General features: G+C 70.3%; 50 protein-coding genes and 3 tRNA genes (2 of these 53 only partly in view). 29 read left to right on the forward strand and 24 right to left on the reverse strand.

Annotated features, from left to right (window positions below; genetic code table 11):
- Positions 1–51, reverse strand: partial view of a pyridoxal-phosphate dependent enzyme gene (locus ASF40_RS01485; RefSeq protein WP_056365412.1) — the 5' end (the start) only. 1,374 nt of this gene lie to the left of the window's left edge; the window shows 51 of its 1,425 coding nt (coding positions 1–51); its start codon is at positions 49–51; the stop codon falls past the left edge of the window.
- Positions 52–311: 260 nt separating this feature from the next.
- On the opposite strand from ASF40_RS01485, the gene ASF40_RS01490 reads away from it, so the two are divergent.
- Positions 312–701 carry a rhodanese-like domain-containing protein gene (locus ASF40_RS01490; RefSeq protein ID WP_056365416.1) on the forward strand — a complete coding sequence of 130 codons (390 nt, stop codon included), beginning with the start codon at positions 312–314 and terminating at the stop codon, positions 699–701.
- 6 nt (positions 702–707) lie between these two features.
- Here ASF40_RS01490 and ASF40_RS01495 read toward each other — a convergent pair whose 3' ends face one another.
- Positions 708–2,030, reverse strand: a complete 1,323-nt coding sequence (locus ASF40_RS01495; RefSeq protein WP_235560090.1) for a M20/M25/M40 family metallo-hydrolase — start codon at positions 2,028–2,030, stop codon at positions 708–710.
- Between the two features lie 142 nt (positions 2,031–2,172).
- Between ASF40_RS01495 and ASF40_RS01500 the strand changes: the two genes are divergently transcribed.
- Together ASF40_RS01500 and ASF40_RS01505 are read left to right on the forward strand one after the other, a co-directional pair.
- A complete protein-coding gene (locus ASF40_RS01500) occupies positions 2,173–2,928 on the forward strand; it encodes a Pr6Pr family membrane protein (RefSeq protein ID WP_056365422.1) in 756 nt (251 codons plus the stop codon).
- Between the two features lie 253 nt (positions 2,929–3,181).
- The gene (locus ASF40_RS01505; protein WP_056365426.1) at positions 3,182–3,916 is read left to right on the forward strand and encodes a Pr6Pr family membrane protein; all 735 of its coding nucleotides are present in this window, start codon (positions 3,182–3,184) and stop codon (positions 3,914–3,916) included.
- 60 nt (positions 3,917–3,976) lie between these two features.
- Here ASF40_RS01505 and ASF40_RS01510 read toward each other — a convergent pair whose 3' ends face one another.
- Positions 3,977–10,981 carry a DUF5979 domain-containing protein gene (locus tag ASF40_RS01510; RefSeq protein WP_056365428.1) on the reverse strand — a complete coding sequence of 2,335 codons (7,005 nt, stop codon included), beginning with the start codon at positions 10,979–10,981 and terminating at the stop codon, positions 3,977–3,979.
- A gap of 237 nt (positions 10,982–11,218) precedes the next feature.
- On the opposite strand from ASF40_RS01510, the gene argG reads away from it, so the two are divergent.
- From argG to ASF40_RS01530, 4 genes are all read left to right on the forward strand, one after another.
- Positions 11,219–12,661 carry an argininosuccinate synthase gene (gene argG, locus ASF40_RS01515; RefSeq protein ID WP_056365431.1) on the forward strand — a complete coding sequence of 481 codons (1,443 nt, stop codon included), beginning with the start codon at positions 11,219–11,221 and terminating at the stop codon, positions 12,659–12,661.
- Positions 12,662–12,924: 263 nt separating this feature from the next.
- Complete coding sequence (locus ASF40_RS01520) at positions 12,925–13,566, forward strand: TetR/AcrR family transcriptional regulator (protein WP_056365435.1); 642 nt, start codon at positions 12,925–12,927, stop codon at positions 13,564–13,566.
- On the forward strand, positions 13,563–14,327 hold the full coding sequence (locus ASF40_RS01525) for a hypothetical protein (protein WP_056365439.1): 765 nt from the start codon (positions 13,563–13,565) through the stop codon (positions 14,325–14,327). Before ASF40_RS01520 ends, ASF40_RS01525 begins: the two co-directional genes overlap by 4 nt.
- The gene (locus ASF40_RS01530) at positions 14,324–16,177 is read left to right on the forward strand and encodes a YhgE/Pip domain-containing protein (protein ID WP_056365442.1); all 1,854 of its coding nucleotides are present in this window, start codon (positions 14,324–14,326) and stop codon (positions 16,175–16,177) included. The genes ASF40_RS01525 and ASF40_RS01530 overlap by 4 nt, the downstream gene beginning before the upstream one ends.
- A 58-nt stretch (positions 16,178–16,235) precedes the next feature.
- Here the strand turns inward: ASF40_RS01530 and ASF40_RS01535 are convergent, their stop codons facing one another.
- On the reverse strand, positions 16,236–16,577 hold the full coding sequence (locus ASF40_RS01535) for a hypothetical protein (RefSeq protein WP_056365447.1): 342 nt from the start codon (positions 16,575–16,577) through the stop codon (positions 16,236–16,238).
- Between the two features lie 234 nt (positions 16,578–16,811).
- Here ASF40_RS01535 and ASF40_RS01540 point away from each other — a divergent pair, with 234 nt between their 5' ends.
- Complete coding sequence (locus ASF40_RS01540; protein ID WP_056365450.1) at positions 16,812–19,412, forward strand: penicillin acylase family protein; 2,601 nt, start codon at positions 16,812–16,814, stop codon at positions 19,410–19,412.
- Between the two features lie 3 nt (positions 19,413–19,415).
- On the opposite strand, the gene ASF40_RS01545 is transcribed toward ASF40_RS01540, so the two are convergent.
- Together ASF40_RS01545 and ASF40_RS01550 are read right to left on the reverse strand one after the other, a co-directional pair.
- The gene (locus ASF40_RS01545) at positions 19,416–19,598 is read right to left on the reverse strand and encodes a hypothetical protein (RefSeq protein WP_056365455.1); all 183 of its coding nucleotides are present in this window, start codon (positions 19,596–19,598) and stop codon (positions 19,416–19,418) included.
- A gap of 27 nt (positions 19,599–19,625) precedes the next feature.
- Positions 19,626–20,069: a VOC family protein gene (locus ASF40_RS01550; RefSeq protein ID WP_056365459.1), complete on the reverse strand. Its 444-nt coding sequence runs from the start codon at positions 20,067–20,069 to the stop codon at positions 19,626–19,628.
- 83 nt (positions 20,070–20,152) lie between these two features.
- On the opposite strand from ASF40_RS01550, the gene ASF40_RS01555 reads away from it, so the two are divergent.
- Entirely contained in the window at positions 20,153–20,701 is a 549-nt protein-coding gene (locus tag ASF40_RS01555; protein ID WP_056365462.1) for a CGNR zinc finger domain-containing protein, read from the forward strand.
- Positions 20,702–20,705: 4 nt separating this feature from the next.
- On the opposite strand, the gene mnhG is transcribed toward ASF40_RS01555, so the two are convergent.
- The 7 genes from mnhG to ASF40_RS01590 all read right to left on the reverse strand — a co-directional run bounded on the left by mnhG (position 20,706) and on the right by ASF40_RS01590 (position 28,198).
- The gene (mnhG, locus tag ASF40_RS01560; protein WP_056365465.1) at positions 20,706–21,062 is read right to left on the reverse strand and encodes a monovalent cation/H(+) antiporter subunit G; all 357 of its coding nucleotides are present in this window, start codon (positions 21,060–21,062) and stop codon (positions 20,706–20,708) included.
- On the reverse strand, positions 21,062–21,328 hold the full coding sequence (locus tag ASF40_RS01565) for a monovalent cation/H+ antiporter complex subunit F (RefSeq protein ID WP_056365468.1): 267 nt from the start codon (positions 21,326–21,328) through the stop codon (positions 21,062–21,064). Before ASF40_RS01565 ends, mnhG begins: the two co-directional genes overlap by 1 nt.
- Positions 21,325–21,924 carry a Na+/H+ antiporter subunit E gene (locus ASF40_RS01570; RefSeq protein ID WP_082496791.1) on the reverse strand — a complete coding sequence of 200 codons (600 nt, stop codon included), beginning with the start codon at positions 21,922–21,924 and terminating at the stop codon, positions 21,325–21,327. Before ASF40_RS01570 ends, ASF40_RS01565 begins: the two co-directional genes overlap by 4 nt.
- On the reverse strand, positions 21,921–23,504 hold the full coding sequence (locus ASF40_RS01575) for a Na+/H+ antiporter subunit D (protein WP_056365472.1): 1,584 nt from the start codon (positions 23,502–23,504) through the stop codon (positions 21,921–21,923). Before ASF40_RS01575 ends, ASF40_RS01570 begins: the two co-directional genes overlap by 4 nt.
- Complete coding sequence (locus ASF40_RS01580) at positions 23,501–24,046, reverse strand: Na(+)/H(+) antiporter subunit C (protein ID WP_082496792.1); 546 nt, start codon at positions 24,044–24,046, stop codon at positions 23,501–23,503. Before ASF40_RS01580 ends, ASF40_RS01575 begins: the two co-directional genes overlap by 4 nt.
- The gene (locus tag ASF40_RS01585; RefSeq protein WP_056365475.1) at positions 24,043–26,976 is read right to left on the reverse strand and encodes a Na+/H+ antiporter subunit A; all 2,934 of its coding nucleotides are present in this window, start codon (positions 26,974–26,976) and stop codon (positions 24,043–24,045) included. The genes ASF40_RS01580 and ASF40_RS01585 overlap by 4 nt, the downstream gene beginning before the upstream one ends.
- Before the next feature lie 154 nt (positions 26,977–27,130).
- Entirely contained in the window at positions 27,131–28,198 is a 1,068-nt protein-coding gene (locus ASF40_RS01590; protein WP_056366663.1) for a LacI family DNA-binding transcriptional regulator, read from the reverse strand.
- Positions 28,199–28,295: 97 nt separating this feature from the next.
- Here ASF40_RS01590 and ASF40_RS01595 point away from each other — a divergent pair, with 97 nt between their 5' ends.
- Positions 28,296–29,525 (forward strand): MFS transporter, encoded by a 1,230-nt coding sequence (locus ASF40_RS01595; protein WP_056365477.1) that lies wholly within the window; start codon positions 28,296–28,298, stop codon positions 29,523–29,525.
- Positions 29,526–29,560: 35 nt separating this feature from the next.
- Here ASF40_RS01595 and ASF40_RS01600 read toward each other — a convergent pair whose 3' ends face one another.
- On the reverse strand, positions 29,561–30,865 hold the full coding sequence (locus ASF40_RS01600; protein ID WP_056365481.1) for a MinD/ParA family ATP-binding protein: 1,305 nt from the start codon (positions 30,863–30,865) through the stop codon (positions 29,561–29,563).
- Positions 30,866–30,999: 134 nt separating this feature from the next.
- On the opposite strand from ASF40_RS01600, the gene nucS reads away from it, so the two are divergent.
- The 6 genes from nucS (at position 31,000) to ASF40_RS01630 (ending at position 39,408) form a co-directional block, all read left to right on the forward strand.
- Positions 31,000–31,695, forward strand: coding sequence for an endonuclease NucS (nucS, locus tag ASF40_RS01605; RefSeq protein ID WP_045302045.1), 696 nt, complete (start codon positions 31,000–31,002; stop codon positions 31,693–31,695).
- Between the two features lie 104 nt (positions 31,696–31,799).
- On the forward strand, positions 31,800–34,736 hold the full coding sequence (locus tag ASF40_RS01610) for a glycosyl hydrolase (protein WP_056365484.1): 2,937 nt from the start codon (positions 31,800–31,802) through the stop codon (positions 34,734–34,736).
- Between the two features lie 33 nt (positions 34,737–34,769).
- Positions 34,770–35,288, forward strand: a complete 519-nt coding sequence (locus ASF40_RS01615; RefSeq protein ID WP_056365487.1) for a MarR family winged helix-turn-helix transcriptional regulator — start codon at positions 34,770–34,772, stop codon at positions 35,286–35,288.
- Positions 35,289–35,298: 10 nt separating this feature from the next.
- Positions 35,299–36,018, forward strand: coding sequence for an HAD hydrolase-like protein (locus ASF40_RS01620; RefSeq protein ID WP_056365489.1), 720 nt, complete (start codon positions 35,299–35,301; stop codon positions 36,016–36,018).
- Entirely contained in the window at positions 36,011–37,282 is a 1,272-nt protein-coding gene (locus tag ASF40_RS01625; RefSeq protein WP_056365492.1) for a hypothetical protein, read from the forward strand. The genes ASF40_RS01620 and ASF40_RS01625 overlap by 8 nt, the downstream gene beginning before the upstream one ends.
- 35 nt (positions 37,283–37,317) lie before the next feature.
- On the forward strand, positions 37,318–39,408 hold the full coding sequence (locus ASF40_RS01630; protein ID WP_056365496.1) for a bifunctional lysylphosphatidylglycerol flippase/synthetase MprF: 2,091 nt from the start codon (positions 37,318–37,320) through the stop codon (positions 39,406–39,408).
- A gap of 94 nt (positions 39,409–39,502) precedes the next feature.
- On the opposite strand, the gene ASF40_RS01635 is transcribed toward ASF40_RS01630, so the two are convergent.
- Entirely contained in the window at positions 39,503–39,709 is a 207-nt protein-coding gene (locus ASF40_RS01635) for a cold-shock protein (protein ID WP_045302013.1), read from the reverse strand.
- A 374-nt stretch (positions 39,710–40,083) separates the two neighbouring features.
- On the opposite strand from ASF40_RS01635, the gene ASF40_RS01640 reads away from it, so the two are divergent.
- Entirely contained in the window at positions 40,084–40,716 is a 633-nt protein-coding gene (locus ASF40_RS01640; protein ID WP_056365501.1) for a GntR family transcriptional regulator, read from the forward strand.
- 46 nt (positions 40,717–40,762) lie between these two features.
- Positions 40,763–41,254, forward strand: coding sequence for a GNAT family N-acetyltransferase (locus ASF40_RS01645; RefSeq protein ID WP_082496838.1), 492 nt, complete (start codon positions 40,763–40,765; stop codon positions 41,252–41,254).
- 60 nt (positions 41,255–41,314) lie between these two features.
- Here ASF40_RS01645 and ASF40_RS01650 read toward each other — a convergent pair.
- A tRNA-Leu gene (locus ASF40_RS01650) sits at positions 41,315–41,398 on the reverse strand.
- Positions 41,399–41,556: 158 nt separating this feature from the next.
- Here ASF40_RS01650 and ASF40_RS01655 point away from each other — a divergent pair.
- From ASF40_RS01655 to pknB, 7 genes are all read left to right on the forward strand, one after another.
- Positions 41,557–42,300, forward strand: a complete 744-nt coding sequence (locus ASF40_RS01655) for an FhaA domain-containing protein (RefSeq protein WP_056365504.1) — start codon at positions 41,557–41,559, stop codon at positions 42,298–42,300.
- The gene (locus ASF40_RS01660) at positions 42,297–42,836 is read left to right on the forward strand and encodes an FHA domain-containing protein FhaB/FipA (protein WP_056365506.1); all 540 of its coding nucleotides are present in this window, start codon (positions 42,297–42,299) and stop codon (positions 42,834–42,836) included. Before ASF40_RS01655 ends, ASF40_RS01660 begins: the two co-directional genes overlap by 4 nt.
- 18 nt (positions 42,837–42,854) lie before the next feature.
- Positions 42,855–44,093: a PP2C family protein-serine/threonine phosphatase gene (locus tag ASF40_RS01665; RefSeq protein ID WP_056365509.1), complete on the forward strand. Its 1,239-nt coding sequence runs from the start codon at positions 42,855–42,857 to the stop codon at positions 44,091–44,093.
- Positions 44,090–45,484 carry an FtsW/RodA/SpoVE family cell cycle protein gene (locus ASF40_RS01670; protein ID WP_056365512.1) on the forward strand — a complete coding sequence of 465 codons (1,395 nt, stop codon included), beginning with the start codon at positions 44,090–44,092 and terminating at the stop codon, positions 45,482–45,484. Before ASF40_RS01665 ends, ASF40_RS01670 begins: the two co-directional genes overlap by 4 nt.
- A 1-nt stretch (position 45,485) precedes the next feature.
- The gene (locus ASF40_RS01675; RefSeq protein WP_056365517.1) at positions 45,486–46,946 is read left to right on the forward strand and encodes a peptidoglycan D,D-transpeptidase FtsI family protein; all 1,461 of its coding nucleotides are present in this window, start codon (positions 45,486–45,488) and stop codon (positions 46,944–46,946) included.
- Positions 46,943–48,652, forward strand: a complete 1,710-nt coding sequence (locus ASF40_RS01680; RefSeq protein WP_056365519.1) for a serine/threonine-protein kinase — start codon at positions 46,943–46,945, stop codon at positions 48,650–48,652. The genes ASF40_RS01675 and ASF40_RS01680 overlap by 4 nt, the downstream gene beginning before the upstream one ends.
- 94 nt (positions 48,653–48,746) lie before the next feature.
- On the forward strand, positions 48,747–50,441 hold the full coding sequence (gene pknB / locus ASF40_RS01685) for a Stk1 family PASTA domain-containing Ser/Thr kinase (RefSeq protein ID WP_082496839.1): 1,695 nt from the start codon (positions 48,747–48,749) through the stop codon (positions 50,439–50,441).
- Between the two features lie 25 nt (positions 50,442–50,466).
- On the opposite strand, the gene ASF40_RS01690 is transcribed toward pknB, so the two are convergent.
- From ASF40_RS01690 to ASF40_RS01700, 3 genes are read right to left on the reverse strand one after another with little or no spacing between them, the layout of a single operon-like run.
- On the reverse strand, positions 50,467–51,111 hold the full coding sequence (locus ASF40_RS01690) for an anthranilate synthase component II (RefSeq protein WP_056365522.1): 645 nt from the start codon (positions 51,109–51,111) through the stop codon (positions 50,467–50,469).
- Entirely contained in the window at positions 51,108–51,296 is a 189-nt protein-coding gene (locus tag ASF40_RS01695) for a hypothetical protein (RefSeq protein ID WP_056365525.1), read from the reverse strand. The genes ASF40_RS01690 and ASF40_RS01695 overlap by 4 nt, the downstream gene beginning before the upstream one ends.
- Positions 51,296–52,099 (reverse strand): class E sortase, encoded by an 804-nt coding sequence (locus tag ASF40_RS01700; RefSeq protein ID WP_235560091.1) that lies wholly within the window; start codon positions 52,097–52,099, stop codon positions 51,296–51,298. The genes ASF40_RS01695 and ASF40_RS01700 overlap by 1 nt, the downstream gene beginning before the upstream one ends.
- Positions 52,100–52,154: 55 nt before the next feature.
- Here ASF40_RS01700 and ASF40_RS01705 point away from each other — a divergent pair, with 55 nt between their 5' ends.
- Positions 52,155–52,394, forward strand: a complete 240-nt coding sequence (locus ASF40_RS01705; RefSeq protein WP_045301992.1) for a cell division protein CrgA — start codon at positions 52,155–52,157, stop codon at positions 52,392–52,394.
- A 165-nt stretch (positions 52,395–52,559) separates the two neighbouring features.
- On the opposite strand, the gene ASF40_RS01710 is transcribed toward ASF40_RS01705, so the two are convergent.
- Positions 52,560–53,450, reverse strand: coding sequence for a rhomboid family intramembrane serine protease (locus ASF40_RS01710; RefSeq protein WP_056365528.1), 891 nt, complete (start codon positions 53,448–53,450; stop codon positions 52,560–52,562).
- Between the two features lie 87 nt (positions 53,451–53,537).
- A complete protein-coding gene (locus tag ASF40_RS01715; protein WP_056365531.1) occupies positions 53,538–54,110 on the reverse strand; it encodes a peptidylprolyl isomerase in 573 nt (190 codons plus the stop codon).
- A gap of 97 nt (positions 54,111–54,207) precedes the next feature.
- Between ASF40_RS01715 and ASF40_RS01720 the strand changes: the two genes are divergently transcribed.
- Together ASF40_RS01720 and ASF40_RS01725 are read left to right on the forward strand one after the other, a co-directional pair.
- Positions 54,208–54,723, forward strand: coding sequence for a hypothetical protein (locus ASF40_RS01720; protein WP_056365534.1), 516 nt, complete (start codon positions 54,208–54,210; stop codon positions 54,721–54,723).
- Entirely contained in the window at positions 54,716–55,213 is a 498-nt protein-coding gene (locus ASF40_RS01725; RefSeq protein WP_056365536.1) for an aminoacyl-tRNA deacylase, read from the forward strand. Before ASF40_RS01720 ends, ASF40_RS01725 begins: the two co-directional genes overlap by 8 nt.
- Before the next feature lie 15 nt (positions 55,214–55,228).
- On the opposite strand, the gene ASF40_RS01730 is transcribed toward ASF40_RS01725, so the two are convergent.
- The 3 genes from ASF40_RS01730 to ASF40_RS01740 form a co-directional block, all read right to left on the reverse strand.
- Positions 55,229–55,669, reverse strand: coding sequence for an NUDIX hydrolase (locus ASF40_RS01730; protein WP_056365541.1), 441 nt, complete (start codon positions 55,667–55,669; stop codon positions 55,229–55,231).
- 73 nt (positions 55,670–55,742) lie between these two features.
- Positions 55,743–55,815 (reverse strand) — tRNA-Ala (locus tag ASF40_RS01735).
- An 11-nt stretch (positions 55,816–55,826) separates the two neighbouring features.
- A tRNA-Ile gene (locus tag ASF40_RS01740) sits at positions 55,827–55,900 on the reverse strand.
- Positions 55,901–55,987: 87 nt separating this feature from the next.
- Here ASF40_RS01740 and ASF40_RS01745 point away from each other — a divergent pair.
- On the forward strand, positions 55,988–56,698 hold the 5' portion of the coding sequence (locus ASF40_RS01745) for a VIT1/CCC1 transporter family protein (RefSeq protein ID WP_082496793.1). 3 nt of this gene lie beyond the right edge of the window; the window shows 711 of its 714 coding nt (coding positions 1–711); it begins with the start codon at positions 55,988–55,990; its stop codon lies beyond the right edge, outside the window.

A 56,698-nucleotide genomic window follows, 5' to 3' on the forward strand; every position in this document is an offset into this window, starting at 1 on the left:
CACGAGCGGCGTGCCCCCGATGGACTCGATCACGGACTCGTACCGCACCATGAGCAACCCGCCTTCCCAAGGATGTCCCCAGACGCTACGGCGCCCGTGGCATGGACCCGGCCCGGCTTCGTCGCGCGGGGCCATGCGACGTCGCGCGGCGTCACAGACCCGGGCCGCTCGCGACGGCGCGTGACGGATCATGGCGCCGTGTGACGGACGGATGCCTGGAGCGGCGCGCGCCGGCCGTAGCGTGGCGCCGAGGAGCGGCATCCGTCCGTCCGTCCGACGTCCGTCCGTCCGTCCGAAAGGATCACCCCGCCATGACCGACACCACCGACACCGCGGCCGAGCCCACCTTCGACGCGCCGCTCATCACGGCCGAAGAGGCCGCCGGGCGCGCCGCCGCGGGCGCCCTCGTGATCGACGTGCGCAGCGACGCCGGCCGCGAGCGCGACGGCGTGATCCCCGGCTCCATCCGCGGCGATCGCGACAACCTCGACGCGCAGTTCCTCATCGACTCGCCCGAGAAGTTCGCCGAGATCACCGACTGGGACCAGGACATCGTCATCGTCTGCGGCTCGATCCGCGGCTCCGGTCCCGTCGCCGAACAGCTCCGCGAGAAGGGCTTCACCAACGTCGCCCACGTCGACGGCGGCTTCCCGGCGTGGAAGGAATCGGGCGCACCCACCGCGGAGGCGCCGTCTCGATAGCGGTCGTCAGGCGGTCCGCAGGATCCGCTCGGTCACCCGCGCCGAGAAGTGGAGCGCGTCGACGGGGATCCGCTCGTCGGCGGCGTGGAACTGCGCGAACACATCGAAGTCGCGGGGCACACGCAGCGGAACGAACCCGTAGCCGTGGATGCCGAGCTTCGCGAAGTGCTTGTTGTCGGTGCTGGCCGGCAGCAGATACGGCACGACCACGCCGTCGGGGTCGTCGACCGAGATCGCGTCCTGGAGGACGTCGATGATCGGCGCATCGACCGGAGCCTCGGTCGCCGACCACCAGCGCCCCTCGCGGATGTCGATGTCGTCGCCGACGAGCTCGCGCAGGCCCTCGCGCAGCGCGTCGTCCTGGCCGGGGAGGATGCGGATGTCGAGCCGCGCCGCCGCCTCCGCCGGGATGATGTTCGTCTTGTCGCCGGCGTCGAGCACGGTCGGGGTCGCGGTGTTGCGTGTCGTCGCGCCGACGAGCGACGACACGAATCCGAGGCTCTCGAGGTCGTCCGCGAGCGACTCATCGGTGAACGCCAGACCGCGCGCCGCACCGAACACGTCGAGGAAGCGCTGCAGCGCAGGCGTGCGCACGACCGGGAACCGGTGGGCACCGACGGCCGCGACGGCCTGCGCGAGCCGCACGACGGCGTTGTCGTCGGTGGGCCGCGAGCCGTGCGCGGCGTGGCCGCGGGCGCGCAGCGTCGACCAGGCGACACCCTTCTCGCTGGTGGCGACGAGGTACGCGCGGCGGTCGTCGCCGGGCTCGTCGGCCAGCGGCACCGAGAATCCGCCGACCTCGCTGAGCGCCTCAGTGACGCCCGCGAACAGGTCGGGCCGGTTCTCGACCAGCCATCCGGCGCCCCACACGCCGCCGCTCTCCTCGTCGGCCAGGAACGCGAACACCAGGTCGCGCCGCGGCACGATCCCCTCGCGGGCGAAGTGCCGCGCCACCGCGAGGATCGTGCCCGCGTAGTTCTTCATGTCCACGGCGCCGCGGCCGTAGAGGTAGCCGTCCTCGACGTCGGCGCCGAACGGCGGGTGCGTCCAGTCCTTCTCCTCGACGGGCACGACGTCGAGGTGCGCGTGCACGAGCAGGGCGCCGGCATCCGGATCGCTCCCCGGAACGCGCGCGATGAGCGAGCCGCGCCCGGGGCGCGACTCGACGAGCTCCGACGCGATGCCGACCTCGGCCAGGCGCTCCTGCACCCACCGCGCCGCGCGGGTCTCGCCGTCGCCGATCGTCGCGGCGACGCCGGTGTTCACGGTCTCGATGCGGATCAGGTCCCGCACGAACTGCAGCGCCTCGTCCTCCAGCAGCGTCGGCACGGTGGTCCTCCTCGGTTCGGGCACGGCGGTCCCTCCGCCGCGGCCGAGGCTAGCCCGACTCGTGCCGCCCTCGCGCCGACGCGTGCCACGCGGAGTCACACCGCGACGCGCCGCGACACTCCCCACTCGATATGGTGAGCGCATGACGCGCACGCGGGGATGGGCGACGGTGTGGACGGTGCTGCGACTCGTGATGGCGGCGCTGATCGCCGCCGCGATCTCGGCGCAGCTGGCGAAGTCGATCGGCACGGCCATCGAGCTCGGCCGCGACGTCACCACGACGATCGCGAACTTCTTCAGCTTCTTCACGATCCTCTCGAATGCCGCCGCGGCCGTCGTGCTCGCATGGGCGGCGCTGTGGTACCTCACCAAGGGACGCCGAGCGGATGCTGAGCCCCACGGTCTCGCGGTGGCGCTGGCGTGCGTCAGCACCTACATGATCATCACGGGCATCGTCTACAACACCCTGCTGCGGGGCATCGAGCTGCCGCAGGGCAGCGCCCCGATCCCGTGGTCCAACGAGGTGCTGCACCTCATCGCCCCGATCTTCCTGCTCCTCGACGTGTTCCTCGGACCGCTCCGCCGCGCCCTCGGCTGGCGGAGCCTCTGGAGCGTGGTGGCGTTCCCGATCGTGTGGGTGATCTACACGATGATCCGCGGACCCCTCATCACGAACCCGGTCAGCGGTGACCCGTTCTGGTACCCGTACCCGTTCCTCAACCCGAACAACCCCGGCGGCTGGCCTTCGGTGGTCCTCTACGTCATCGGGATCGCGGCCGCGATCGTCGCCGTCGGGGCCCTCGTCGTGTGGTGGGGACGGCGCCGAGGTGCGGCTGCCGGCGCGTCGGATGACGCCGGGGCAGCGGCATCCGTCCCCACCACCGCACTGCCGGACTGACGCGCGACCAGCCGGCCACAGAGGCTGAATCGTGTCCCCCGAACGGAGGACACGCCCGGATTTCCGCGGCTTTTGTCGACGATGTCCACCAAACGGTGGACAAGTTGTAGCTTCCTGACAACACCGGGTGCCGGGCGCGCGTTTTCCACACGCTGCCGACACAAAGGTTTGATACACCCCCGTATCGACGGGAGTACATCTGTGCACGGGGCAGAACGACACGCAAAGCGCGTGATGTCGAAAGGGGTAGGACATGCACTGGGCATGGTTTCGAATCGCCGCGGCACTCACCGGGATCTCCGGAGTCGTCGCTGGATTCATCGTCAACGTAGACCGCGCAGCGCGCCAGGGGCAGGGCCTCGGCGACGTGCTGGCGAACTACTTCAGCCTGTTCACGATCGTGTCGACGCTGCTCAGCATCGTCACACTGTTCGTGGCCGCATCATGGGCGATGCGGCACCCGGGCTCCGTGCGCGAGCCGTTCGGCATCGCGCTGGCCCTGGCGGCGGTCACGGGACCCGTGCTGCTGCTCGGGCTGGTCTACAACGCGCTGCTGCGCGGACTGCCGTCGGCCATCGCGCTCGGCGACTCCGCCGGGATCGCGATGCTCGACAAGTACGCGGCAGAGGTGCTGCACGTGGTCCTGCCGATCTACTTCGCGCTGGACCTGCTGCTGGCCCCGCGCCGGCGGGCGCTGCCCTGGTGGTCGCTCGCGGTGCTCGTCGGCTACCCGCTGGCATGGACGACGTACACGATGGTCCGCGGCGAGCGCGTCGCGAACCCCGACGGCACCACACCGTGGTGGTACCCGTACCCGTTCCTGGACCCGCACGGCGCAGGCGGCTACTCGTCGGCGTTCACCTACATCGGCGTGATCCTGGCCGGCTTCCTCGCGATCGGCTCGATCATCATCCTCATCGGCCGGTACCGCGAGAAGCGGTCCACACGTCACGGCGCCCCGGCCGCGCGCCACACGCTGGCGATCTGATCAGCGCCGCCGGGGGAGGCCGCAGATGGGCGGGTGCGATGAGGCACCCGCCCATCGTCGTCAGACGCTCCGGCTCCGTCGACGCACGACCACCATCGCGAACACACCCGCGAGGATCGCCAGCGCACCGATCGCCCCGAGTGCCGCGACGCGCGCCCCGTCCGCGCCCGTCGCCGGCAGCGGGCTGTCGAACCGGTTGTCGACGGTGATGGATGCTGCGTCCGCACCGCCGACCGTCACGACGGCGCGGTTCGCACCATCGGGATCCGCCGGCGTGTACGTGACGGCATCCGCTCCGCCGTTCGAGGTCTCGGTCACGGCACACTCGGCGCCGACCGGGAGGTCCTCGTAGACGACCGGCGCAGCCGTCGTGAGCTCACGCACGGCGCCACCGGGCACGTCGATCGCGGAGCCGTTCCACGTGCACGACGCGGTCACTTCGAACGTGTCGGTCCGGTGCAGCGACGCGTCGCCGCCCGACACGGTCTTCAGGACCTCGATCTGCCCGACGTCGAACGTGTTGGTCACCGTGACGTCGGTCTCGCCCTCGACGACCTCGATGGTCTCGACCGGCTCGCCCTCGGCATCCGTGATGGTCGTCGCGTGCGCGCCGCCGGTGTCGGTCTCGGTGAGCGTGCACTCCAGACCGATGAGCAGCGGCCACCACGTGTAGGTGTACGGCGTCTCGCTGTCAGCGCTCAGCACCTGTTCGGCGTCCGGTACATCCACCGGCTCGCCATCCTGGTCGACACACGCGAGCACGACGGTGAACGGCCCGGCGCCCCACAGCTCGGCGCCGTCACCGTCGATCACCTTGGTGACCGTGAGCGATCCGGCATCGAAGGTGTTGACGGCCGTGACCACCTCGGTGCCGCCGGACTCGACGACGAACGGCGAGGTGCGGATCTCGACGGATGTCGCCCCGCCGTCCTCCGTCTCCCGGACTGTGCAGCTCGCTCCCGCAGCCACGTCGTCGACCCGCGCCTCGTAGCCGTTGCCCTCGTCGAGCGTGAGGAACCCGGCCCACACGATGCGGGGGATCGCACCGCCGGTGTCGAGAGTGCAGACGACGGCGAACTCGAAGGGCCCGGCGCCGAAGACCTCGGCGGCGTCTCCGGTGCGCTGCTTCACGATGCGGAACGATCCGGCCCCGAAGGAGTTCGTCGCGAGCACCTGCACCTCGGTCTCGTCCTGGATCGTCACGTTCACCGACGTGCCCTCGACGGGCTCGTCCGAGTCGACCTGCATCGTGGTGCCCTCGGCGCCGAGGGCGTCGGTCTCTTCGACCGTGCACGTCGCGTTGACGGGGAGCCCGTCGAGCGCCCACGTCTGATCGGGGGTGATCTCCTCGACCATGGGCGCGTCGGGGCCGTAGCCGTCGGCGTACGCCGGCTGGCCGTTGAGTTCGCACGTGACCCCGAAGGTGAACGGACCATACGGGATCGGGTCGCCTCCACTGTCCACGGCATCCGTGTCCACCGCCTTGCTGATGCGCAGCGCGGCGACGTCGTAGATGTTCTCGACCGTGACGAGCCCGATCTCCTCGGTGTCGAGCGTGACGGTCGCGGTGCCGATGTCGGTCTGCGTCTGGCCCCACTGACCCTCGGTGGCCGTGCACTCGGCTCCGAGCGGCAGCCCGTCGATCACCGTCGGATCCGCGCCGGGCACGAGGTCGACTTCGGGCAGTCCCTGCACCGGGATGCCGTCTATCGTGCAGACGAGCTGCACCGGGAACGAATCGGGGGCGAACCCGGAGGCCGGGCCCGAAACGATCTTCTGCAGCGCGATCGAGCCGGTCGGGTACGCGACGCCCACGCGGCGCCCCTCGGTGGCCGGCACGAGCACGGTCGCCGCGCCGCTGAGCGCCGCGCCGCCGGTGGAGATCGTGTTGTACGCCGTCGGCTGATCCTTGACGACCTGCGCGGTCGGAGTGGTGCGCGTCGTGAACTGGAGCGTGAGCGAGTCACCCGGCTCGAACTTCTCCTCACCGGGGAAGTCCACCGTCACCTTGATGCTGCGCACGATCGACGGGTCGACCGAGTCGTCCAGCGGCAGCCAGGCGCCTGGAGCGCACGGGGTGCCGACGGGATTGAGGTCTGCGGTGCAGGGGACGGAGGCCGTCGAATAGAACAGCGAGATCTGCGCGTTCGCCGGTGTCGTCGGGTCGACGATGAGGGCGGCGTCGCCGACGAACGTCGGCTGCCACTGGCTGCCGCGCGGAATGACCACGATGAGACCCTGGTCGCCCGGGGTCGGCAGGTTGTCGATCGAGACGAGCTTCGAGATGGGCACCGTGCCCGCGTTGGTGACGTGCAGACGCCACGTCTCGGTGTCGCCGGGCAGCGTCAGCGGCACACAGGGGTAGCGGTAGAACCCGTCGGCCGTCGCGGAGCCCTCGCACGTGAAGTTCGCGTCGTCGCTGCGGACGTTCGGCACGTCCGGCAGGTTCGGCGGGTTGTCGGCACGGACGAACTTGACGGTGCTCAGCGCCGGTACCGCCAGCGGCCTCACGGTGGCGGTGTCGGCGCACAGTCCGGTGGCCTCGTCGTAGCTGGGCACGCACTCGTCGAGCGGCTCGGCCACGTCGACCGTCGCCGTGTTGGTGACGGAGTCGTTCGGCGTGAGGCCGGGTCGCAGCATCATGCGCAGCGTGATGGTGTACGTCTGCCCGGGCTCGAGCACCGATCCCTCCGGCATCGTGAAGACGATGCTCGTGCCGAGGTCCTCGACCTCGACGTCGGCCGGGTCGGTCGGAAGCGGATCCCCGCCCGGCGGCGTCGGGGCAGCGCCGGTGAGCGCGAACGACCACGGCGGGACGCTCGGGTCCCGGTCGGGGTTGAAGATCAGCTGCGGCTCGCCGGTGGCGGTCAACGGCAGTTCGTCGGTGAAGACGACGTCGGTCAGCGCCCGCTCGCCGGTGTTCGTATAGGCGAGGGTGAACGGGATCTCCACGCCCGGACGCACGTCCCCGGTCGGGGACTTCACCACGTTGACGGATGCCTGCAGGTGCAGGTTGCGGTACTCCGCCTCGGCCGTCTCCTCAGCGGTGAGCCGATCTCCGAGCCCGACCTGGGCCGAGATGCCTTCGACGGTGACCGTGTCGAAGAAGACGCCCGCATCCTGCTCCCCCGGCGCGGGGACCTGATCGCTGCGCGTCGTCGGGGTGGGCTCGCCGGTGCGAAGGTCCGCACGGCGCTGCACGAAGAACGGGACGTTGATGATCGGATTGACCGGGTTCGTCCAGCCGAGCTCGACATCCGACCAGAACTGGAAGCTCAGCCCGTGCAGCGTGCTCGGCGCGTTCTCGAGGAACGTCTTGGCCGCCGCGACCGACAGGTCTCCCAGACGCGGCATGCACGTCCAGGTGCCGCCGACCGTGTCGGCGACCACGTTCGCGTCGGTGAAGTCGCCGCCGTCGAGGTAGCACACCTGCACCTTGCCGATGGGCGGGGGCAGCTGCCAGTCGGGGTCGGGCCCGACGAAGTCCATCGCGTTCCAGAACGTCGGGTCGTCGTCGGTCATGAGCATCGTGTACGCGCGGGCCGATCCGCCTGGCTGACCGGTGAGCGTCACTGTGACCGGCGAGAAGTCGTTCTCCTTCTGCTGCGCCGGCGCGATCGTCTTGCCTGCGCTGACCGAGAACGTCGGCTCCTCGAGCGCGATCGACGCGGACGCGTCGTCGCAGGCCCAGCGGGCGCCCTCCGGCGGCGGGCAGGTCGTGAACGGGTCGACATCGGCGATGACGCCCTCGGCCGTGTTGGCGATCGGCGAATCGCCGACCGACACCCGCTCGGTCGTCCCCTGCCAGAAGGGACGCAACCGCAGGTCGAATTCGACCACTCCCGCGGCGTTCGACGCGATGCGACCGGTGTAGGTCACCTGCACGCCCGACACGTCGCAGGGCATCGTGTTCGGGGTGAGCGCGAGCGCCTCGGTTCGGGTCAGCTCGATCGGACCGCCGCCGAAGCAGGACAGCGTGACCACGGTCCCCGTCGTCCCCGACGGTTGGTCGATCCGGACGAAGTTGTTGAAGGTGAACGCCTGGAACGGATCCTGGCGCCGATCGGTCACCGAGCCCGGGGCGGTGTCGGTGATCTGCAGCATGTCGATCTTGGCCGGCGTCGTGTTGCGCGTGGTGACGGTGACCCGGCTGAGCGGGTACTGGCTCGGAAGGATGTCGGGGTCGTTCGGCACCGCGAGCGGGCCGCCCTGCCAATTCTTGTCGGTCGTCGTCGTCAGCGGCACGTCGACGATGATGACGTCGTCCTGATCCTCGGCGATGATCGTCCCACCGCTGACGGGATAGCCCGTGGCCCGGGCGGTGTTGCGCACGACTCCGTCCGTCGTGAGGTTGTAGAGCTCGTCGCCGAGCACCGCCGTGCCGTCGCTGCGGCGCTCGTCGCGCACCTGCCACACGAGTGTCACGGGCCGGTCGTTCGCGAATGAGCGGGCGACGCCCGACCCCACGGGCGGCGCCGTCGGGTCACCGGCCGACGCGGCTGCGCGGTCAGGGCTCTCCTCGAAGATGAGCCGGACGCCGATCGTGGATGCCCGTTCGGCCGTCGTGAGCGCCATGCCGGGGAACTGCCCCGCACAGGCGCTGGGGCAAGGGTCGTTCGCTGCGTCCACCCACGCGGTCCCGTTCCACAGCTCGACGCTGCGGACGGCATCGTAGGCGATGAGCGGGTCGGTGGCGGGGGTGATCGGCTCCACGCGGACGAGGTCGAACGCGTCGTACACGCTGTCGACGACGAGCGTCCGCGGCGGATCGGCAGTGTCCATGATGTCGACGTGCTCGAGGTTCGAGTAGCCGCCGGTGGACCAGCGCAGCGTCGACGGGATCGTGTCTCCCGAGCGCGCGATGACCGACTTGTTGCCGCCCGAGCTCGACGTGCCGAACGACTTGTCGATCAGGTCGGCGTTGCCGGGGTCCGGCGGAATGAGCTCGAGCACGGGGCAGTCGTCGGGCGGGATCACGGCCTGCCCGTCGGGCACGCTCGGGTTCTCGCTCGAGGCATCCGTCTGCGCGCAGTTCGGCACGAAGGTGCTCTCGTCATCGCTGAACGGCGGCACCTCCGTGTAGCGGCCCTCCGCGCGGAGCGACGAGGTGAAGTTCGGCGCGAAGTCGGTGCCCGGCGCGAAGCCGCCGGCATCACCGGTGTAGTCGTAGACGAACCGCACGCCGCCTGCGACGTCGCTGATGTCGGACGGCACCTGCTGCGAGTAGATCGTCGGCCCGTCGATCGGCCCGGCGAGGGTCTCCCACGTGCCGGTCGTCGTGTCGTAGTACTCGATCGTCAGCGTCGAGTCGGCCGGCACCGGCGTCTGCGTGATCGCAGTCAGGTCGAACGCGTTCCACCACGGGTCGCCCTCGACCGGATCCTCGGGATCCTGGATCACGACCTGCTGGGCGCGTCCGGTGGTGCCGGTGGGGTTGTCGGGGGGTGACGGCCGCTCGGTGAGGCCGCCGTTCAATGTGACCGTGACGACCTCGCCGGGCACCGCGAGGATCGGCGTCGGCCGGATCTGCTTCGAGATGTACGGCTCGAGCACCTCGTCGTAGATGTAGAGGTCGTCTGTCGCCTCGGCCGTCCCCGTGGTGCCGGCGTTCTCGCCCTCGACGCCGACGATGTTCGGCACGGTGAGCGGGAGTCCGGTCAGGTCGGGGTCGGTGTCGACTGTGAACGGGATCTCGGTCTCGCCGCCGGGGATGATGTCGCCCGTGAAGGTGAACTCGAACGCGGCGATGTCGGCGGGGTCCACCCCGTCGGGGAGTGCAGGAACCGTGCCGTCGGCGAACGGAACGACGACGAAGGTCCCGTCCGAGAGGACGTACTCGACCTCCCCCGACGTCGCGCCGGCCGGCCAGTCGACCGGCCCCGTGAACCCGCCGAACGTGTACGCATCGGGGAACGTCCCGCTCGTCGGCTCTCGGATCGTCAGCGTATCGATCGGAATCGTCGAGGCGTTGCGCCCGCCGATCGTGACGGTGGTCGACTCGCCGGCGATGACCAGGTCCGGGCTGAACGACTTGCTGGCGGCCACCGTCACGGTGTTCTGACGAAGCGTGAACGACGCCTCCGCGTCGCCGGTGGCGGTCTCGTCGCCGATCGCGACCGTCGACCGCACGTCGTTCGGCACCGAGGTTCCATCGGGCTCGGATGCCGCAGCATCCGTCACCGTCAGGTTCAGCGCGACGGAGCCCGTGGCGCCCGCAGGGATCGCCCCGCGGAAGGTCACGCGCGTGCCCTTGATCTCGTCGGGCGTGACCCCGGCCGGAAGCGCCCCGCCGGGTGCCTCGACCCACGCGCCGTCGACGTACACCTCGTAGGTGGTCAGGGCGGGGTCGGCACCGGTCGGAGGCGTCACCGTGCCGAACGAGGCGAAGGCGAGCGAGTCGAAGGGGTTCGGCGCGGCCTCGGGGTCGACGGGATCCTGGATCGACAGCGACTCGACGGTCGCATTCGAGGTGTTCGTGCCGCCGAGTGCAGCCGAGACCGCGGCCCCGGGCGTGGCGATGGCCTCCGTCGGGGTGAAGGTCTTGGTCGCGGTGGTCGCGAGCTCCAGCGGCACGATCGGCGTCACCGGGGCGACGGCGTCCTCGTCCGCGAAGTTCGTGCCCTCGATCGTGGCCTCGTTGATCACGGCCGTTCCGCTGACGTCGTACGAGACGTCGGCGGGCAGCTGCGCCGTGATCTCGACGATGCCCGTCGTGTTGTCGAGGATGCCGACGGTGCCGTCGCCGAGCGGCGTCGTCCACGTCACCGTCACGGTGTTGCCGCTGATGACCGGCTCGGCGGCGGTGTTGGCTCCTCCGCCGACAACGGCCTCCACGACCACGAAGGGCGCTGGCACGACATCGGTGAGCACCGCCCCGCGGCAGCCGAGATCGGTGATGGCCGAGCAGCCGACGGTCAGCGTGTACGTGAAGGTCTCACCGGGCGCGACCTCGGTGACCGACGCGGTCTTGTCGAGCGTCGCCACCGCCGTGATGTCGCCCGCCTGCGGGTCGGGCAGGATCGGGGCGGCCACGGCTGCCGGTGCGATCAGCGTCGCGGCGGCCACCGCGAGGATCGTGACGGCTGCCGCGATACGTGAGCGCGCTCTGGAGAACAAGTGACCCCCCGGTCCACTGGCACTGCGACGAATGGGCCGGTCACACTCCCGAAGTCACGACCGGATTCACACCTCGCGGTCAGCCTAGCCAGGCTGGTCGGCACGGCGCCACTGTTGCTGGCGTGACTGGTGTGACGGCCGACGCATCGCGGGGCGGCATCCGTCCCCTTAACTAGACTTGAGGCCATGTCGAAGGTCCTCCAGTCCCTGCCCGTCGGCGAGCGCGTCGGCATCGCCTTCTCGGGAGGCCTTGACACCTCCGTCGCCGTCGCGTGGATGCGCGACAAGGGCGCGATCCCCTGCACCTACACCGGTGACCTCGGCCAGCCCGACGAGGACGACATCGACGCCATCCCGAGCCGCGCGCTCGAGTACGGCGCCGAGGTCTCGCGCCTGGTCGACTGCAAGCCCGCGCTCGTCGAAGAGGGCTTCGGCGCCCTCGCGTGCGGCGCGTTCCACATCCGCTCGGGCGGCCGCACCTACTTCAACACCACGCCGATCGGCCGTGCCGTCACCGGCACGCTCCTCGTGCGCGCCATGAAGGAGGACGGGGTCGACATCTGGGGCGACGGCTCCACCTACAAGGGCAACGACATCGAGCGGTTCTACCGCTACGGCCTGCTGGCGAACCCGGCCCTGCGCATCTACAAGCCCTGGCTCGACGCCGACTTCGTCACCGAGCTCGGCGGCCGCAAGGAGATGAGCGAGTGGCTCGTCGAGCACGGCTTCCCCTACCGCGACTCCGCCGAGAAGGCCTACTCCACCGACGCGAACATCTGGGGCGCGACGCACGAGGCGAAGACCCTCGAGCACCTGAACGTGTCGCTCGAGACCGTCGAGCCCATCATGGGCGTGCGCTTCTGGGATCCGTCGGTCGAGATCGAGACCGAGGACGTCACTGTCACCTTCGAGGCCGGCCGCCCCGTCGCCCTCAACGGCGTCGAGTTCGCCGACCCGGTCGCGCTCGTCTTCGAGGCCAACCGCATCGGCGGCCGCCACGGCCTCGGCATGAGCGACCAGATCGAGAACCGCATCATCGAGGCGAAGTCCCGCGGCATCTACGAGGCGCCGGGCATGGCGCTGCTGTTCACCGCGTACGAGCGCCTGGTCAACGGCATCCTGAACGAAGACACGCTCGCGACGTACCACGAGCAGGGTCGTCGCCTCGGCCGCCTCATGTACGAGGGCCGCTGGCTCGAGCCGCAGTCGCTCATGCTGCGCGAGTCGATCCAGAAGTGGGTCGGTTCGACGATCACCGGCTCGGTGACGCTGCGCCTGCGCCGCGGCGAGGACTACACGATCCTCGACACCACCGCCCCGCGCCTGTCGTACCACCCCGACAAGCTCTCGATGGAGCGCGTCGGCGACGCCGCGTTCGGTCCCACCGACCGCATCGGCCAGCTCACCATGCGCAACCTCGACATCGCCGACTCGCGCGTGCGCCTCGAGTACTACGCGTCGAAGGGTCTCATCGGCGGCGCGACGGGCGAGCTCGTCGGTCACCTCACGCAGGGCGAAGCCGGCGAGATCACCGAGCGCGCCGAGAACTACAGCGCCGCGCAGGAAGAGCTCGCAGAGGCGACGGATGCCGCGAACGAGGCGTCCGCGTTCGACCTGGGAACCGACTGACCCGGACTGCCCCCCCTCCGCCCGCCTCGCCCTCCGCCTGGCGGCCCCACCCTCTCCTCCAACGGGCGATGTCCGGACTTCGCAGCTGTTTCCGTACAGAAAGCCGCAAAACCCGGACCCCGCTCGCAACCCGGCGCAATCTCCCGCCTGCGAAGTCCGGACTTCGCAGCCGTGGAGGGCGTGGAGTCGCCGAAAGCTGGACCTCACCCGTGAGTCACCGAGATAAGTTGCACACTACTGTGCAACTTATCTAGCCTGGAGGCATGACCTCCCCGATCGATGCTGCGCGCCGTCCGCGGCGCGATGCCCTCGAGAACCGCGCGGGCATCCTCGCCGCGGCTCATGTGGCCCTGGCGCACGACCCTCGCGCTTCCGTCGACGCCATCGCCCGCCAGGCGGGCCTCTCGCGCCGGGCGCTGTACGGCCACTTCGACGACCGCGACGCCCTGGTGCGCGAGCTCGTCGCGCAGGGCGCGGCACGCTTCAACGCCGTCGCCGCCTCGATCGACGACGCCGACGCGCGGGTCGCACTCGCCCGTCTCGCCGCCGCCCTGTGGAACGAAGCCGCGCACGTGCAGGTGCTCGCGGCGATCGCCCTCGACGAAGCCCACCTCGACGAGACGGCGACGGCCCTCGCACCGCTGCGCCGCACCGTCGTGCGCATCGTGCGCGATGGGCAGGACGCCGAGGTGCTGCGCACCGACGTCGCCGCCCCGACGCTCGCGCGCCTCGTCGAAGAGACTGCGCGCACCGTCATCACCCGCATCGACGCCTCGTCGCCCGCCGCCCGCGACCTCGCGGTGCGCGCCGTGCTGAGCATCGCCGGGCTGTCGTGGCGCCAGGCAGACGCCCTGCTCGACGAGCACCCAGAGATCGTCGCCACCCCCGAGGCGGCGAGCGCGTGAGGGTCGCGCTCGATGCGGTCGGCAAGGGCCGCCGCGAGCACGCGCTGCCCGCGACCTCGGCCGCCTTCGAGACCGGCGTCGCGACGCTGGTCGCCGCCGAGACTGCGCAGCGGCCGACCGTGCTCGGACTCATCGCGTCGGGCCGCATGCGCCCCGACACCGGCCGAGTGACGCTGGACGGCAGGACGGATGCCTCGGCACTTCGCCGCCGGGTCGCCCTGGTGGATGCTCCCGAGGTGTCGGAGCCCGAGCCCAACGTCACGCTCGCCGGCGTCGCCGCCGAGGAGCTCATGTTCGCCGGACGCCGGTCCGACCCCGTCGCGGTGCGGCGCTGGCTGGATGAGCACGGCCTCGGGGACGAGGCATCCGTTCCCGTCTCGAACGTCGACCCCGCCGCCCGCGTGCGCGCGCTGTGCGAGCTGGCGGCGCTGCGAAAGGGCGTCGAGGCGATCGTGCTGGTCTCCCCCGACCGCCATGGCGGCGAGCCTGCCGTGTGGTGGGCCGTGGCGGAGGACTTCGCCGCGCGTGGCTACGCGGTGCTCGTGATCGCCGGCCAGGCGTCGGAGCCGGTCGCGGGGCGGACCCCCCTCCCGGTCGCCGGACGGACCTCCCTCCCGGTCGCCGCGCGGACCTCCCTCTCGGTCGCCGGGCGGACCCCCCTTCCGGTCGTTGAGCGAGCGAAGCGAGCCGAAACGCCCCGGACCATCGGACGACCTCGTGTCCGCAGGATCACCGCACCCACGAAGGGGGGCCGGGCATGAAGGTCCCCCAGATGATCCTCGCCGAGCTCCGGCGGCTCGCGTCGACCCGCATGTCGCTCATCGCGCTGATCGCCCTCATGGTCGTGCCGATCCTCTACGGCGGGCTGTACCTGTGGGCGAACCGCGACCCGTACGGCCAACTCGACCAGGTGCCGGTGGCGCTCGTCGTCGCCGACACCGGCGCCGAACTCAACGGCGCCGACCGCAATCTCGGCGACGAGGTCGCGCAGGAGCTCATCGAGGACGGCACCTTCGACTGGCACCTCGCCACCGCCGACGAGGCCGACGCCGGACTCGACGAGGGCGACTACGACTTCGCGATCGAGCTGCCCGCCGACTTCACGGCGGCCATCGCGTCGATCACCACCGGCGAGCCGCGGACGGCCGACATCGTGCTGCGCACCAGCGACGCCAACAACTACCTCGCCTCGACGATCGGCACGCAGGCGGTCGAGCGCATCCAGGCGACGATCACCGAGAAGGTCGTGGCCGAGGCGGGTCTCACGATGCTCGACGCCCTCGACACCATCCGCGTGCAGTTGACGGATGCTGCCACCGGCGCCTCGCAGCTGGTCGACGGTCTCGCGCAGGCCGGCGACGGCGCATCGCAGCTCTCCTCCGGTGCCGGGCAGCTCGCAGACGGCACCGCACAGCTGCGCGACGGTGCCGCTCAGCTCTCTGCCGGCGCGGCACAGGTCGCCGACGGCGCGTCGCAGGTCGCCGGAGGCACCGCACAGCTCGACGCCATCGCCGATCGGATCGGCGCCGCATCCTCGTCCGCGATCTCGGCGCTGCCGCAGGTTCGCGACGACATCGCCGCGAAGCTCGGTGAGGCCTGCCTCGACCAGGCCCGGATCGATGATGTGCTCGCCACGCTCGACCCGGTCGGCGAGCGGCTCGATGCCGTGGACGACCGCGTGCAGGGAGCCGTCGCGCAGATCGACCGGCTGAACTCCGGCGCGCAGCAGGTCTCGGCGGGAGCAGCATCCGTCGCGGCAGGATCGTCCACGCTCGCCTCGGGCACCGCGACGGCCGCCGACGGCGCCGCACAGCTGCGCGATGGCGCGGCTACTCTCGACAGCGGGCTCACTCAGCTCGAAGACGGCGCGACACAGTTGCGCGACGGGCTCTCCGCGGGCGCCGCCCGACTGCCGTCGTACGACGCCGACACCCGCCACGCGCAGGCCGACACCCTCGCCGCCCCCGTCGAGGTCGAGCGCTCGTCGCTCACGCAGGCGCAGAACTACGGCGCCGGCCTCGCGCCGTTCTTCGCCGCACTCGCCGGCTGGATCGGCATCTACGCGCTGTTCCTCATCGTCAAGCCGGTCTCGAAGCGCGCGGTGACCGCGCTGCACTCGCCGATCCGCATCACGCTGGCCGGGTGGGCCACCCCTGCCCTCTTGGGCGGCGTGCAGATGCTCGGCCTCTTCGGCGTGCTCTCGCTCGCGCTCGGCTTCTCGTTCGCACACCCGCTCGCGACCCTCGGCATCCTGCTGCTCGCCTCGGCGACGTACGCCGCGATCGTGCTCGCGCTCAACGTGTGGCTCGGCTCGGTCGGGCAGTTCCTCGGCCTCGTGCTCATGGTGCTGCAGCTCGTGACCGCCGGCGGAACGTTCCCGTGGCAGACGCTGCCCGCACCGCTGGCGGCGCTGCACCACGTGCTTCCCATGGGCTACGTCGTCGACGCGATGCGCCAGGTCATGTACGGCGGCAGCGCCGACCGCGTCTGGCTCGACCTCGCCGTGCTGCTCGCCTGGCTCGTCGGCGCGGGCGCGATCGCCGCGATCGGCGTCACCCGAATGACCCACTTCCGGACGCTCCGCGACCTGCAGCCGAGCGTCATCGGTTAGCGGGCGCTCCGACGACACGGATGCCGCGGCCCGCGGCATCCGTGTCGATCAGTGCCTCTCAGCCGACTCCGCCGCCGTCGCAGGTGCCGTCGCCGATCTGCGACGCGTCCCCGTTGCCGGGGAACCACAGCACCTCGCCGTGACGCTCGTACCAGAAGGCCGGGATGATGTCCTCGTCATCCTGGTGCTTCTCGTGGGCGCGTACGACGGCGAGCTTGTCGGTCTCGATGTAGACGTACGGGTTCTTCGCACTGTGCGTCGCGTGACAGTACGCGACCTTGTGCGTGCCGTCGGCGGGCTTCGATGCGAATGCGGGTGCGGCGCTCCCGAGCGCGACGACCGCGGTGAGTGAGACGGCGGCTGCAAGAGCAGTCGCCCTGCGCGAAGCGCGCGTGTGCATGGGCATAGTGGATCTCCCCCAGTTGAGATCGGCCAGTGACGGGAAGAGTCTGACAGCACGCAGCGCTCCCGACAAGAGCCCGGTCGCGCGGTGAAAACCCCACGCGATTCGGCGCGAGACACGACTCGGGGTTAGCATGCGGGATGGTGCCGGTGCGACCCGAACGCGCGTGACACCGAATGTCGCGGTGTCCGGCACCGCGGATCCCCCCACCCCGCCCGGAAAGCCCTTTCAATGTCGAAGCCCCAGCCCTCTCCGTACGCCGTCGACGACACCGTGCATCGCCGGTCCGCGGGGAGGACGATCGGCATCATCCTGTTCAGCATCCTCGCGGCCGTCGTGGTGCTCGCCCTCATCGCGGTGGGTGCTGTCACGTACACGGCGCAGCGCTCGTTCCCACAGCTGAGCGGCGAGGTGAAGGCGCCCGGCCTCGAGGCCGAGGTGACGGTGCAGCGCGACGTGCTCGGCATCCCGACGATCACCGCGGACTCGTCGCACGACCTGTTCTTCGCGCAGGGCTACGTGCACGCGCAGGACCGCTTCTGGGAGATGGACTTCCGCCGGCACGTCACGAGCGGACGCCTCTCGGAGATGTTCGGCGCGTCGCAGCTCGGCACCGACAAGTTCCTGCGCACCCTCGGCTGGCACGACATCGCAGAGCAGGAGGTCGACGCCCTCGACGCCACCGAGCGCGCGTACTACGACGCCTACGCCGACGGCGTGAATGCGTACCTCGCCGATCACCAGGGCGCCGACGCGTCGTTCGAGTACGCCGTGCTGGGTCTGCAGAACTCCGACTACGAGATCGAACCGTGGACGCCCGCCGACTCGGTCGCGTGGCTCAAGGCGATGGCCTGGGACCTCCGCAGCAACATCGAGAGCGAGACCGAGCGCGCGGTGATGGCGCCGGACTTCACCCAGGCCGAGATCGACCAGCTCTACCCGGCGTACCCGTTCGATCGGAACCCGGTGATCGTGCCGAAGATCTCCACAGTGCCGGCGGTCGGCACGGCTCCCGACCTCCCCGAGACGGACGCGTCCACCTCGTCGATCGAATGGACCGAGGTCGGCAGCGTGATCGAAGCCGTCGGCGAGCTCGTCGGCGACGCCGGCGAGGGCATCGGCTCGAACTCGTGGGTCGTGTCGGGCAGCGTCACCGACACCGGCATGCCGCTGCTCGCCAACGACCCGCACCTCGGCGCGTCGCTGCCGAGCGTGTGGCACCAGATCCAGCTCAAGTGCTCCACCGTGACCGAGGAGTGCCCGTTCGACGTCGCCGGCTTCGGCTTCTCGGGGCTTCCCGGCGTGGTGATCGGCCACAACGAGCGCGTCGCGTGGGGTTTCACGAACCTCACCACCGACGTCACCGACCTCTACCTCGAGAAGGTCGAGGGCGACTCGTACTGGTACGACGGCGCCCTCGTGCCCCTCGAGACGCACACCGAGACGTTCAAGGTCGCGGGTTCCGAAGACGTCGAGCTCGACGTGCGTGCCACGGCGAACGGACCGATCATCTCGGGCCTCACCGACGACTTCACCGCGATCGCCGAGGCCCCGTACATCGGCACCGGAGGCACCGTGACGGAGGCGCCCGCCGACGCACCCGAGGGCGACTATGCGGTGAGCCTGCGCTGGACCGCACTGCAGCCCGGGACCACGGCATCCGCCATCTTCGCCCTCAACACCGCGAAGGACTTCGACGACTTCCGGGGAGCCGCGGCCCTGTTCGACGTGCCGGCGCAGAACCTCATCTACGCCGACGTCGACGGCAACATCGGCTACCAGACGCCCGGCAAGCTCCCCATCCGCGGCGCGGGCGACGGCTCGATGCCGCAGCCCGGGTGGGACTCGGCGTACGCGTGGCAGGGATATATTCCGTTCGAGGAACTTCCGGTCTCGTACAACCCGACCGAGGGCTACATCGTCACCGCGAACAACGCGATCATCACGCAGGACTACGCCTACCCGCTCACGCGGGACTGGGACTACGGCTGGCGTGCGGCCCGCATCACGGAGCTGATCGACCGCGCGATCGCCCAGGGCCCGGTGACGGCGGACGACCTCAACGCGATCCAGGCCGACAACTATTCCTTCATCGGCATGCGCCTCACCGCCGCCTACGCCGGCATCACCACGGGCGATGACGAGACGGATGCGGCGCTCGACCTGCTGCAGGAGTGGGACGCGCAGAGCAGCGCCGACTCGGCGGCCGCCGCGTACGCGAACGTGCTGTGGGACACCCTCGCCGGCAACGTGTTCGTCGACGGTCGCGCGAACGCGGCGCCGATGACCGGGCAGGGCCGTCAGTTCCTCGTGATGGACGCCCTGCTCGACGACGAGACGTCGCCCTGGTGGGTCAATGACGAGCTCGGCGTGGACGGCATGACCGACATGCTGAAGCGCTCGGCGATCGACGCGTACGAGCGACTCGTCGACGCCCAGGGCGACAACCCCTCTCGGTGGAACTGGGGCGCCCTGCACGCCCTTCCGCTCGAGAACGGCAGCTTCGGCAAGTCGGGCATCGCCGCGATCGAGTGGCTCTTCAACCGCGGGCCGTTCCCGGTCGGCGGCGGCTCGTCGGTCGTGAATGCGACCGGCTGGGATCTGACCCAGAGCTTCTCGACCGTCACCGTGCCGTCGATGCGGATGATCGTCGACCTGTCGGACTTCGACGCGTCACGCTGGAACCAGCTCACCGGCGAGAGCGGCCACGCCTTCCACACGAACTACATCGACCAGGTGGAGTCGTGGCAGAAGGCGGAGCTCACGCCCTGGGCGTTCACACCCGAGGCCGTCGAGGCGGCCACGACCGACACCCTCGTGCTGAAGCCCTGAGGGTCAGGCCGCCCGCTCGATCACGTACCCGTCGGCGGCGAGCTCCCGCGCCATGAAGGCGGCGTACCACCGGGGCCACGCCTCGTCGTAGACCCCGCCGAGCTCCTCGCTCTCGAAACGGCCGTGTGCCTCCGCGGTGCGGGTGAGGAGGTCCCTGAGCAGTGCTTCGGCGTCGGGGAGCGGCATCCGTGTCATCGTCGGTGTCCTTCCCGCTCAGCGCCCGGGTGCGCGCGTGACGATCTGCTGGATCACCCAGCCGTTGCCGTCGGGGTCCGCGAACGAGGCGAATGTGCCGTAGCTGTCGACGGACGGGTGCGGCCCGGCGACGCGGTTGTCGGTGCCGGCCCAGTGGAAGACGCCGTCGGCGTCGTGCCACAGCTCGCTGACCTCGGCGCCACCCTGGACGAGGTCGGCGCGGGCGGCGGCGATGTCGGCCGTGACGAGATGCAGCCCCTGCGTCGAGCCCGGCTCTGCCGTGGTGAGCTTGTCGCCGAAGATGATGGACGCCGCCGACCCCGGAGGGGTCACCTGCACCACGCGGAGCCCGCGCTCGGTGCGGAAGTCGGCGTCCAGGCGGAAGCCGAGGCTCTCGTAGAAGGCCTTCGAACGGTCGACGTCCGCGACGGGGATGACGACGACTTCGAGCTTCAGGTCCATGGGATTCTCCTTCGATCGGTGCGTTACCGGTTAGAACGGTGACTACCGTGCCATGCATTCCCGTTACCTGTCAAAATGGTTATGTGATCCACGCCTTCCCCTGCGGCACGCTCAGCCTCGACTTCGTCGGCACGCTGCGCGCACGCCGCAACGACGAACCCACCGAGAAGCTCGCTGCCCCCTCAGACCTCGATGCATGGTTCGTCGAGTCCGGCCTGGTTCCCCGGGCCGAGGCATCCGTCGCCGAAGACCTCCGTGCTGCGATCGAAGTTCGCGAGACGATCTACGCGCTGGTGTGGTCGCGCCTCCACGACCAGCCGCTCCCGGCCGAGGCCGTCGACAGGCTGAACGCCGCCGCGGCGACGCCTCCGCTCACCGCCGCGCTCACGCCCGACGGCTGGGCGCGGTCCGGCACACCGCGGCAGGCGCTCTCGCACATCGCGCGCGAGGCCGTCGAGATCATCGGCGGCGAGCAGACGGCGCTGCTGCGCGAGTGCGCGCGACCCGAGTGCACGCAGGTGTACCTCGACCACTCGCGCGGCCATCGCCGCGAGTGGTGCTCGATGGCGACGTGCGGCAGCCGCATGAAGGCCAAGGCCTATCGTGAGCGGCAGAAGAGCGGCTCGACCTGACGCGTCAGCCGCCCGAGGCGGGCGGGGTGCGCTTGGATTCGGCGAGCTCGTCGACGTACAGGCCGGTCTCGTCGATGGTGCCGTTGCGGTAGGCCTGGCGTCCCACCATGTGCGCCGAGAGCGGGGCGGTGGCCAGCTGGATGAGCACGACCGGCACCAGGAAGGCGACGACCGGCCACGACCGCAGCGACAGTGCGATCGCGAGGCAGATCAGGATGAGCCCGAGCACCTGCGGCTTGGTCGCGGCGTGCAGGCGGGTCGGCACATCCCGGAACCGCAGCACGCCGATCGCGGCGGTCAGGCACAGCAGCGCGCCGATGAGGATCAGGATCACGGCGGCGAAATCGAGCATGGCGTCCATCAGCGGTCCTGGTCCCTTCTCGCCACGAACCGGGCGATCGAGATCGATCCGAACACGCCGACGGCGGCGATGATGAGCAGCACCGGGAGCGTGCGCGTGTGGTGGTTGATCGCCATCTCGGCACCGAGCACGCACATCACGAGCGTGAGGAGAACATCGGATGCCACGGCTCGGTCGAGGATCGACGGTCCGATGACGATGCGCCACAGCGTGAGCAGCGCCGCGACCGCGAAGATCACGTAGATCACGAGCAGCAGGATGTTCATCGGGCACCTCCTCGATCCACCGTGCCGTGGGGCGCGGCGTCGCGCATCGCCTGCAGCTGCGCGTGCGAGCCCACGGCGCGCACGATGCGCTCCTCCCAGTGGTGCACGCTCGCGCGCTGCTTCTCGACGTCGGCGTCGTCGCGCACGCCGATGACGTGCAGGTACAGTATGCGCCGGTCGCGATCGGTGTCGACGATGAGGGATCCCGGAATGAGGGATGCTGTGACCGCGGTGTGCGTCATGATCAGGTCGTCGTCGGTGACCAGCTGAGCGGCGATGATCGCGGCCCCGGGCCGGCGGCGGAAGTCGAGCACCTGCCATGCCACCGTGAGGGAGCCCTGCACCACCGCGAGGAGGAACTCGACGACGAAGACGAGGCCCCACCACAGGTTCACGCGACCCGACAGCTCCACCGGCGGCAGGCGGAAGACGCGCGTCACGACGAGCGCCGCAGCGAGTCCGGTGAGGAATGCGAGCCACGTGAACTGGCCCCACAGCAGCATCCACAGGGCGATGAGCCACACGAAGAAGGGCAGCTGCCGCCACGCGGTCGCGAATCCGCGACGAAGCCGGCTCTGGGGCAGGTCGGGGCTCACGGCGCCTTCTCCGTTCCCGCGGCGTCGTCTTCGAGCTGCGTCAGCGAGACCGGCTGCAGCAGCGCCTCGCCGATGCGCGTGCAGACGTCGTACAGCGGCCCGGCGAAGATGGTGAGCGCGACCGTGATGGCCACCATGCCGGTGGTCGCCGCGGTCATGATCTTCGGGATGACGCGACGCTCGGTCTCGATGCCGGCCGCAGGCGCCGAGCCCAGGTACGAGATGCGGGCCTCGGTCTCGGCCGAGTCCTCGTCCTCACGCCAGAACGAGAGGTTCCACGCCCGCATGAGTGCGTAGAGGGTGAGGAGGCTGGTGAGGATGCCGCCCACCATCAGCACCATCATGATCGGCGTGCCGACCTGCGCGGCGGCGTCGAACAGGGCGAACTTGCCGATGAAGCCCGAGAACGGTGGCAGACCCCCCAGGTTGATCGCGGGGATGAAGTACAGCACCGCGATCACGGGGGCCGCCTTCATGAGGCCCTTGACCCGCAGGATCGAGGTCGAGCCCGCGCGGCGCTCGACGAGGCCGACGGCGAGGAACAGGGTCGTCTGCACCACGATGTGGTGGACCATGTAGTAGATCGTCGCGCCGATCGCGGCGGGCGTCGCGATCGCGAGCCCGAAGATCATGTAGCCGATGTGGCTCACGAGCGTGAACGACAGGATCCGTTTCAGCTCGGCCTGGGCGACGGCGCCGAGCACCCCCACGATCATGGTCGCCAGCGCCACCCACATCAGCAGCTGGTTCACGTCGTTGTCGAGGAACAGCTCGGTCTCGGTGCGGATGATCGCGTAGACGCCGACCTTGGTCAGCAATCCGGCGAACACCGCGGTGACGGGCGCCGGAGCGGTCGGGTACGAGTCGGGCAGCCAGAACGACAGCGGGAAGACGGCCGCCTTGATGCTGAACGCGAGCAGCAGCATGAGGTGCAGGATGAGCTGCGTCTCCTGCGGCAGCTCGCCCATGCGCTCGGAGATCTGCACCATGTTCACCGTGCCCAGGGCACCGTAGATCATGGCGATCGCGGCGAGGAAGAGGATCGACGAGACCAGCGACACGACGATGTAGACGACGCCGGTGCGGATGCGCGACTCGGTCGAGCCGAGCGTGATGAGCACGTACGAGGCGACCAGCAGGATCTCGAAGCCGACGTAGAGGTTGAAGAGGTCGCCGGCGATGAACGCGTTGAAGATGCCCGCACCGAGGATCAGGTACGACGGGTGGAAGATCGAGACCGGCGTGTCGTCGTCGCCGTCGGCGGCTCCCTGACCGACGGAGAACAGGAGGACCGCGAGCAGCACGATGCTCGACACCACCACGAGGAGGGCCGCGAGCCGGTCGACGTAGAGCACGATGCCGAACGGGATCGGCCACCCCCCGACCGACACCGCGATCGGCTGGTCGCCGGTGTCGACGACGTACAGGAGGATCGCCGCGATGACGGTGACGGCGCTCAGGGTGACGACCGACACCACGACCTGGGTCTTGCGGTGCCGGCCTGCGATGAGCGCGATGGCGGCGCCGAGCAGGGGCAGCGTGACGAGCAGCGGGACGAGGGCGGGCGCGATCTGGATCATGCGTCGTCACCCCGATCCTGCGGATCCGGGGAGGGGCGGTCCACCGGGGCGTCATCGCGGAGGCCCGCGAAGTCGCGCGCGCCGAGGATCGTGATCGGCGCGGTGTCGGTCCCGACGAAGTCGGTGGTCGCGTCGTCGTCGGCGTCCTCGATCTCGGTCTCCTCGTCCATCGTCTCCTCGGCCTCGGCGGCGCGCTCGCGCACTTCGAGGTCGGCCTCGTCGTCCGCCACGGTGTCGGCCTGGCCGAGCTGCCACGACCGGTAGATGAGGGCCAGGAGGAACGCCGAGACGGCGAAGGTGATGACGATGGCGGTGAGCGTGAGCGCCTGCGGGAGCGGGTCCGACATCTCGTCGACGGGTGCCGAGCCGAAGAACGGCGCGACGCCCGGGGCTCCCATGACGATGAGCAGCAGCAGGTTCGTCGCGTTGCCGAGCAGCAGGAACCCGATGAGCACGCGCGTGAGGCTGCGCTCGAGCATGGCGTACACGCCGCAGGCGTAGAGCACCGCCATCACGATGATGAGGACGAGCGAGGCGTTCACGGCACGCTCACCCCCTGCTCGCGCGCTTCCTGCGCCTGGCGGTCGACCTCGGCGCCGAGGCTGCGCAGCACGTCGAGCACGAGCCCGATGACCACGAGGTAGACGCCGATGTCGAACAGCGTCGAGGTGACGAACTCCACGTGGCCGAGCATCGGCACGTCCCACTCCCAGAAGTAGCTCGTGAGCGGCTGGTCGCCGAAGAACACGGGCACGATCGCGCACGCGACGGCGATGGTCATGCCCGTGCCCAGCAGGCGTCCGGCGTCGGTCGGTGCAGCGGCGCCGAGCTCATAGCGGCCGCCCGCGATGTAGCGCATGACGAGTGCCATGCCCGCGACGAGGCCGCCGGCGAACCCGCCGCCGGGCAGGTTGTGACCCGCGAAGAGCAGGTACAGCGACACGATGATGATCGTGTGGAAGAGGATCCGCACGATCACCTCCAGCATGATCGAGCGGTTCTCGGGCCGTACGCGCTGGCCGCCGACGAGCCACGCCATGCGCCCGCTGCCACGCTCGTCGCCGCGCTGGCGGAGGCCGTCGGAAGTCTCGACGAGGGGCCGACGGGCACGCGTGGCTCCGGTGGGCAGCGACGAGATCGCCCGCGACAGCGTGTCGGCGCGGTGGGTGACGAAGACGAGGGATGCCACACCCGTCGCCGCGAGGATCAGCACCGACAGCTCGCCCATGGTGTCCCAGCCGCGCAGGTCGACGAGGGCGACGTTCACCACGTTCTTGCCATGCCCCAGCTCGTAGGCGAGGTCGGGGAACGCGTCCGAGATCGGCTTCTCGACGCGGGCACTGGTGGCCACGATCGCGACGAGCGCCATCGTGATGCCGACCGCCGCACCCAGCACCGCGCGCGCGACCGGCCACACCGACGCGTTGTGCTCGCCCAGCCGCGACGGGATCCGGCGCAGCACGAGTGCGAACGCGACGAGCGTCACCGTCTCGACGAGGATCTGGGTGAGCGCGAGGTCGGGCGCGCCGCTCGTCGCGAACAGCAGCACCATGCCGAGGCCGGTCACCGACACCAGCACGACGCCCGTGTACCGCTTGCGCGCACGGATCGCGATGAGTCCGGCCGCGATCATGATGGGCGCGACGAGCAGCTGCGTGGGTGTCTGGTAGGCGTCGAGCTTCGCCTGCCAGTCGTCGCTCGCGAGCAGCGCGGTCGCTTCAGCCGCGACGAACACCACGAAGATCGTTCCGACGTAGACCGGCAGCGAACCGCGCTGCGTGAGGCTCGTCGTGACGACCGACAGGCGCGCGATGACACGCAGCGCGCCGTTGTAGACCTCGGCTGCGGTGAACGGCAGCAGGCGCTTGGCGGGACGCCAGCCCCGCGTCAGCCAGAACACGAACACGCCGATCGCGATCGTCGCGAGCGAGATCCACAGCGCCGGCTCGAGCCCGTGCCAGAGGGCGAGGTGAGCGGGGTGCGCGGGCGCCGGCACACCGGGCGTCGAGACCGGCGCCTGATCGGCGTACGGCGCGAACGCCTTGTCGAGCCAGGGTGCGGCGGCTCCGGCGATGACGGTGAGCCCCGAGAGCACGATCGGCGCCACGAGGAATCCGATCGGCGGGTCCGGCCATTCCGTGTCGGGCATGCGGTCGCCGTTCGCCGCGCGCTTCGTCGAGAACGCACCCCAGAGGAAACGGATGCCGTACCCCGCGGTCAGCACGGAGCCGAGGGCGATTCCGACCAGCGCCACGATCCCCCACACGGCACCGCCGAGAGCTTCGTGCAGCAGCGCCGCGAGGGCGCCCTCCTTGGCCACGAAGCCGATGGTGGGGATGATGCCGATCATCGACGCGACGGCGATGATCGAGAACGTCGCCATGACCGGCGCTTGACGACCGACGCCCGAGAGCTCGGTCAGGTCACGGGTGGACAGCTGGCGGTCGATGACGCCCACCACGAGGAACAGCGCCGACTTGAAGAGGGCGTGACTCAAGAGCAGCGCGAGACCTGCCAGCGCAGCATCCCTCGTCCCGTAGCCGAGCACGACGGTCAGAAGGCCGAGCTGGCTCACGGTGCCGAAGGCGAGCACGCGCTTGAGGTCGGTCTCGCGCAGCGCCTGGAAGCCGCCGAGCAGCATGGTGAAGACGCCCAGCGCGATCACGATCGGCCGCCACGGCGGGGCGATCGCGAAGACGGGCGCGAAGCGGGCGATGAGGTAGATGCCCGCCTTCACCATGGCCGCCGCATGCAGGTAGGCGCTCACCGGGGTCGGCGCGGCCATGGCACCGGGGAGCCAGAAGTGGAAGGGGAAGATCGCCGACTTGCTGAGCGCGCCGACGAGGATCATCACGAGCGCGGCGTCGACGATCGGGCCCGTGGGGGCCTCGGCGAGGATCGTCGAGATGCTCGACGTCCCGGCATCGACCACGAGCAGCACGACGCCGATCAGCATGACCAGTCCGCCGAGAGTCGTCACGAGAAGCGCCTGGAGCGCGGCACGACGGCTCGCCGCGCGCTTGTTGTAGTACCCGATGAGGAGGTACGACAGGACGCTGGTGACCTCCCAGAACATCACGAGGACGACGAGGTCGTCCGTCAGGACGAGCCCGTACATCGCCCCCGCGAACGCGAGCAGCACCGCCGCGAACTGCCCGAGGTTCTCCTTCTTGCCGCGGAAGTACCAGCGGCAGTAGATCATCACGAGCGCGCCGACGCCGGTGACGACCAGCGTCATGAGCCACGACAGCGTGTCCATCCGCATCGAGAGGTCGATCCCGAGCGGCGGGATCCAGGCGTATGTCTCGAACGGAATGTCACCCGCGAGCACCTGCGGGGTGAGCACTGCGGCGTAGACGAAGCCCGTGATGGGGAGGATCGCCGCGATGTAGAACGCGCGTGCGCCGATACGCGCCACGAGCCATGGGAGGAGGATCGGGACCACCGCGAACGCGCCGAGAACGAGGAGCATTCGGGCCTCCTCGGGGTCGTCGGCAGGCGCAAGTCAGAGGAGGACTGCGCAAAGCCCAGGCGATCGGGGTGTCAGCAACCATCCTAACGGGCGCGTCGCACCCGATCGCCCGGGCGGCATACATCGCCGTCGGTCGAGGGCGTTCGAGCGGGTCTCAGGCGAGCGCGGGTGCCGGCCCCGTGGTGTTGCCCTCACGGAAGGTGCAGGTGAACCGGATCGACGCCGCGGGGGTGCCCTCCAGCATCGCGGCGACGGCAGCGCCTGCGGCACGGCCCTTGTCGGTGGCGGGCTGCACGAGGGTGGTCAGCTCGTACGGAGCGAGGCCGTCGACGACGATGCCGTCGAAGCCGGTGACGCTCACGTCCTCCGGCACGCGCAGCCCGGTCTCCTCCGCTGCGCGGATCACTCCGGCGGCGAGCAGGTCGCTCTGCGCGATGACGGCGGTCGGCCGGCGGTCGGGGTCGGCGAAGATCTCGCGGCCGGCCGCGAACCCCTCGTCGATGAAGCTGCCCGCGGCGGCGTAGGCCGTGGCGTCGGGGAACACGTCGAGGGCGCCGGCGAGCCGCTCGCGGGTGACGTCCACGGTGACCGCGGTGTCGTCGTGCAGCCAGCCCCGCTGCCAGTCCACGCGGGCCGGCAGGGTCACGATGGCGATCTCGCGGTGCCCGAGCGCGCGCAGGTGGCTCGCGGCCTGGCGCTGGGCCTCGCGATTGTCGAGGCCGATGCGCGGCACGTCGTCGCCGGCATCCCCCTCGATGACGACGACCGGGATGCCGCGTGCCTTGACGGTCTCGAGCGACTCGCGCAGCAGGCCGCTGCAGCCGATGAGCACGGCGGCGTCGAGCGGGGCGGTGGTGAGCGAGGGGCCGCTTCCGGTGGGCTCGTGGTCGCGCAGGAGCAGCAGCCCCGCGCCGAGCGGGGTGACGGCGTCGGCGAGGCCGTCCATCATGAGCGTCTTCACGGGGTCGAGGAACGCGGTGCCCAGGTGCTCTTCGAACACCACGCCGACGATGCCCGAGCGGCCGCGGCGCAGCGAGGCGGCGCGGGGATCGGGGCCGGTGTAGCCGAGGGCGGAGGCCGCGTCGAGCACGCGGCGGCGGGTCGCGTCCGACACGGGCGTCTTGCCGCTGAACACCACGGAGGCGGTCGACGGCGAGACGCCTGCCTCGCGGGCGACGTCCGAGATCGTGGCGCGGCGGGTGCCGGTGTCCTGACGGCTCATGCTGTCACGATGGTATCCCGTCACGGATACGTGATGTCGAATCGATTCGGCCAGGCCCCGTTCAGCCCCGGTCGAATCGATTCGGTAACATGTGCGGATGGATACCGCGCTCACCCGTCGGCAGCTGGTCGCCTGGCGCACCGCGATCTTCACGATCTTCCTCATCATGGGAGTCGGCTTCGCGTCGTGGGCGTCGCGACTGCCGGCGGTGAAGAACGACCTGGGCATCAACGACCTCCAGGTCGGTGTCCTGCTGTTCGTCTCGGGCGTCACGTCGATCGTGGGCCTCTCGCTGGCCAACGTGATCGTGGCGCGCTGGGGGGCGCGGCGCGGGATGTTCGCGACGATCATCACGTTCGCGCTCGGCGTCGTGGTGGCAGGCGTCGGCGTGGAGTTCGTGCAGTCGTACGTCGTCGCCGCCATCGGTCTCGGGCTCATGGGCCTCGGAATGAGCGCCACCGACGTCATGATGAACGTCGAGGCGGCCGCGGTGGAGCAGGCATTCGAGCGCACGCTCATGCCGCTGTTCCACGCCTTCTTCAGCCTCGGCACCGTCGCGGGTGCCGGGCTCGGCGTGGCGATGGCCGCCCTGGGGATCGGCGTGGGCTGGCACCTCGGCGCCGCCGGACTTCTCGTCGCCGTTGCGGGACTGCTGTCGCTCGGCGCCGTCCCCGTGCGCGAGAGCACGCACGACGACCCCGCGACGAGCGTCACGCGCCGCGAGCGCTTCGCCGAGATCGCGGCGGTCTGGCGCGACCCGCGAACCTACGCGATCGGCGCGATCATGCTCGGCATGGCGTTCGCCGAGGGCAGCGCCAACGACTGGCTCACGATCGCGATGGTCGACGGCCACGACCAGACCGAGGCGGTCGGCGCGATCGCGCTGACGGTGTTCTCGGTCGCGATGACGACGTTCCGCATCCTCGGCGGCCCGCTCGTCGACCGGATCGGCCGCGTGTGGTCGCTGCGCATCCTGTCGATCGCGGCGGGCGTGGGCCTGGTCATGTTCATCCTCGCGCCGAACCTGCCGATCGCCTTCGTCGGCATCGCGCTGTGGGGCGCGGGCGCATCGCTCGGCTTCCCCCTCGGCATGTCCGCGGCGGCGGACGACCCGAAGAAGGCGGCGGCATCGGTCTCGGCCGCCGCGACCATCGGGTACCTGGCGTTCCTGTGCGGCCCGCCGATCCTCGGCTGGATCAGCCACGAGATCGGCATCCTGCCCACCCTGTGGATCATCGTCGCCCTCATCGCGATGTCGGGGCTCGCCTCCGGCGCCGCGAAGCCGATCGCCGGCTCGAAGGTCGGCGCAGGCCACGCCCACCACTGAGGCGGCGCCGACGCCGGGAGCCGGGTCGGCTCAGATCAGAGCCGGTCGGCCACGGTCGCGGCGACGGTGAGCCACGCGTCGCGGGTCTCGGGCGACAGCGCGTCGAAGTCGATCGGGCCGCCGTCGACGAGCGACGGATCGAACGGAGCGTTCACGACCGCCGACGTCACCTGCTCGAAGTGCTGCGACAGGCGGGACTCGAGCTTGCGGTCGGGGCGGGAGGACGGGGCCGTGAGCACGGTGACCGCCTCGTCGATCTTCCTGCCGAAGCCCTTCTCGCGCAGGCCGTCCAGCAGCCACGCGGCGCTGGCCGCGGTGTCTTCGCGCACGGTCGACACGATCACGAGCTGGTCCGCGGCGGCGACGGCCGCGACCCAGTTCGAGGCACGCATGTTGTTGCCGGTGTCGACGATCATCAGGCGGTAGTAGCGGCGCAGGAGGGCGTGGAGCCGGTCGAACGCCGCCGCGTCGATCGTCGAGGATGCCGCGGCATCCTCGTCCGAGGCGAGCACGTCGAAGCGGGCGTCGACCTGCGTGCGGACGTAGTGGTCGAGCGCCGCGAGGCTGGACCCGCGGAAGTTCGAGGCCTCGTCGAGGTCCTCGAGCAGGTCGACGGCGGTGCGGTGGTGCGGCGCGTGCTGCGCGCGCCAGCCGAGCGTGCCGCGGGTCTCGTTGTTGTCCCACGCGAGCGTCGCTCCGCCACGCAGCGTGCCGAAGGTGGCGGCCAGCAGCAGGGTGCTCGTCGTCTTGTGTGCGCCGCCCTTGGGGTTGAGCACGACGATCGTGCGGGGGGCGTCGAGTCGGCGCTGCACCCGCTTCTCGCGGTCGAGGCGCGAACGCTCGACACGGCCCGGCGCCGGCGAGATCAGGCCGCCGGTCGCGCGCCGCACGGCGCCCTGCCAGCCCGTGGTCGCCCGGGGGCGGCCTCCGCCGCCGCGCGAGTCGAGCAGATCCTGCACGGTCGGCCGCGCGATGTCCTCCGCGACCGGCGCGAGCGTCGGCACGGCGGGAACCGGCGTGGGGGCCGTGACCGGAAGGGCCGACACCGGGGCGGGAGCGGGCACCGGCGCCGGCGCCGGCTCCACGGCCGCTTCCTCGAGCGCCTCGTCGTACGTGCCGTCCGGGTGGACCACCAGCGGCCAGCGCGACGAGCCCTCGACGAGGGTCGCGTGCGCCGGTTCGCCGGCGGATGCGGCGAGCTGACGGATCTCCTCGACCACGCGGTCGCGCAGCGCAAGGCTGTCGGGGGCGACGACCTCTGCCACGTCGCTGCCGACGTGGAGCTCGGCGACGGTGCTGGACAGGATGTGGACGGTCGCGTCGGGCAGACGTGAGTTCATCGGTTCTTCTCCGGACGAAAGGGGTGGCGTGGGGGGCCGGGGTCTCAGGGCCGCGCGGCGAGGCGCAGGCAACGAGGGCAAAGGCTATCCGACGAGCCTGCGGGCAAGCTGACGCAGGCGGCTAGGCTCGTCGGGTGCGTCTTGTCATCGCCCGCTGCTCCGTCGACTACACCGGGCGGCTCAACGCCCACCTTCCCCTCGCCACGCGCCTGCTGGTGCACAAGGGCGACGGGTCGCTGCTGGTGCACTCCGACGGCGGCTCGTACAAGCCGCTCAACTGGATGAGCCCGCCGTGCCGGCTCGACGTCGAGGTGCCCGATGAGGAGTCGGCGTCCGCCGGCGTGCTCGAGCACTGGCGCGTGACGCACGCGAAGACCGGCGACGCGCTGCTCGTGCGCATCTACGAAGTGATCCACGACTCGTCGCACGAGCTCGGCATCGACCCGGGCCTGCAGAAGGACGGCGTCGAGGCCGACCTGCAGCGCCTCCTCGCCGAGCAGGTCGACGTCATCGGCGAGAACCTGACGCTGGTTCGCCGCGAGTTCCCGACCGCGATCGGCCCGGTCGACCTCCTGCTGCGCGACCCCGAAGGCGGCACGATCGCCGTCGAGGTCAAGCGCCGCGGCGACATCGACGGCGTCGAGCAGCTCACGCGCTACCTCGAACTGCTCGGCCGCGACCCGCACCTCGCCCCGGTCACCGGCGTCTTCGCCGCCCAGGAGATCAAACCCCAGGCCAAGGTGCTGGCCGCGGACCGCGGCATCCGTTGCGTCACCCTCGACTACGAGGGCATGAAGGGCATCGAGTCGGGCGCCCCGCGCCTGTTCTGAACCCTCCGCGCGGCCTCCCTGTTTGCGGCGGGGTCTTGTGTCGTGTCGTGGGGACGGTACATACTGTCGCGAGGACAGTACTTACCCGAACGGATGCTGCAGCAATGACGCTCGACGACTTCCGGCGTGAGATCGCCGAACCCGCCATCGAATACCGCCCCGAGCTGCGCTGGTGGCTCGCCGAGGGCCTGCACAGCGACGCGACGCTCAGACGCGAGATCGACGACGCGCATCGCCTCGGCTTCGGCGGCATGGAGTTCCTCGCCATGGACGAGGGCGCGATCGACCACGCGCGCTACGGCTGGGGCTCCGAGGAGTGGGTGCACGATTCGCAGGTCGTGGTCGAGGAGACCACCCGCCGCGGCATGTCGGTGAGCTTCACGTCGGGCACCAACTGGTCCAACGCCAACCTCCCGACGATCACGCCCGACGACCGCGCTGCTGCGCAGGAGCTCGACGTGGCGTCCGAGACGCTCGCCCCGGGTGAGCGCCGCTCCGGCCCGCTCCTCCGGATCGACCTCGCGGCACCCGCCGCTGCTCGCCACCTTCCCGGTGGGCGCGGCACGATCCGCGACCAGCACCTCGTCGCCGTCGTCGCGGCCAGGGTCGTCGACGCCGACGCGGGGGTGCTGGATGCCTCGTCGCTCACCGAGCTGACGGCATCCGTCACCGACGACACCCTGGAGTGGACGGCGCCGGACGGCGACGGCGACTGGCGTGTCTTCTTCTACTGGCTGCACGGGACCGGTCAGACCGCGGAGCCCTCGGCATCCGTCAACTACACCGTCAACTACATCGACCGCGACGGCGTCGACGCCGTGATCGCCTACTGGGACGAGGTCGTGCTCACCCCCGAGCTGCGCGCGCAGATCGCGCAGAACCCCCGTGCGCAGATGTACATGGACTCGCTCGAGCTGTCGACGTTCGGCGCCGGCGGGCTCTTCTGGGGCCACACGGTCGTCGACGAGTTCCGCGCCCGCCGCGGCTACGACGTGGTGCCGTGGCTGCCCTTCCTCACGCGCGACGTGCCGTTCATGGCTGTCTCGACGCTCTACCACCACCAGCCCGCCGACGACGCCGACCGCATCACGGTCGACAAGGTGCGCCACGACCTCGTGGTCACGTTCACCGACCTGTACATCGAGAACATGCTGCGGCCGTTCGCGGAGTTCCTGCACGGCGTCGGCATGACCCTGCGCGCCGAGATCAGCTACGGGCTGCCGTTCGAGCTGACCCGCCCCGGCCCGGAGGTCGACGGCATCGAGACGGAGTCGCTGGAGTTCGGCGCGCAGATCGATGCCTACCGGCTGCTCGCCGGCCCCGCGCACCTGTTCGGCAAGCAGTACTCGTCCGAGACCGGCGCGACCACCCGCAACCACATGCTCGACCACCGCTTCTACGACCAGATCATCGCGACGCAGCTGGCCGCCGGCATCACCAAGACCGTGCTGCACGGGTGGGCCAGCCCTGCCGGCGCCGAGGGCGTGACCGAGTGGCCGGGCCACGAGGGCATGTGGCCGATGTTCTCCGAGCGCTTCGACACGCGCCAGCCGGGCTCCGAGTTCTACCCCCTCTGGACCGCCGCCATCGGCCGGCTGCAGTATGCGCTCCGACGCGGCCGCCCGCGGATCGACGTCGGCATCCTCCGCACCGACCACTTCACCGACAACCTCGTCGGGCTCTCGCTGACCGGCGACGGCGGCGAGCGCATCCCCGACGAGGTCGCCTACGGCACCATGTGGATGCGCGACCGCGACAACTTCTGGTGGCAGGACCTCGGCATGCAGGACGCCGGCATCACCTACGAATTCTTCGACGGGTCCCTGCTGCTGCGCGACGACGTCCTGTTCGACGGCGACGAGGTGCAGCCTTCCGGCCCCGGCTACCGCGCGCTCGTCGTGTACCAGGAGACCCTCGACCCCGACGTCGCCGCGCACCTGCTCGCGTGGGCGCAGCGGGGCCTGCGACTCGTGGTCGTCGACGGCGCCCGCGAGGTGCAGTCGCTGATGGAGGGGCGCCACACCACGCACGAGACCGCGGCGGCGCGCACCCCCGGTCTCGACGGACGCGACGACGAGCTCGCCGCCATCATGGCGGAGCTGCGAGGGATGCCGGGGGTCCGCGTCGCCGCGCCCTCCGGCGTCGTGACCGCCCTCGACGAGCTCGGCGCCGGCGGCCGTGCGCGCTTCGAGTCCGACGATCCGCACGTGCTGACGCACCTGCGGGAGGACGACGGCCTCGCGGTCCTGTACGCGTACCACTTCCTCTACGAGACGACCGAGCCCACCACGGTGCGCATCTGCCTGGAGGGCACCGGTGCGGTGCACCGCCTCGACGCCTGGACCGGCGAGCTGCGTCCGCACCGCGGCGCGCAGCGCGATGACGACCGGACCGTGGTCGCGCTCACGCTCGCGCCCGGCGAGGTCGCGATCGTGGTGCTGGACAAGACGACGGATGCTGCGGACTCGCCCACCCCGGCCGTCACCGAGGTCGCCCGGGCCGAGGCGTGGCGCCTCGTCGTCGAGAGCTGGGACGCCGGCGAGCCCGAAGTGCTCGAGGAGGACCGCGGCCTCGGCTACGTCTCTCGCGAGGTGCGCCCGACGACCGCCGTGACGCGGCTCGACGCCGGCACCATCGAGCTCGCACCGTGGTCGGAGATCTCGGGCGTCGGCGCCGAGGTCTCCGGCGTCGGCGAGTACACCGCCGTCCTCTCGGTCGCCGAGGTCGCGGACGGCGCGCGATACCTCCTCGATCTCGGCTCGACCGGCGGCGGGCTCGGGTCTGTGCGTGTCGGCGACGGTCCCGAGCGCGGGTTCGACACCGCGCACCCGGTCGTCGACGTCAGCGGCAGCATCCGTCCCGGTGACAATGCGATCACCGTCCGCGTCTCGAGTTCGCTGAACAACCGGCTCCGCGCCCGTGGATACTATGAGCGCATCCCCGACATCGGCGCGCAGCTGACCGGCGAGGAGCACATGCAGCACGCGGTCCTGCGCGAGTACGGACTTCTCGGCCCGGTCCGACTGCTGCGCGAGGAGTGACGACCGGGACCGAGCGAGAGGAACGAGCAGGCGATGGCCAGAGGTGACGTCGACACCGACGCCTCTGCAGACCTGAGCCCGGTCATCGCGCCCGACCCGCTCGACCTCCGGCTGTCGCTCGCCTCTATCGTGCACTGGGCCGACAGCACCGGCGTGCGCCGCGACGTCATGGCGCGGGTCGCGTTCCCGGTGGACGACATGGGCATGTTCCTCGTCGTCAACCAGTTGTCGTACAACGGCGCGATGCGGCCCGTCGATCTGTCGCTGGCGCTCGGGCAGACCGCGACGAACATGAGCAAGATCGTCGGCCGCCTCGTGAGCGCGGGCCTCGTGGTGCGCGTTGCGGCGCCCGATGACGACCGCGGTGTGCTCGTCGCGCTCACCGACGAAGGCCGCCGCATCGGCGAGCGCATCATGTCGACGGCCGAGTCGAACATGAGCACGGTGCTCGCCGACTGGTCCCCGGCCGAGATCGAGGATCTGCGGCGCATGATGGCGCGCCTCGCCCGCGTGCACCGCTCCGTCTCGGAGCGCAGGGCCGCCTCCGCATAGGCTGGTCCCTATGCCGAGCCGATCGCCGTGGACCTGTGTGCTGTGGGACGTCGACGGAACGATCGTCGACGCGTCCGACGGCATCCTCCGTCGCCTCACGATCGCCCTCGAGCATTTCGGCAAGCGCCCGCCGACCCGCGCCGAGCTCGTGCACTGGATCGGCCCGCCGATGTACCAGTCGTTCCAGGTGAACGTCGGCATGACGCCCGAGCAGTCGGCCGAGGCCGTCGCCTTCTACCGCACGCTCGGCAAGGCGGACGGGTACACGACGGGCGCCAAGCTCTTCCCCGGAGTGGGTGAGCTGATCACGGATGTCGCGGCCTGCGGCATCCCGCAGGCCACCGCGAGCTCGAAGCCCGAGGTGCAGGTCGTCGCCCTCATGGACCACTTCGACCTGTCGACCTCGCTCACCGCGATCGTCGGCGCGACGCCGGACGAGAAGACGCTCAGCGCGAAGTCCGACATCGTCGCCGAAGCGCTGCGGCGCCTCGCGGCCGCGGGCGTCGACACGAGCCGTCCGGTGCTCGTGGGCGACCGGCACCACGACGTCGAGGGCGGCGCGGCGCAGGGCGTGCCGGTGATCTTCGTCCGGTGGGGCTTCAGCTGGCCGCACGAGTCCGAGGGCGCGCAGGCGGTCGTCGACGACGTCGACCAGCTCCGCGCCCTGCTGCTGTTCGGCGAGCACCCCGACGAGACTGCGGCCGCGACCGCCGGCGTCGCCGATGCCTGAGCTCGCCGCCGCGATCCTGGGGTGGCTCGTGCCGGCCCTGGTCGTGTTCGGCGTGACGGCCATCGCCGTCGCCGCCATCGTGTGGGCGGTACGCCGCGCGCGTCGCTCCCCGCGAGCCCGCGCCGCCGCCGAGCAGGCGAGAGCGAAGGCGGGCGCGACGCTCGTGAAGCTCGACGACGAGGTCGGCGAGCTCGACCTCGAGGTCGGCCTCTCGGGCGCCCTCTACGGCGGGGACGCCCCCGCCTCGCTGCGGCGGGCACGCCTCACGGCGCAGCACGTGCGTGACGACGCCTTCGAGGAGTACCGCGCGATCAGCGACCCGGCCGTCGGCCCGCACGAGGTGCGCCGCGTCTCCGCGCGGATCGAGCGCCGCACGGGCGAGGCACTCGCGACGGTCGCCGCCGCCCGCCACGAGCACGGCGCGTGGGTCACCGCGAACGTGTCGGCGGCCGGGCAGATCGACGCCGCCCGCCGCCGTCTCGCCGGACTGCGCGCGTCGATGGGCGATCCGGCCGCGCTCGTCGCCGAGCTGTCGTCGCGCTTCGCCGAGGAGGAATGGCGGGATGCCTCGCGCTCGGCGCACGCCGCACTGTCCGAGGTGACCGCCGCCGAACGTCACCTCGACGCCGCCGCGACCCGTGCGGGCGACCCGTCGCTGAGCGCCCTCCCCGATCTCGCCGCCGCCGAACGGGCGCTCCGCCAGGCGGAGGCGGACGCCCGCAACCTCGAGGAGACCCACCGCCTCGTGCTGCAGGCGGCGCAGGCCGTGCCCGACGAGATCGCGTCGGCGCGCACGGCGCTGCGCCAGGCCTCCGTCACGCGCGAGCACCTCGACGCCGCCGACGCCGCACGGCTGGGCGCGGAGCTGCACGCCATCGACGGCGAGCTGAACCGCATCGAGACGGATGCTGCCCGCCACCCCACCCGCACGGTCGACGCCATCGCGCGCCTGCGCAGCCGGCTCGACCTCGCCCTCGGCGACGCCCGCACCTCGCAGCAGCGACTGCGCGGCGCGCGCACCGCCCTTCCGGGCACCCTCGCCGCCGCGCGCGGCGCACTGGCACAGGCCGAGGCATCCGTGTCCCGTTCGCGTGCCGGGGCCGACGCGCGCTCGCGGCTGCTGTCGGCCCAGAGCGAGCTCGCCCAGGCGCGCCAGGCGCAGGACCCGGTCGCCGCGCTCGACGCCGCCCGCCGTGCGATGCGCGACGCCGAGGACGCGAAGGCCCTCGCCGAATTCGCCCGCCAGACCGGCCCGCTCGGATAAGCGACAGCGGGAAGACCCCCGCTATCGTGAAGCCCATGAGCGACGGGGCGACTCAGAGACCGAACCGCGTGCTGGCCGGGGTGGGGCGGATTCCGGCGACGCTGACGATGATCGGTCTGGTCCTGGCGGCGGGTGTCATCTGGCAGGGGTTGTGGCGGCCGTTCGAGGATTCGGACCTGTTCGATGTCGTCGCCTACGGGCTTCCGGCTCTGGAGGCCGGGCGGTGGTGGACGCCGGTGACGGGGACGTTCTTCGTGAACCAGCCGTGGGTCTATGTGTTCACGATCACGGGATTCGTGGGCATGGCGTACCTCGAGTGGCGTCGCGGCTGGCGCGCGGCGCTGGGCTATCTGTGGGTGGGGCAGTTGTTCGCGGTCTTCGCGGCCGCGCTGCTGCTGTGGGTGCTCTCGCTGCTGCCGTGGGTGTGGGCGCAGGCTGAGGCGGCGGCGCTGGATGTCGGCCCGTCCGGCGGGACGATGGCGTGCATCGCGGCGGCGGTCGGGCTGCTGCGTCCGCCCTGGCGGGTGCGGGGCTGGCTGGTGCTGCTCGGCTTCGTGTTCATCGCGATGCTGTTCTGGGGTGCGCTGGCCGATCTCGAGCACCTGCTCGCCGTGCTCCTGGTGCTGTTCGTGGATCGCTCGCTCCGCGTCCAGCGCACCACGGTGCGTGAGCAGCGGCTGATCGCCTTCATCGCGGTGCTGGTGCTGGGCGCGGTGGAGATCATCACGATCCTCGTGCCCACCGACGGCCCGTTCGGGCCGACCGAGCCGGCGTCGGGCGGTTTCGTCGACCTCGCGATCGACGTGGTCGTGATCCTGGTGGTCGCCAACGGGCTGCGCCGCGGGCGCCGGTGGACCTGGGTCGTCGCGATCATCCTCGCCGTGCTCAACATCCTGTTCGCGATGCTCATCGTCGCGGCGTTCATCATCGCTTCGCAGGCGCAGGTCGAGGCGACGATCGACGGTGAGACCGAGCTGGCCCTCGCGGGCGGCGTGATGTGGCTGCTCATGCTCGTGTACCTGATCTGGGTGCGTCGCGCGTTCCGCGCCCGCCGCAAGTCCCGCATCGGTCATCAGCCCGCACCGGTCGTCGACGACGTGAAACGGATGCTGCACACCCACGGCGGCGGCACCCTGTCGTGGATGACGACCTGGGAGGGCAACAGCTACGCCCGCACCACCGACAGCATCGTCGCCTACCAGCGCCGCAACGGTGTCGCCCTCGCCCTCGCGGACCCGATCGGACCCGCGGCGTCGCGCACGGCAGCCGTCGAGGAGTTCATCCACGACGCCGAACGGGCGGGACTGATCCCGTGCTTCTTCAGCGCCGACGAGGCCACCCGCGCCGCCGTGCCCGCGACCTGGCGCAGCCTGGTCGTCGCCGACGACACCATCGTCGACCTTCCCGGCCTGGAGTTCACCGGCAAACGGTGGAACTCGGTGCGCTCGTCGCTGAACCGCGCCGGACGCGAGGAGATGACGTTCCGGATGACCCACCTCAAGGACGAGTCGTGGGGCGTGCAGCAGCAGCTGCGGGCGATCTCGGAGATGTGGGTGGGTGAGAAGGGGCTGCCCGAGATGGGGTTCACGCTCGGCACCCTCGTCGAGGCGGAAGACCCCGAGGTGCGCCTCGCCCTCGCGCTCGCCCCGAACGGCGACGTCGACGGGTTCCTGTCCTGGCTGCCGGTCTACGGTCCCGGGGAAGACGGCGCGCAGAAGGTCGCCCGGGGCTGGACGCTCGACCTGATGCGCCGCCGTGACGGCGGCTTCGGCCCCGTCATGGAGTACCTGATCGGCTCGTCCGCGCGGCTGTTCTCCGACGAGGGCGCCGAGATCATGTCACTGTCGGGAGCGCCGCTCGCCCACGACTACCCCTCGGACGCCGGAATGATCGCGGCGCTCAGCGACAAGCTCGCCGACGCGCTCGAACCGGTCTACGGGTTCCAGTCGCTGCACCGCTTCAAGGAGAAATTCCACCCACGGTACGAGACCATGTACCTGCTGTTCCGCGACGAAAGCGACCTCACCCGCATCGGCGGAGCACTCACCCGAGCGTTCCTCCCCGACGCGACCCTGCGTCAGTTCGCCGGGGCAGGACTCGAACTCGTCCGCGGCGACCGCGACTGAGGCCCCACGGCCGGCGCAGGCGCGCGCGACGAAGCCGCGGCACCCACCCATGGGATACCGCGGCTTCGACCGCGTGAAACGATCGGTCCGCCGCTCAGAGCGGGCGGATGTTCTCGGCCTGGAGGCCCTTGGGTCCCTGCGCGATCTCGAACTCGACGCGCTGGTTCTCCTCGAGGGAGCGGTACCCGCTCGACTCGATTGCGCTGTAGTGCGCGAAGACGTCTGCGCCACCCTCATCGGGAGCGATGAAGCCGAATCCCTTTTCCGAGTTGAACCACTTGACGGTGCCCTGCGTGCTCATTACTTGCCGTTCTTCGTTGATCTCGTCGCGATTGCGGCGATTGCATCCAACGTAGTGAACAGGCGGGCGCGCGGCGAGACCCAGTTGCGAAGGTGACACAAATGTTGCAGAGCGCCCGTTGACGAGACAGGGACCATCGTCCGCCCGGGCTGAGCTTGGCTCGAAAGCCCGGGCGTCGACGGATCCCCCCGGATAGGCCACGTCGTAACGTGGACAGGGACCATCGTACCGATATATCAGTGCAAGAGCGAGGCCGGTTTCCTCAGCGTTTCCGCATGTTCCGGTGGGGTCCCACGGCCCGCTCAACGGCCTCCTCAAGGCGCGCTCAAGCGGGTCTATGCACGTGAATCCTCCGGCGTACACTGGTGCCACTCATGAGTGCCCCCTTCGTCCCGCTCGAGCCGAGCCGCGCCGTCCTCGGAGACGAGGTGTACGCGCGCCTGGGCGAGGCGATCCTCGACGGGCGGCTCGCCCCCGGCGCGCGGCTGCGCGACCAGGAGCTGGCGGAATGGCTCGGCGTCTCCCGCACTCCCGTGCGCGAGGCCCTGCAGCGACTGGAGCGGGCCGGCCTGGTGGAGGTGTCGCCCCACCGCTACACGCGGGTGTCGCACCCCAACCAGCAGAGCGACACGGTCGAGCTCGTCGCCTTCAACATGGGTCTCGCGGTGCGCATGGCGTCGCGGCGGGCGGATTCCGACGCGCTGGAGCTCGCGCTGGAGCGGCTCGACGACGTGATCGCGGCGTCTCGCGCCGACGACCCCGACGCTCTCGCCGCGGCCAGCCACGCGTTCTTCTCCGTCGTCACCCGCGCGAGCGGCAACTTCGCGCTCCTGCAGTTCGTCCGCGAGTACGAGTTCGCCATCCGGCGCGACATGGTGGGCTGGCGGCCGTTCATCGAATGCCCCATCGGCCGCACCGCCGCCTACGAGGAGTTCCGCGGCGCGTTCGCCTCCCGCGAGGCCGACCGCGCCGAATCCCTGCTCCGCAGCATCCACGGCCTGAACTGACACCCGCCCTTCCTCGGTGACGGATGCCGCGGCTACCGTGAAGCGCGTGAACCACATCGATCTGCGACCCCTGGACGATGACGACCTCGACGCCGTCTTCGAGATGATGCGCGACCGTGAGGCGATCACGATGGCCGCATTCACCGCGGAGGATCCGGACGACCGCGCGGCCTTCGACGCGTGGATCGAACGGCAGCGTGCGATGGCCGACGTCCTCTCCTTCGTGGTCACGGAGAACGGCGGATTCGCCGGGACCGCGGCATCCTTCACCGTCGACGGCGACCGCGAGGTCACCTACTGGATCGCTCGTCACGCGTGGGGGCGGGGCGTCGCCACCGCGGCGGTGCGCCACCTCATCTCGCGCGAGCCCATCCGACCGCTGTTCGCCCGCGTTGCCGCCCACAATGCCGCCTCCATCGCCGTGCTCACGAAGGTCGGCTTCACCGAGGTGTCGCGCAACGTCGACTTCGCCCCGGGCGTCGGCCGCGAGATCGAGGAGATCGTCTTCGCGCTCCCGCCCGCCCTCGACGGCGCGTAGCCTTCGGGCGGCGCGGGCAAAAAGAAGAGGACCCCCTCTCGGGAGTCCTCTTCTGCGCTGTGCGCGAGGGGGGAGTTGAACCCCCACGCCCTTTCGGGCACTGGCACCTGAAGCCAGCGCGTCTGCCTATTCCGCCACTCGCGCGAGCCGCGGCATCCGGAGATCCCGCGAAACTCAACTTGCCGAGGATATCATGCGTCGCGGCCCCTTCCGAACTCTCCTGTCGGGAGGGCACGATCCATGACGGGTACAGCGTGTGCAATTAGCATGTAGCAACCGGCACCCCCCTCTAGAGGAGCTCCGTGGGACTACTTGACAGCTTCGAGAAAGGTCTGGAGCGCGCAGTCAACAGCGCGTTCGCCAAGACCTTCCGCAGCGGCATTCAGCCTGTCGAGATCGCATCGGCCCTGCGCAGCGAACTCGACAAGAAGGCGGCGGTCGTGAGCCGCGACCGCATCCTCGCGCCGAACACGTTCACGGTGCGCCTGTCGCCCGCCGACGACGATCGCATCTCGGCGCTCGGCGACGCGCTCCTGCACGAGCTCGACACGCTCGTCCATGCGCACGCGAAGGCGCAGGGGTACTCGTTCGCAGGTCCGGTGACGATCGCGATCCGCCGCGACGAGGAGCTGGCGACCGGCACCCTTCGCGTCGAGTCGTCGACGGCGCAGGGCGGCCGCGTCTCGTGGCGCGGCGTCGTGGACGTCGAAGGCCGTCGCATCCCCCTGACGAAGTCGCGCACGGTCATCGGCCGTGGCAGCGACGCCGACATCACGGTCGCCGACTCCGGCACCAGCCGCAAGCACGTCGAGATCCTGTGGGACGGCGAGCGCGCCATGGTGCGCGACCTGGGCTCGACCAACGGCACGATGCTCGACGGCCGCAAGGTGACCGAAGCGGCGCTCCCGCCAGACTCGACCGTGCGCATCGGCCGCACCGACATCGTGTTCCGCGTCGTCGCACAGGCGAGCGCGCCGCGGCCCGCAGCATCCGTCGACGATGCCACGCGGGCGTTCGACGCGCACGAGAGGGGCCCGCTGGCATGAGCGAGCTCACCCTGCTGCTGCTGCGCATCGGGTTCCTGGTGCTGCTGTGGGCGTTCGTCTTCGCCGTCGTCTATTCGCTGCGCGCCGACCTGTTCGGGGTGAAGGTGAGGCGGATGCCGGATGCTGCGGCCGCCGCAGCCGCCGCGCCCGTGGCGCCGGCTGCCGCCGCGTCGTCCGTGACCGGACCCGTCGCTCCGGCGGCGCCCGCTCCGGTCGCCAAGCCCGGCGGACCCGCCACGACCGCCACCGCGTCGCGCATCGTCATCACGAGCGGACCCAAGACCGGGCTCGAGCTCCCGCTGGGCAACGAGCCGCTCACGATCGGCCGCTCGAGCGAGTCGGGACTCGTCGTCCGCGACGACTACACGTCGAGCCACCACGCACGCCTGGTGCTGTGGGGCGACCAGTGGATGATCCAGGATCTCGACTCGACGAACGGCACGTGGCACGACGGTGCCCGTGTGACGGCCCCGGTCCCCGTGAACCTCGGCGCCCCGATCAAGGTCGGCGCGACGACGTTCGAGCTGCGGAAGTAGCGGGCGGACCTCTCGCACATGGTCTTCCAGGGCTCGAGCGCCGCGATCTCGCACACCGGCAAGGTGCGCTCCAACAACCAGGACTCCGGGTACTCCGGCTCCAACCTGTTCGTCGTGGCCGACGGCATGGGCGGTCACGCAGGCGGCGACGTCGCGTCGAGCCTCGCGATCTCGCGCCTGGAGGGGCTCGACCGCCCGTTCAACTCGACCGCCGAGGCGGAGCGGGCGCTGCGCGACGCGATCTCGGACGCTGCGGTCGACCTCGTCGACACCGTAGGCGTCCGGCCGGAGCTCGCCGGCATGGGCACCACGGTCAGCGCGCTGATCATGGTGGACGACTACGCCGTGATCGCCCACATCGGCGACTCGCGCATCTACCTGTACCGCGACGGCGCCCTCACGCAGATCACCACCGACCACACCTTCGTGCAGCGCCTCGTCGACTCGGGCCGCATCACGCCCGAAGAGGCGCGGTACCACCCGCGCCGCTCGGTGCTCATGCGCGTGCTCGGCGACATGGACACCGATCCCGAGCTCGACACGTTCATCATGCCGACGCAGCCGGGCGACCGCTGGCTGCTGTGCTCGGACGGCCTGTCGGGCGTGGTCGACGACCCTCACACGTCCAAAGCGCTCGGGCTGGGTCTGGCCCCGGGCCGCACGGCCGACAACCTGCTGAAGCAGGCCCTCGACGGCGGCGCCCCCGACAACGTCACGATCGTCATCGTCGACGTCGGCGGGCAGCATCCGCTCTTCTCGGGAACGCCCACCATCGTCGGCTCCGCGTCGAACCCGGTCGGCGTCGAGGTGCCCGCGGCGGCGCCCCGGCGTTCGAGCTGGCTGCACCCGAACCGCCAGGCGGCGAACGAGCCGACCCACTTCGAACCGGCCCCGGAGTTCCTCGAAGAGCTCATCGAGGAGGACCGGCGACGGGCACGCCGTCGCCGCGTCGGCTGGATCGCCGGCGTCGCACTCGTGCTCGTGATCATCGCCGGAGCCGCCTGGATCGGCTACCAGTGGACGCAGACCCGGTATTACGTCGGCGCCGACGAGGACACCGTCGTCATCTACCAGGGCGTGCAGCAGGGCATCGGGCCGATCTCGCTGTCGACCCCGTACGAAGACACCGAGATCCCTCTCGATTCGCTCTCGGACTTCGCCCGTGCGACGGTGGAACAGACCATCTCGGCGAACTCCCTGTCGCACGCGCGGCAGATCGTGTCGGGAATCAGCGACCTGGCGGGAGGCGGCGGATGAGCGCATCCACGGGCACGCCGACCGACGCCGTCTCGACCGACACGGCCGTGGTGCGGGCGCTGCGCCGCATCCGGGTTCCGCAGACGCAGCGCAACCGCGAGCTGGCGCTGCTGATCTTCGCGTTCGCGATCAACGGCTCGGCGATCGCGCTCGTGCAGCTCGGCTCCGAGGGCGTGATCGACTGGACGTTCCTCGTCTACTGCGGCGGTCTCACCGCCCTGGTCATCGCGCTGCACATCCTGCTGCGCCTGCGCGCCCGCGCCGCCGATCCGTTCGTGGTGCCGATCGCGACGCTTCTGACCGGGCTCGGTCTCGCGATGATCTACCGGCTCGATCTGTACGGGGACCGCCACGGGTGGGACGCGTTCTCGACGCGGCAGCTCGCGTGGGCGGCGATCGCGCTGGTCGCGGCGATCCTCGTGGTGATGTTCCTCAAGAACTACCGCGTGCTGTTCCGGTACACGTACATCTTCGGGTTCGTCGGCATCGTGCTGCTGATCCTGCCCGTGATCCCTGGCCTCAGCGGCGGCGGCAACGCCGACGTGTGGGTCGACCTCGGCTTCTTCACGTTCCAGCCGGGCGAGCTCGCGAAGATCGCGCTCGGCATCTTCTTCGCGGGCTATCTCGTCCGCACGCGCGAGAGCCTGACCTCGACGGGCACCCGCTTCCTCGGCATGACCTGGCCGCGAGCCCGAGAGCTCGGGCCGCTGCTCGTGATCTGGCTCGTGTCGCTCGGCATCATCGTGCTGCAGCGCGACCTCGGAACCGGTGTGCTCATCTTCGGCATGTTCGTCGCGATGCTCTACGTCGCCACGGGCAAGACCAGCTGGGTGCTCATCGGCGTCGTGCTCGCGGTGTCGGGCGCATTCCTCGCGTCGCGGATCCTGCCGTACGTCGGCGCACGGTTCAACAACTGGCTCGACGCGTTCAACCCCGAGCTGATGGACAACTCGAGCTACCAGCTCGTCAACGGCATCTTCGGCATGGCGAACGGCGGACTGCTCGGCACCGGCCTCGGCCAGGGGCGGCCGTACCTCACGCCGGTCGCGGAGAGCGACTACATCCTCCCGGCGCTCGGCGAGGAGCTCGGGCTCATCGGCGTCTTCGCGATCCTGTGCCTGTACATGGTGTTCACGAGCCGCGGGATCCGCATCGGCCTCGCCGGTCAGGACGACTTCGGCAAGCTCCTCGCGACCGGCCTGTCGTTCACGATCGCGCTTCAGGTCTTCATCATGGTCGGCGGCGTCACGCGTCTCATCCCGCTCACCGGCCTGACGACACCGTTCCTCGCGGCCGGCGGTTCGTCGCTGGTGGCGAACTGGATCATCGTCGCCCTGCTGCTGCGCATCTCGGATGCCGTCCGCAGCCGGCCGAGGGTGGTGATCGGCTGACATGACGAAGGAACTCAGGCGACTCAGCATCCTGATGCTGATCATGTTCCTCGCGCTGTTCGGGTCGACGAGCTGGATCCAGGTGATCCAGACCGACGAGCTCGCCGCGAACCCCGCGAACCGCCGGGCGCTCTACGACTCGTACGAGGTGCAGCGCGGATCGATCATCGCGAGCGGTTCGGCCATCGCGTCGTCGGTGCCGTCCGGCGATCTCTACAGCTGGCAGCGCGTGTACACGGATGCCGACATGTGGGCGCCCGTCACGGGCTACATCAACCCCGCCCTGAACTCGGCGACCGGCATCGAGCAGGCCATGAACCAGGAGCTCAGCGGCACGGCAGGATCGCAGTTCCTGTCGCGCGTGGAGCGCATCTTCACCGGGCAGCCGCCGCGCGGCTCGAACGTCGTGCTGTCGCTCGACGCCGACGTGCAGCGCGCGGCCTACGAGGCGCTGGGCGACCTGCAGGGCGGCGTCATCGCGATCGAGCCGTCGACGGGCCGCATCCTGGCATTGGTGACCAGCCCCAGCTACGACACGAACGTGCTGGCCTCGCACGCCACCGGCGAGGTGAACGCCGCGTACGACGCGCTGGTCGCCGACCCGGGCAAGCCGCTGTCGAACCGTGCGATCGCCGGCGACCTCAACCCGCCGGGCTCGACGTTCAAGCTCGTCGTCGCCTCCGCGGCCCTCGCGTCAGGCGACTACACGCCCGAGTCGACGCTCCCGAACCCCGCGACGTACCAGCTGCCGCAGTCGTCCAGCGTGGTGCACAACGCGAGCGGCGGGACGTGCGGCGGCGGCGACACCGTCACCCTCGCCGACGCGCTGCGGCTGAGCTGCAACATCCCGTTCGCGGAGCTCGCCGTCGAGCTCGGCGACACCGCGATCCGCGAAGAGGCCGAGAAATACGGCTTCAACCTGTCGTTCGAGCTGCCGCTCATCTCGACGCCGTCGGGCTACCCGCGCACGATCCAGGACGACGCGCAGACCGCGCTGAGCGGCTTCGGCCAGGGTCAGGTGACGGCCACGCCGCTGCAGATGGCGATGGTGTCGGCCGGCATCGCGAACGGCGGGATCGTGATGAACCCGCGCATGGTGGATCGTGTGATCGGCCCGGATCTGTCCGTTCAGAAGACCTTCGACGACAGTGAATTCGGGCGTGCCCTCGACACGGGACTGGCAGACGAGCTGGTGGCGATGATGGTCGCCAATGTCAGTGACGGTGCTGCGTCGGGTGCAAGAATAGACGGGGTCGACGTGGCCGGAAAGACGGGTACCGCGGAGAACACGGGCGATGAGCCGTACACGCTCTGGTTCACCGGGTTCGCACCCGCCGACAACCCCGAGGTCGCCGTCGCCGTGGTCGTCGAGGACGGCGGCAGGCAAGGACAATCGGGCAGCGGCAACACCATCGCCGCTCCTATCGCGAAGAAGGTCATGGAGGCGGTGCTGGGACGATGAGACCGACGCAGGGCGTGACCTTCGGCGGCCGTTACGAACTCGATTCGCGCATAGCGATCGGCGGCATGGGCGAGGTGTGGGAGGCGACAGACCACGTCATCGGACGAACTGTCGCCATCAAGATCCTCAAAGACGAGTACATGGGCGATCCGGGCTTCCTGGAGCGCTTCCGTGCCGAAGCCCGCCACGCGGCGCTCGTCAACCACGAGGGCATCGCCAGCGTGTTCGACTACGGCGAGGAGAACGGCAGCGCGTTCCTCGTGATGGAGCTCGTCCCCGGCGAGGCGCTGTCGACGATCCTCGAGCGCGACGACTCCCTGTCGACCGACAAGACGCTCGACATCGTCGCGCAGACGTCCGCTGCTCTGCAGGCCGCGCACGCGGCGGGCCTCGTGCACCGCGACATCAAGCCCGGGAACCTCCTCATCACGCCCGACGGGCGCGTGAAGATCACCGACTTCGGCATCGCGCGCATCGCCGACCAGGTGCCGCTGACCGCCACCGGCCAGGTCATGGGCACGGTCCAGTACCTGTCGCCGGAGCAGGCTTCGGGGCACCCGGCATCCCCGGCCACCGATATCTACTCGCTCGGCATCGTCGCGTACGAGTGCCTCGCGGGCAAGCGCCCGTTCACGGGCGAGTCGCAGGTCGCGATCGCGATGGCGCAGATCAACGAGCAGCCGCCTGCGCTGCCCGCGACGGTCGCCGTTCCGGTGCAGAACCTCGTCATGGCGATGATCGCCAAGAAGCCCGAAGAGCGCCCCGCGTCGGCTGCCGCCGTCGCGCGCGCCGCCACGGCGCTGCGCCGAGGCGATGTCGCCGCCGCGGCGGCGGCCGTTCCGGCGATCGCGGGTGTCGCGGCGGGCAGCGACGCGGCGACGCAGCTGCTGGCCTCCGGCTCCGACACGTCCGCGGCGACCCGCCTCATGCCCGCTCCGGGCGAGGAGCCCACCGAAGAGACGACCGAGAAGAAGAAGCGCAGCCCCTGGACGTGGCCGCTGATCGCGCTCATCGCGCTGCTGCTGCTCGTGCTGATCGGAACGATCTGGGCCGTGGTCGCGAACTCGGGCAACGAACCCGAGCCGGACCCGACGAAGACGTCGGCGTCGCCGTCCGCGACGCCGACCAACACACCGACGCCGACACCGACCACGGCGAACGTCGTCGCGGACGACTACGTCGGGCAGGACTGCGCCACCGCGTCTGCCGCGCTCGACACGCTCGGCCTCGGGGCGAGCTGCCAGGAGGGCAACGCCGCGCCCGACGAGGGCAGCGTGGGCAAGATCTACAGCGTCTCGCCGACGGGCAACGTGCCGAAGGGCACGATCATCGAGCTGACGGCGTACGCCGGGCAGACCCCGATGCCGGCACCTTCCACCCCGACGTTCCAGGGATCGCCGGCGACGGTCGAGCCCGGCGGCACCCTGACGGTGATGTGGGACGGCTACACCTGCCCGTCCGGCACCGGCTCGGTGAGCTCGTACACCTTCGCGGTGCAGAACGGCACCATCGCCAACGGCCCGAACTTCCCGCAGAACGCACGCAACGCGACGGTGACCGCGGGCGACACGGCCGGTCAGACCGTGATCGTCACGTACACCGTCACCTGCAGCGGCGGCACCGCGGGCAACCGCACGTCGGGCGCGTCCGGCGAGGCGACCGTGCTGATCGAGGCCGCAGCCCCGATCCCGACCCCCACGCCGTGAGCTTGGCTGAGTGAGTCCTCAAAGCGGGTCGTGCGGCACGTGCGACCCGCTCGGGCTCGGCTAGTGTGGCTGATGTTCCAGGCAGGGAGTGACCGTGACAGCTGAGCCGCGCGTGCTTTCGGGGCGCTATCGCATCGATGAGCCGATCGGCCGGGGCGGCATGGCGAGCGTCTATCGCGGCTACGACCTCACGCTCGGCCGCGAGGTCGCGATCAAGATCCTCGACCGCGAGCTCGCCGATGACAACGCGTTCCGCACGCGGTTCCGCCTCGAGGCGCAGGCTGCCTCGCGCATGGCCCATCCGACGATCGTGCGCGTCTACGACGCCGGCGAGGACTCTCTCACGGCTCCCGACGGCACGGTGCGTCCGGTGCCCTTCATCGTCATGGAGCTCGTCAAGGGCCGGCTCCTCAAGGAGATCATCGCCGCGGGCCCGGTCCCGGTGACGGATGCCGTCCGCTACGTCGACGGAATCCTCGAGGCCCTCGAGTACTCGCACCGCGCGGGTGTGGTGCATCGCGACATCAAGCCGGGCAACGTCATGGTCACCGACGCGGGCCAGGTGAAGGTGATGGACTTCGGCATCGCGCGCGCGGTGTCGGACTCGTCGTCGACGGTCGCCGAGACGACCCAGATCCTCGGCACCGCCGCCTACTTCTCGCCCGAGCAGGCCAAGGGGGAGCCGGTCGACGCCCGCGCCGACGTCTATTCGACGGGCGTCGTGCTGTACGAGCTCCTCACCGGGCGCCAGCCGTTCCGCGGCGAGTCGCCCGTCGCGGTGGCTTACCAGCATGTCAGCGAGGCGCCGCTGCCGCCGTCCGAGGTCAACGACACCGTGCCCCGGGCTCTGGACACCGTCGCTCTGCGCGCTCTCGCGAAGGACCCGTTCCAGCGCTACCAGGACGCCGCAGGCTTCCGCGAGGCGCTCGACGCGACGGTCGACGGCCGGCAGCCCTCCAAGCGCCAGGTGGGCGCACTCACGAGCGAGCTGTACGGGCCCAACCCGCGGCAGGCTGCCGAGACCGCGCGGTCGCTGCGCCAGCTCAGCACAGACACCACGATGAAGCGCACGCAGGCCGGTCCGCCGGTGGCGTGGATCTGGGCCGGCGTGGCCCTGCTCGCGGTGCTGCTCATCTCCCTGCTGTTCTGGGTGCTCACGATCCAGCCGCGCGACGACCTCCCGGGCAACGTGCGCGAGGTGCCGGACGTGTCGGGGATGACCTACGAGCGCGCGAACGACACCCTCGCCGAATCGGACCTCCGCGCGATCCGCGTGGACGAGGAGAGCACCGACGTCGCGGCGGGCAACGTCATCCGCACCGATCCCGAGGGGGGGACGTCGGTCGCACCCGATCAGCAGGTGAAGGTCTACGTGTCGACCGGGCAGCAGATGTCGACGGTTCCGACACTCACCGGCCTCGGACAGGAGGCTGCGACCTCGGCCATCACCGGCGCCGGGCTGCAGCTGGGCACCGTCACGCAGCAGAATGACAAGGATCTCGCTGCAGGCACGGTGATCTCGAGCACCCCCGTCGACGGGGCGAGCGTGCCCACCGGCTCGATGGTCAACCTCGTCGTCGCCTCGGGCCGCGTGGCCATCAACGACGTGCGCGGCTACACCGTCGATGCCGCGACGCGTGAGCTCGAGAACCTCGGCCTCACGGTGATCCCGGCGGAAGACCCGAACTGCGCGGGCTCCACCCCGCCGACCGTGTCGTCGCAGTCGCTCACGCCGGGCGACGTCCCGGTCCACTCCGAGATCACGCTGACCTACTGCACGGGCGCCTGACCCGGAGGGCAGACGGCCCGAGGGCTCAGCGCCTCGGGCTCAGCGCAGCGCCGCGGGACGCGGCATCCGTGTATCCGATCGATGCGAGCCAGTTGCCGAGCAGGCGGTAGCCGCCCTCGGTCAGCACGCTCTCGGGATGGAACTGCACCCCGAGGATCGGCGCGGTCCGGTGGGCGACGCCCATGATCACCCCGCTCGCCGTGCGACTCGTGACGACGAGGTCATCGGGGAGCGTCTCGGGCACGATCGCGAGGGAGTGGTAGCGCGTGGCTGTGAACGGGTCGGGCAGCCCTGTGTACAGGAGCGAGCCGTCGTGGTGCACGAGCGAGGTCATGCCGTGCATGAGCTCGGGCGCGTGATCGACGGTGGCTCCGTACGCCTCGCCGATCGCCTGGTGACCGAGACAGACACCGAGGAGAGGGATGCCGCCGGCCGCCGCCGCGCGGACCACTTCGATCGATGCGCCCGCGTCGGCGGGCGTGCCGGGTCCAGGGGAGACGAGGACGCCGGGCCGCCCCGCGATGTCGCGCGACGGATCGGCGAGGGCGTCCGCCTCGACGAGCTCGGTGCCGGCGCCGAGTTCGTGAAGGTACCCGATCAGGGTGTGGACGAAGCTGTCGTGGTTGTCGACGACGAGGATCGGCGCCGACGAGGAGGAGCGGTCGGTCACGACAGCGGCGTCGGAGTCGACGCCGCGGGCAGGGTGACGGTGACCTCCTGCGGGTTCACGAACTGACTGACCCAGGGGAAGGCGTAGAAGAGGAGGCCGTACAGCACCGCGGCGATCAGCACGAGCAGGATGAGGACCCGCACCCACCACGGGCCGGGGAGGATCCGCCACAGACCCGCGTACATCAGGCCACCGCCTGGAGGGAGGCGGGCTCCTCGCCCGACGCTGTGCGGGGGGTGAACGACTCGAACACGCCGTACGCCACGATGCGCTCGGTCATCGCGTACATCGGGCTGCAGCTGGTCAGCGTGATGTAGGCCGTGCCCGCGGGGACGTCCATCTGCTGGGGGACCGGAAGGAGCACCTCGACCTCGTTCGGCGTGACGTACTGGAGTGTGCGGAAGCGGTACGTGTACCACCCCGCCTGCGTCTCGACGACGATCGCGTCGCCGACGTGCAGATCGGCGATGCGGTTGAAGGGCTTGCCCCACGTGGTGCGGTGCGCGGCGAGCGCGAAGTTGCCCGCTTCGCCCGGCATCTTGGTGCCGGGGTAGTGGCCGATGCCGATGGGATCGAGGGTACGGGCCCGCGTGACGCCGCCGGCCATCGGGACGGCGTAGTCCGCGCCGAACCGGGGGATCCGCATGATCGCGAACGTCTGGCCGTCGGCGGGTTCGGCCAGCACGGGCGGAGGGGCGGTGACGGGCACCACCTCGGGGTCGGTGCCGGCGTCGGTCGGGGCGGGGGCCGCCTCGGGGTTCTGATCCTCGTACTGCGCCTGCCACTCCTGCGACAGCTCCGTGCCCTCGGCGTTGCGCTCGGCGCCGTAGATGAGGTCGCCCACCCAGAGCTGCCACACGACGTAGAGGAGCACGACGACGCCGGCAGTGATGAGCACCTCGCCGATGACGCCGACGACGGAGGTTCGCCGACGCGGAGTTCGAGTCCCGCGGGCAGCTCGCCTCGGTCCGGGCAACGCGTCATCCACAGGTGGATTCTAATCAGGGCGGGCTGTGGCGTGGCTGGCAGTTAGACTCTTCTGCATGGCACGACCCGGCAAAGACGACGACTCGCTCGTCGAGCGCGCAGAAGGCGAAGCCGCACCCAACCCGGTGTGGTTCAAGCCGATCATGATCGGACTGATGCTCATCGGTCTGGTGTGGATCCTCGTCTTCTACTTGAGCGGCATGGCGTTCCCGATCCCCGACATCGGGGCATGGAACCTCGTGATCGGCTTCGGCATCGCCTTCATCGGCTTCCTGATGACGACGCGCTGGCGGTAAGCGACACTTCGAAAGAGAAACCCCGGTCTATGACGACCGGGGTTTTTCCATGCCCGGATGCTGCAGATCGGGCCGATCCGCAGTTGTTAACAAGTCTGTTAACACCTGTGAATTACACGGGTGTGATTCTCCCCAGGGTGTGGATGAGCCTGTGGATAACTCTGTTCAGAGGATCACGAGGGCCGGGAAGACGACCGGCACGAACAGCAGCGCCACGAGTCCCGCGCCGACCGCGACGAGAAGCCCGATCTGCAGCCCGCGCTGGCGGAGGGCACGCGTGCGCGTGTAGATGAATGCGACGAGCAGGCCGACGAGCAGGCCGCCGACGTGCGCCTGCCACGACACGTTGAATCCGGGAATGAACCCGATCACGAGGTTGATTCCGAGCACGAGGGCGATGCCGGCGATGTTCGCGCCGATGTGCCGCCCGATCACGAGGAGCGCCCCGAAGAGGCCGAAGATGGCACCGGATGCCCCGACCACGGGCGTCGTGAACGACAGCAGCGTCACGGCGACGGAGCCGCCGAGCGCGCTCAGGAGGTAGAGCGTGAGGAAGCGCCAGCGGCCGAGGAGCGGCTCGAGACTGCGACCGATCATCCACAGGGCGAGCATGTTGAGTCCCACATGCCAGATGCCCGAATGCACCAGAGCGACGGTGAGCAGACGCCAGGGCTGTGAGGTGCCCCGGAACTCGGGGTAGAGCAGCGGCGCCCAGTAGTACAGCGCGTCCTGGATGGCGCCGCCGACGCCGGGGATGAGCGTGAGGAGGTAGACGAAGGCCGTGATCCCGATGATCGAGTAGGTCACGACGGGCCGGCCCGACGACGCCGACACCGCGCGTGGGCGCGACCAGCGCCGCTCGGCCTTCTTCTGCGCCGGCGACTGCGCCTTCTGCTGGTCGCGGAGGCACTCCGGGCAGATGACCCCGACGGCGGCCTGCGTCTGGCATTCCGGGCAGATCGTGCGCAGGCACCGCTGGCACAGCACGAAGCTCTGCCGGTCGGGATGCCGGTAGCAGAAGTTGTCGCGGTTGCGCTGGAAGTCCTGCGTGCTCACGTGGGCCCCGTCTCTGTCTCGCCTGGGCTCAGGGATGCGGATGGCCCGGGGCGGCGGTCGCCGCCCCGGGCCCGATGACGCGCGCGCTCAGACCGCGGCGATGTCGATCGACTCGATGACGACGGGCTCGACCGGGCGGTCGCCCGCCGCCGTCGGCACCTCGGCGATCGTGTCGACGACGGCCTTCGACGCGTCGTCGACGACCTCGCCGAAGATCGTGTGCTTGCCCTGCAGCCACTCCGGGCCGCGGCCGCCCTGGCCGGGGACGGTGATGAAGAACTGCGAGCCGTTGGTGCCCTCGGGCTGGCCGGTGATCGCGTTGCGGCGCAGGCCTGCGTTCGCCATGGCGAGCTTGTAGGGAGCGGTGAAGGTGAGCTCGCCGCTGATCTCGTCGTTGAAGTTGTAGCCCGGGCCGCCCACGCCCTGACCGAGCGGGTCGCCGCCCTGGATCATGAAGCCCGAGATGATGCGGTGGAAGATGACGTCCTTGTACAGCGGGCCTTCGCCCGGCTTGCCGGTCGCCGGGTGCGTCCACGCCTGCGAACCGTCGGACAGGCCGATGAAGTTCTGCACGGTGCGAGGAGCCTGGTCGCCGAACAGGTTGACGACGATGTCGCCGTAGTTGGTGTGGATCGTTGCGACAGCTGTGTGAAGCGGCATGTCTACATTGTCTCAGAGTTCCCTGCAACCCCTCCCGTCTCACCGGTGGTCTGGCAAGATGAAGAGACCGACATCCCCACAACAGGGAGGGCAAACCGTGAGCCTCAGCCGCAAGCGCAAGAAGGAACTCGAGAAGCTGCAGAAGCAGGCCGGAAACCTCTGGGAGGCCCAGCAGGTTCTGGTCGGGGAGGCCGCGACCGTCGCCCGCGAGGCGAGCCGTCAGCTCGGTCACTACGGCCGCGAGCAGGTCAAGCCGCAGGTGCAGGCCGGCTACGACAAGTACGCCGCCCCCTATGTCGACAAGGGCAAGAAGGTCGTCAACAAGACCGTCATCCCCGCGGCGGGCGCCGTCGTCGGCTCTGCGCTGTCGGTGTGGGACGCCGCCAACGAGCAGCGCTCGCGCCTGGCGGACGGCCGCGGCATCAGCCTTCCGTCCTCGTGGGCCAAGGCGGCACCCGTTCCGGCGAAGAAGGGCATCGGCGCCGGCGGCGTGATCGCCATCATCCTCGGCGTCGCCGCCGCGGTCGGCGTGCTCTACGCCGCGTGGCAGACGCTGCGCGCCGACGACGAGCTCTGGGTCGCGGACGACCCGCTGCGCGCACCGGATGCCTGAGCCCACCACGGGTGAGGCTCTGACAGGCGTCGATCGCGTTCGCGCGGCGGCGGCCGAGCGTGGGCTCGAGGTCGAGATCCGGGAGCGTCCGGCGGCGAACAGCCTGCCGGAGGCTGCCGCGATCCTCGGCATCCCGCCGTCGGGCATCGTGAAGACGCTCGTCGTCAAGCGCAGCGACGACACCTACCTGTTCGCCCTCATCCCGGGCGACCGTGCGATCTCATGGCCCAAGCTGCGCGCCGTCGTCGGGGTGAACAAACTTCAGCTGCCGGATCCTGCGCGCGCCCTCGCGGCCACCGGCTACGAGCGGGGCACCATCGTGCCGCTCGGCAGCACGCACGACTGGCCTTTGTACGCCGACGCCGAGATCGTGGGGCAGCGCATCGCGATGGGGGCGGGCGCCCACGGCTACAGCATGTTCGTCGACGCCGACGCGCTCATCGCCGCCTACGGCGCGACGGTCGCCGACATCTCGCAGCCCATCGACTGACGGCATCCGTCGCCATCAGTGCGTCGACGGAAGTTCGATCCCCGCCATCTCGAGGGCGATGTCGACGAGCTTGACCCGTTGCAGCGCGCGGACCTCGGGGAGTGTGAACCAGTCGGCGCGATCGGTCGACCCGTCGGTCTCGTTGCGCAGGCGCCCGCCGGTGATGCGGGCACGGTAGACGATGCGCAGCGTGTGCAGCGGCAGGTCTGCGCCGGGCTTGAGACGGCGCCCCGGCGGGATCACGCGGGAATGGATGCCGAGCAGCCCGTCGATCTCGACGCGGTAGCCGGTCTCTTCCCTGACCTCGCGGCGCGCGGCGCTCTCGGGGTCCTCTCCGGCCTCGAGGCCGCCGCCCGGCATCGTCCACGCGGCGCGACGGCCCTCGTTCCAGTGCGCGAGCAGGACGCGGTCGTGATCATCCACGATCACCGCGTACGCCGCGACGCGCAGGTCCATGCTTCACCCTAACTGCGCGGGGCCCCGGGGAGAATGCAGAAGCCGGTCCCTCTCGGAACCGGCTTCGTGTCTGTGGAGCCTAGGAGATTCGAACTCCTGACATCCTGCTTGCAAAGCAGGCGCTCTACCAACTGAGCTAAGGCCCCGGGGCTTACGGTGGGGCTACCAGGACTTGAACCTGGGACCTCTTCATTATCAGTGAAGCGCTCTAACCGCCTGAGCTATAGCCCCGTTTGACTGCGGAACCTGCGCTCCGCAACCTCCAAGACTTTACCCGACGAATCCGGATTTCACGAATCGGGCTGGTTGACTGGGGTCGTGACAGAGATTTCCCATCCTGGTGAACCGCACGGGGTCCGGCTGGGGGAGCGCCTCAACTGGCTCCGCGCCGGTGTTCTCGGCGCGAACGACGGCATCGTCTCGGTCGCGGCGCTGGTCGTCGGCGTCGCGGGCGCGACGACCGACACCGCCGCGCTGTTCACCGCCGGCATCGCCGGCCTCGTCGGCGGTGCGATCTCGATGGCGCTCGGCGAGTACGTCTCGGTGAGCAGTCAGCGCGACTCCGAGCGGGCGCTGATCGCCAAAGAGCGCGGCGAACTGCGTGAGATGCCCGAAGAGGAGCTCGAGGAGCTCACCCAGCTCTACCGCGACCGCGGGCTGTCGGATGCGACGGCACGTCAGGTCGCCCACGAGCTCACCGCACACGACGCGCTGTCTGCCCACCTCGAGGTGGAGCTGCACATCGACCAGAACGACCTCGTGAACCCGTGGCACGCCGCGATCTCGTCGGCCATCTCGTTCACTCTCGGTGCGCTGCTGCCGTTCCTCGCGATCCTTCTCCCGCCGCCCGAGTGGCGCGTGCCGGTCACCTTCGTGGCGGTGCTCATCGCGCTGGCCGTCACAGGCACGGTCTCGGCGCACCTGGGCGGCGCTCCGAAGGGGAGGGCTGCGATCCGCCTCGTCATCGGCGGCGCGCTGGCCCTCGTCGCGACGTGGCTCATCGGGACGCTGCTCGGGACCACGGTGGTC

It is taken from the genome of Microbacterium sp. Leaf288, assembly GCF_001422925.1.
Taxonomy (GTDB): domain Bacteria; phylum Actinomycetota; class Actinomycetes; order Actinomycetales; family Microbacteriaceae; genus Microbacterium.

Excerpts from the sequence above, each read along its gene's own strand:
- ASF40_RS01490 (WP_056365416.1), top strand. The coding sequence starts at position 312 with ATGACCGACACCACCGACACCGCGGCCGAGCCCACCTTCGACGCGCCG.
- ASF40_RS01500 (WP_056365422.1), top strand. The coding sequence starts at position 2,173 with ATGACGCGCACGCGGGGATGGGCGACGGTGTGGACGGTGCTGCGACTC.
- ASF40_RS01505 (WP_056365426.1), top strand. The coding sequence starts at position 3,182 with ATGCACTGGGCATGGTTTCGAATCGCCGCGGCACTCACCGGGATCTCC.
- argG (WP_056365431.1), top strand. The coding sequence starts at position 11,219 with ATGTCGAAGGTCCTCCAGTCCCTGCCCGTCGGCGAGCGCGTCGGCATC.
- ASF40_RS01520 (WP_056365435.1), top strand. The coding sequence starts at position 12,925 with ATGACCTCCCCGATCGATGCTGCGCGCCGTCCGCGGCGCGATGCCCTC.
- ASF40_RS01530 (WP_056365442.1), top strand. The coding sequence starts at position 14,324 with ATGAAGGTCCCCCAGATGATCCTCGCCGAGCTCCGGCGGCTCGCGTCG.
- ASF40_RS01535 (WP_056365447.1), bottom strand. The coding sequence starts at position 16,577 with ATGCACACGCGCGCTTCGCGCAGGGCGACTGCTCTTGCAGCCGCCGTC.
- ASF40_RS01540 (WP_056365450.1), top strand. The coding sequence starts at position 16,812 with ATGTCGAAGCCCCAGCCCTCTCCGTACGCCGTCGACGACACCGTGCAT.
- ASF40_RS01545 (WP_056365455.1), bottom strand. The coding sequence starts at position 19,598 with ATGCCGCTCCCCGACGCCGAAGCACTGCTCAGGGACCTCCTCACCCGC.
- ASF40_RS01550 (WP_056365459.1), bottom strand. The coding sequence starts at position 20,069 with ATGGACCTGAAGCTCGAAGTCGTCGTCATCCCCGTCGCGGACGTCGAC.
- mnhG (WP_056365465.1), bottom strand. The coding sequence starts at position 21,062 with ATGGACGCCATGCTCGATTTCGCCGCCGTGATCCTGATCCTCATCGGC.
- ASF40_RS01565 (WP_056365468.1), bottom strand. The coding sequence starts at position 21,328 with ATGAACATCCTGCTGCTCGTGATCTACGTGATCTTCGCGGTCGCGGCG.
- ASF40_RS01575 (WP_056365472.1), bottom strand. The coding sequence starts at position 23,504 with ATGATCCAGATCGCGCCCGCCCTCGTCCCGCTGCTCGTCACGCTGCCC.
- ASF40_RS01585 (WP_056365475.1), bottom strand. The coding sequence starts at position 26,976 with ATGCTCCTCGTTCTCGGCGCGTTCGCGGTGGTCCCGATCCTCCTCCCA.
- ASF40_RS01590 (WP_056366663.1), bottom strand. The coding sequence starts at position 28,198 with ATGAGCCGTCAGGACACCGGCACCCGCCGCGCCACGATCTCGGACGTC.
- ASF40_RS01595 (WP_056365477.1), top strand. The coding sequence starts at position 28,296 with ATGGATACCGCGCTCACCCGTCGGCAGCTGGTCGCCTGGCGCACCGCG.
- ASF40_RS01600 (WP_056365481.1), bottom strand. The coding sequence starts at position 30,865 with ATGAACTCACGTCTGCCCGACGCGACCGTCCACATCCTGTCCAGCACC.
- ASF40_RS01610 (WP_056365484.1), top strand. The coding sequence starts at position 31,800 with ATGACGCTCGACGACTTCCGGCGTGAGATCGCCGAACCCGCCATCGAA.
- ASF40_RS01615 (WP_056365487.1), top strand. The coding sequence starts at position 34,770 with ATGGCCAGAGGTGACGTCGACACCGACGCCTCTGCAGACCTGAGCCCG.
- ASF40_RS01620 (WP_056365489.1), top strand. The coding sequence starts at position 35,299 with ATGCCGAGCCGATCGCCGTGGACCTGTGTGCTGTGGGACGTCGACGGA.
- ASF40_RS01625 (WP_056365492.1), top strand. The coding sequence starts at position 36,011 with ATGCCTGAGCTCGCCGCCGCGATCCTGGGGTGGCTCGTGCCGGCCCTG.
- ASF40_RS01630 (WP_056365496.1), top strand. The coding sequence starts at position 37,318 with ATGAGCGACGGGGCGACTCAGAGACCGAACCGCGTGCTGGCCGGGGTG.
- ASF40_RS01635 (WP_045302013.1), bottom strand. The coding sequence starts at position 39,709 with ATGAGCACGCAGGGCACCGTCAAGTGGTTCAACTCGGAAAAGGGATTC.
- ASF40_RS01640 (WP_056365501.1), top strand. The coding sequence starts at position 40,084 with ATGAGTGCCCCCTTCGTCCCGCTCGAGCCGAGCCGCGCCGTCCTCGGA.
- ASF40_RS01660 (WP_056365506.1), top strand. The coding sequence starts at position 42,297 with ATGAGCGAGCTCACCCTGCTGCTGCTGCGCATCGGGTTCCTGGTGCTG.
- ASF40_RS01665 (WP_056365509.1), top strand. The coding sequence starts at position 42,855 with ATGGTCTTCCAGGGCTCGAGCGCCGCGATCTCGCACACCGGCAAGGTG.
- ASF40_RS01670 (WP_056365512.1), top strand. The coding sequence starts at position 44,090 with ATGAGCGCATCCACGGGCACGCCGACCGACGCCGTCTCGACCGACACG.
- ASF40_RS01675 (WP_056365517.1), top strand. The coding sequence starts at position 45,486 with ATGACGAAGGAACTCAGGCGACTCAGCATCCTGATGCTGATCATGTTC.
- ASF40_RS01680 (WP_056365519.1), top strand. The coding sequence starts at position 46,943 with ATGAGACCGACGCAGGGCGTGACCTTCGGCGGCCGTTACGAACTCGAT.
- ASF40_RS01695 (WP_056365525.1), bottom strand. The coding sequence starts at position 51,296 with ATGTACGCGGGTCTGTGGCGGATCCTCCCCGGCCCGTGGTGGGTGCGG.
- ASF40_RS01705 (WP_045301992.1), top strand. The coding sequence starts at position 52,155 with ATGGCACGACCCGGCAAAGACGACGACTCGCTCGTCGAGCGCGCAGAA.
- ASF40_RS01715 (WP_056365531.1), bottom strand. The coding sequence starts at position 54,110 with ATGCCGCTTCACACAGCTGTCGCAACGATCCACACCAACTACGGCGAC.
- ASF40_RS01725 (WP_056365536.1), top strand. The coding sequence starts at position 54,716 with ATGCCTGAGCCCACCACGGGTGAGGCTCTGACAGGCGTCGATCGCGTT.
- ASF40_RS01730 (WP_056365541.1), bottom strand. The coding sequence starts at position 55,669 with ATGGACCTGCGCGTCGCGGCGTACGCGGTGATCGTGGATGATCACGAC.